Here is a 57,671-nt window from a genome sequence, read left to right as displayed (position 1 = left end):
AACGGCTATTTTACTGCCGATTTATAATGAAGATCCACTGCGCATTAGGGCCACAATTGAAGCCATGAGTGCAGATCTCATTGCCACTGCGCCAGGCAAGTATGCTTTCTTTATTCTCAGTGATACTAATCGAGCTAATGCTTGGATTGCTGAAGAGGCTACCTTCTTAGCACTTATCAATAAATATCAACCAGAGTGTCCAGTGTATTATCGTCGTCGTCACCAAAACAGTGAACGTAAAGCCGGTAACATAGGTGACTGGGTGCAACGTTGGGGCGGTGATTATGAAGCCATGATAGTGCTTGATGCTGACAGCATCATGAGCGCAAAGTCGATGGTGACACTGTCACGTCGTTTGGCCGCCGCGCCAGGTGTCGGCCTTATTCAAACCTTGCCGACACTTGTTTTCGCCAATACCCTGTACAGCAGGCTACAACAGTTTGCTAATCAATGTTTTGGTCCCATCTATGCTGCGGGCTTGTCAGCTTGGCATGGTTTGTCTTCAAATTTTTGGGGACACAATGCCATCATTCGCACTAGAGCCTTTGCTGAATCCTGTCATTTGCCTATTCTGCCCGGTAAAGCACCTTTTGGCGGCCATGTATTAAGTCATGATTTTATTGAAGCGGCGCTGCTGCGCCGTGCGGGGTGGGGGGTACGTTTTGATACCGATATTGAGGCTTCATTTGAAGAAGCCCCTCCTTCGTTACTTGATGTGATGATCCGCGATCGACGCTGGTGTCAGGGCAATTTACAGCATTCGGCATTTATGTTCGCCCGAGGTTTTTCCTTGCCAACCCGTTTGCATCTTTTGTCTGGGGTCATGTCCTACCTAAGTGCCATTTTTTGGTTAGCGTTAATTATGGTGGGGCTGGCGATTGCCGTTCAGGCGGCTTTTATTCGCCCTGAGTATTTTGCTAATCCATCGCTGTTTCCAACCTGGCCAGTATTTGACTCTGAGCGCGCGTTAAGTCTGTTTGTGGTTTCAATGGCAATTGTATTGGCCCCCAAAGCCTTCGGCTGGTTTGCTGCGATGATTAATATTCCTCGGTGCTTAAGATTTGGTGGTCCCATCTTGTTAACCTTGAGTACCTTATTCGAAATGGTAATGTCTGCTCTGTATGCGCCAATTCTGATGGTGTCGCAGTTTGGCGTGGTGTTATCTATATTTCGAGGTAAAGACAGTGGCTGGATGCCCCAATCAAGAGATGACGGCGCATTGAGCTGGATACCAGTGATGCGTGCACATCTTGGCCATACTGCGTTTGGTGTTGTACTTGCTTTGACTGCAATGTTGCTAAGTAAGGAGTTGTTTTACTGGTTATTACCAATCACCATAGGGTTGATGTTATCGATCCCACTTTCATGGTTGAGCGGCGGCGCGCGGCGCACGAAATGGATTAAAACCATTGGGTTACTGCGAGCGCCAGAAGAAAAGAAACCAGTTCACATTCTGGTTGAATTGAAAGCCAACCTGGCTAAAATGCCACATCTACAACACATGCATCCGTTCAGTCGACTGGTGAATAATCCACAGTTATTTACATGGCACCTTGCTCAGTTACCTGACTTAGATGAGCAAAAACCGTTGTTTTATGCTCCGAGGATCATTGCCGAGTGGAAATTGGAGCATGCTGAAAGCTTATCGCAATTGGAATCATGGTTAGAACCGGCAGAAGTCATCGCCTTACTCAGCAAAGCGGATTATCTACAAAAGCTGCAAACAATCGGCAAGTAATGTCTGTCCTAGAATTTAGAAGGCCCGAATAACACGTTATTCGGGCCTTCTAAATTCTCAAGCTTAGACTCTAGATGATGATTTCATATCGGCTATTATGCGTTGAGCCATGATGGACTTTACATCATGATTAATTGTTAACCATCACACGTGTTGCAAAATCAGTTGGCCCTGCCAAAATGGCGCGGCCAACTGCCACCAGATCTACTTGCTTGTTCGTTAAAATGGTCTCAATGTAATCAAGGGTTTCAATGCCGCCAACACCAATAACCGCAGCAGCAGTTTTACCTGTTAATGGCGCAGCATCGGCAACTAAAAAGCCTTCGCCGCGGATATCTTTAGGTCTGTTCCAACCGCCAATGCCTGACGACACATTGAGTATTTCCACGCCCGCATCAACTAACCACTGGCTAACTTGGCCCATATCGCTGTGGGATAGGCCTCCTGGGTAACCATCTTGACCGGGAATACGGGTCATTATGGCTAATCTTGGCGCGGCTTGTTTTATCTGACTGACCATCTCTAGCAAGATTCTAGCGCGATTTTTAACACTGCCACCGTATTGGTCTGTACGTTGATTGGTTAGCGGCGATAACCACTGATTGATACCATAACCATGTGCACAATGGATTTCGACTAAATCAAATCCCGCTTTGTCGGCACGAATAGCGCTATTGACGAAGTCTTGCTGCCATATTGCGATATCATCCTGTGTCATGGCGCGCGGTGTGGGTAATACGCGATCGTATGCAGGCACTACAATGCCAGAAGGACCCATAATATCGGTACTAATAGCAGCACTGTCTTTGCCGCCGCAATGGGTAATTTGTAAGCCTGTTTTAACATCCATTTGGTGTAATAGCTTGGCAATTTGACTCAGTCCAGGTAAACAGGCGTCATCATGGGCGCCAAGCTGATTTGCTTCGCTGCGACCAGCTAGATTGACATGGCTATACTCTACCATCACCAAGCCCGCACCAGATTGGGCTAAGCCTTGATAATGGCTAAAGGTTTTCTCGGTGGCTAAACCATTATTGTCTGCCGTTTGGGATGCCATAGGCGGCACTACAACACGGTTTTTTAAGGTTAATCCATTGACTAATGTAAGGGGAGTAAAGCGTACTGCGCTCATTGCAACATCCTAAATATTTAACATAATCAATATGCCAGCAATCAACATAATACTGCCTGCGGTTCGATTGATTATGGTGACCGCATTGGGTGAGGTAAATACATGCTTTGCACTAGAGGCTAAATAAGCATAAGTCAGATTAACAGAACCAAAAGCCAGGGTTGCAGTAGCCAGTATGATAATAACATCGGTCACAACTACTTGGTTCATCGGCACAAAGGCAGGGAAGAAACTGACGTAAAATATTAAGGCTTTAGGATTGCCTAGCGCAATCGCTGTGCCGGTGATGATATTCTTAAGCTGACTGACCTTGGGCGTGGTGGCTAACTGAACGCCCTTTGCTGTGTTTCGCAGCATACTGACGCCAAGCCAGCATAAATACAGCGCACTAGCGTATTTTATTAGCTCAAATGTTGGCCCCATGGCGTTAGCTATTGCCGATAACCCAAACAGTGCTAATAGGATATAAATAAAATCCCCCAGCAATACACCAAAGGTAATGGCAGTACCATGATTAAATCCATTCGAAAATGATCGCGATACCACCGCAAATACAGCCGGACCTGGCACTATGGCTAAAATGAGCATAGTGAAAAACAGCGCGATAACTTGTTGTAATAGCATTATCTCAGTTCAACTCATATTAAGGGACAGGATAACTTAGCAAAATATTTTTGCGATTATAGCGTAAAGTGATGCAGGTAATGAACAGGTTAACGCTAAAGTATCCATCTAATTTTTATTGATTTTTTTATCTCACTTAGGTTTATTCTATCGTTTTTGCATCTGTGTTACATTGCGAAATTAAATTAATCATTTGTTCAGTTGAGTATTGTTGTGAATATTATTTTGTTAACTCATCCTCGCGAAATGTTGCGAGCCAATAATACGGGCAAGTTAGTGTCTCAGGTGTTAGGCGAGCGCGCTCGTGTGGTTGAGTGGCACCGTAAACAGCCTGATGCTGAATTATTACGTTTGATTGCCGCTGGTAAGGTGGGGTTAGTTTTCCCCAGTGATGATAAAAATATTTCGCAAAAAGTATGCGAGATATCTCAAAGACTATTATATTTAGTGCTTATCGATGCAACTTGGCAAGAAGCTCGCAAGATGTTTAATCAAAGTCCATATCTCAAAGCACTACCTAAAGTGTTATTAATTAATTCGCCCAAGTCGATATACCCACTGAGGCGAAACCAAATAGAAGGAGGATTATGTACGGCAGAATGTGTTATACATTTATTGACCGAGTCAGAAAACATAATCGAAGCACAGCAGTTAAGTGAGTTATTGATGACATTTATTGACACTAAGGCCGGTGTTTGAATGGGGAATAAGCGTTAGCCATTATAGATTGATAAATTTGTTGTTTAATCACAAATAATAAAAATACCTAAATTACAACATTCATCGGAGGTTGCTATGTTTAGCACTATTCGCGCTAAATTCTCATTGATATTCATTATATTTGCAGTAGCTTTAGCCATTATGGCCATTACTAATGCCACTCAGAGTCAAAATCAACTAGAGCAGATCCATGAGCTCAGTCGTCAATTTAATCCTGCTATTTCAAGCATTATCAATGGTGATCGCGATTTATATCAAGCTCATTTAAGTGAAGTTCTTTTGCTTAGTAGTGAACTAAGTGCGCAGCAAAGAGATGATCAAATCAGTAATTGGCAAGAGAATGCCGATCAAGCTAAGCAGCGAGTTGCCGAATTTAGCCGTCTGTTAACACTTTACCCAGATGTGGTCAGTGGGCTAAACGGCTTTGATACTCAATATGACAAATGGTTTACGGCCTCGTCGTCGGTAATCAGTGCAGTTAAAGCGGGAGACTATTCCACTGCAAAACAACGTTATAAGGACGTGTCTTTATCTGAGTTTTCAAGATTGCGTGATATTTATAATACGGCCGGCGAGCGTGCCGATGAGCAAGTTAAATTAATCGACCAAAATAATACTCAAACAGCAAAAAATCAGCTAACAATATTATTTACAGTGTCTGGCATTCTGATTATTTTGACCATCTTCTTGGCTTATTACGGCCCTAAAGTGGTGGTGGATAGAATTAATGATGTGAACGATCGTATCACTGATATTAGTCGAGGTGATGGTGATTTAACCCGTCGATTAATCATTAGGCAACATGATGAAATTGGCGAGCTGGCTACAACATTTAATCATTTCATTGATCATTTACAGCAAATGATTATTGCTATCGATAAACAGTCTAATGAGGTTAATACCAGTATTGGACAGCTAGCGGGCAATGCTGCAACTGCCAGCCAAATTAGCCAAGAACAGCATTATTCAGTGGATAGTATTGTCACCGCCGTCAATCAAATGAGCTCAGCGGTTCGTGAAGTGGCTAAAAATGCATTGGATACCGCATCTGAAATTAATAATGTGAATGATCAGACGGTTGAAGGTAAACGCATTCTGTCGTTGTCTATCGATAATATTCAACAACTGTCGACGTCTGTTCAAAATGCTGTGGTGGTTATTCAAGCCTTGTCGACTAATTCGTCACAAATTGCGTCGGTTCTTGATGTGATCCGCGGTATTGCAGAGCAAACCAACTTGCTGGCGTTAAATGCGGCAATTGAAGCGGCTCGCGCTGGTGAGCAAGGTCGTGGATTTGCGGTGGTTGCTGATGAGGTACGAACCTTGGCCAGCCGAACAGAGCGATCAATTCAAGATATTCAGAATATGATTGAGCAGCTGCAACGTGGTGTTAACGATGCCGTTCATACCATTGAAGCGGGTGCGAGTTTAACCGCGACTACGGTCGAGTTATCTTCACAAACACGAATTTCCCTTGATTTAATTTTGCAAGCCACAGCCAAAGTGACCGATATGTCGACTCATACCGCTGCGGCAACTGAACAACAAACCCATGTAACCGAGGAGATTAATCGTAATCTAACTGAGTTATCTGATAAAACCCGTCATTGCAATGATGTGATTGCTGAAAACCAACAAATTGCGCTAAAAACAGCTTCAGTGTGTCAATCATTACGCTCAGAAGTGGCTCGCTTTAAGGTTGTTTAACACGAGATTGAATTGAGAGTGTAACGTTATAAAAATGGCTTAATGTAATCAACATTAAGCCATTTTTCGTTAGATCTTTTGAATATAATGATTTATTTTACTTGTTGATACTCAAAGGTTTTACGTAAGCGTATGTCTGCAACCGATGCGCCAATCATCACTTCAAATGTGCCAGATTCTGCTAGCCAATCATTGGTGTTAACGTCCCAAAATGATAAATCACGTTGAGTTAAGGTAAAGCTAGCTGTTTTAGTTTCGCCAGCTTTTAACCACAGTTTATCAAAACCTTTTAGCTCTTTAATGGGGCGTGGGACGCTAGCTTTGACATCGTGTAAATACAGTTGAGCCACTTCTGCACCATCGACTTTACTGGTGTTAGTAATATCGACTTTGACTGTGATGGTGTCGTCGCCTGCAATACTCGCACTTGATAGGCTAATGTTTTGGTAACTAAATTTGCTGTAAGACAAACCATGACCAAAAGCAAACAAAGGCTTAATTTTTTGTTGCTCAAACCAGCGATAACCAATAAACACACCTTCGGAATATAACGACTCAGTTGCATTGTAATCATTTAACGCAATAGGTGCGGTATCGATGAGTTTTTTAGGCAAGGTTATCGGCATTTTACCGCTCGGATTAGTATCACCAAATAACATGTCGGCATAGGCGTTGCCTGCTTCCATGCCACCATACCAGCCCCAAACAAGCGTACTTGCGCTATCGGCCCATGGCATTTCAACCGCCGAACCGCCAATCATAAACACGATTGTGTTGGGATTTGCTTTCAGCAGTTTGGCAATAACCTCATCTTGCTGACCGGGTAAGATCATGTCTGGACGATCAATTGATTCTCGGTCATCGGCATGGCTTAAGCCTGCAAAATAAAATACTGCATCTGCCTTCTTCGCCGCGGCTAAATATTCTTTTTCGCTATTGTACAAGCTGTTGGGTGTTTCCCAGCCCAAGGTGGCTTGTTGGTCGCCCTGATAGCGTAAGCTAACAGCATAGGTTTCGCCTGCTGTTAACTTTATTGCTTTAGTGATGATGCTATCTGACTGTGCCGTGGTTGAGGTTAATAAAGGTTTATCATTGATAAATAGAGCAATGTTTCCGTCTGCTTTGATATTAAAGCTATGGCTACCGCTTTCGATTGGTTTAAGGTTGGCTTTTATCTCCACAAATTGACGTTGGCCTTTTGCATCAAACTGCGGATCGGCAATCCAAGATTCACTGGCAAGCTTGGTCATTGCTTTATCAGTATAATAGTTAATTTGCCAAGACGGGGTGCCAGTCCAATGACGAGTAGTGAGATAGTCATTAGGAATAGGCATAAACTTGCTGCTGGCAGCTCGCATTAGGGTAATATCAACCTTGTTACCTAGTTTGGCTTTTAATCCCTCTAGCGGGCTAATTTCATATAAGGTTTTAACCTCGGATGAACCTCCACCAAAGCCATGACGCTTGTCGGCATTGGGGCCTAAGACTAATACTCGTTTAAGTTTGTTGGCGTTCAATGGCAGGATATTGCTGTCATTTTTGAGTAGCACTATGCCATTGGCTGCAATAGTGCGAGCATCATCACGATGTGCCTGAGTATTACGCTCGCCCGATAGGCGCTGCTTATCCATCATGCCGATACTGAGTTCTAATCGTAAAATACGACGAACTTTGTCATCTAACACCGCTACTGGGATTTTGCCTGCATTAATCATTTCCAGTAATGGCTTGGCAAAAAAGTAGTCGTCAAAATCAGCGACATCGGTGCCCATCTCAATATCAAGACCGTTCATTGCAGCATCATAAGTGTTTATGTCGACATTCCAGTCAGTTAATAACACCCCTTGAAAACCCCATTCGCCTTTTAATATTGTATTAACTAAATGTGCGCTTTGGTTGGCATTCGTGCCGCGAAACTCGTTATATGAGCCCATAATAGAATGGACATTGGCTTGTTTTACTGCCGCTTCAAATGCAGGTAAATACACTTCACGAAGTGTGCGTTCATCAGGTTTGGCATTCACTCCAGTGCGGTTGAGCTCTTGAGTATTTAACGCATAATGTTTTACGGTTGCACCGACATCATTAGCTTGAATCGCAAGCACTTCAGGTACCACTAGACTGGCAACTAAAAATGGGTCTTCTCCCATGTATTCAAAGTTACGCCCATACAATGGCAATCTTGCTAGGTTAACACCAGGACCAAGAATAAGGTCTTTATTACGATGACGCGCCTCTGCACCTAAAATATTGCCGTGCAGGCTGGCCATGTTTGGGTCCCAGCTGGCGGCTACTGCGGTTAATGGTGGTAAATAAGTGGAATAATCGTTATTCCAGCCAGCAGGTGCCCATGAATTACGGTCAATTTCATAACGCACGCCGTGTGGGCCGTCAGACATCCACATTTCATGTATACCTAAGCGTTCAATGGCTGGGATGTGAAACTTGCCCGCAGCATGCACTAATGACACTTTTTCAGCCAATGTCAGCTGTGGTAATAAGCGGTTAACCTCGTCTTCGACTTGGCTGATACGATCGCCAATACGCAACTTCTCGCTATCGGATAATACTGTTAATGCATGCAGTGTTTCAGGCGTAATATTAGGGTGTTCGGCAAGCGCTGCTGGACTGATGGTGACAACACTGCACATCAACAGGGCGCTATAAAGAGGGCTTAAGGTGGTGCTAGACGCACTGTTTTGTGGCTTATTTTTATGGCGAATAGGCATTATTATCCCAAGAGGATTAACCATAACGTGTTCCTTATGTTATTGAAAATTTATAAAAATATTAGTGGTGAGCCGACCTGAACTAGGATTTGCATCAATGTCAGTTTGTGGGTTTACTATGGTTGAATGTAATAAGTTACCGGGGTAAATCACTAGGCGATTTGGGCGATATTTGATTTGATGATACAAGCTGTAATGCTCGTCGCTGGCAACAAAATAACTGGCTGGTGTTTGGGTTTTGCTGTCGAGAAACGGCTGCGCTTTGGTAAAATAGTCTTCGATATTTTCCGCCGTTATCCGCTCAAGATCGGTGAGGTTATGCCTAAAAAAGCCTGTGTTGCCATGTTGACCATCGTTAAGATAATGCAAAATGGCAAAGTAATGCGGGTTTGTCGCATCGAAGTGAGGCAAACATTGCAGTGGAGCCAAGGTTTCTGGCTGTTTGTCGATTAATGAATAGACATATTGCTGCGGCTTTAATCGTAATGATGCTGGAATGCGATAAACCTCGTAGATCAGTTTGTACAGCGCATTGAGAACCTCGATAACATATTGCTTGGGCAATGATGTACGACATCCTGGGTAGTATGAGCCTTTATCTTGACGGAATGTGCTGTCATTGACCGCAATAGCGATCAACTGAGCGATATCTTCAGCAAAATTATCAATCACAATCACAGGTGTTTGTTGTTGGCCAATCAATTGCACCTGCGGTGCAATATGATTGACCTTGATAATGGGCTTGGTTGTTGCTGATACAGACATCAGGATTAGCCCTGCATCGCCGTTGATTTACAATAATGCTGCACAAAATCATGGTGTACAGGCAAGGTATCAACTTTGCGTTTTACGGTGGCTTTAATGCTGTTTAAAAAGCTTTGTAATTCAGCATCGTCCATCATGTCGACAATTGGATGGTACGCTTTAGGTTGTAGACCTTGGCCCATCATAACTTGGATCCATGAGCTCTCACCAAACAGCTCACTGCCGTATTTGTAGACTTTGCCTGATTGGCTAAACATGTCGATACGATGTTGTAATGACGCTGGGATCGGCATGTTTTTGCAATATCGCCAAAAGCGGCTGTCTTCACGGTCAGTGACTTTGTAATGCAAAATAATAAAGTCGCGAATGTTGTCTAATTCAATCTTGGTTTGTTGATTAAATTCATCAATGTCGGCTTGAATTATCCCTTGAGATGGGAACAGTTGCAGTAAGCGGACAATGCTTCGTTGGATCATATGAATGCTGGTTGACTCTAGCGGCTCTAAAAATCCCGCTGATAAGCCAATGGCAATACAGTTTTTATTCCAATGTTGACGACGCGTACCGGTTTTGAACTTAATGACTCTAGGCTTATTGATTGGTTGGCCTTCAATATTGTTGAGTAACAGTTCGGTGGCATCGGCATCAGAGAGGTACTTGCTGCAAAATACTAAGCCATTACCAGTACGAGTTTGCAACGGAATGCGCCATTGCCAGCCAGATTCACGGGCAATTGAACGTGTGTAAGGTATGGGGTTTTGCACGGCTTCGGTTTGTACGGCAATAGCACTGTCGCACGGTAACCAATGACTCCAGTCTTCAAAACCAGAGTTTAAGGTTTGCTCAATGAGTAAGGCTTTAAAACCAGTACAGTCGATAAATAAATCACCTTCGATGAACTCACCATTTTCAAGTTGTAATGCGCGAATATTGCCCGTGTCTTCATGTTGCAAAACATCGGCTATCTTGCCTTCAATGCGCCTCATTCCATGTTGCTCAGCAAATTTTCGCAGAAACTTGGCGTAAAGACTGGAGTCCATGTGGTAAGCATGGTTGTAATCTTGATTGGGCAGCACAGCAAAACGGCCTTGGCGAGCGGCTAAATGTTCGGTGCAGTAATCACCAATTTCGCTGACCATGTTTTTTTGTTGGCCTTTAAGCCAAAAGTGCTGAAAACCACAGGCCCAGCAGTCTTTGCCTAAAAAGCCAAATGAATGCAAATAGTCTTTATTAACATCATGCCAGTTTTCAAATTGGATGCCGAGTTTAAAGGTGGCATTGGTAGCAGCCATCACATCTTGCTCTTTTAATCCCAGTAAACGATGAAAGATATGCAGGGTAGGGATGGTAGCTTCACCGACACCAATAGTGCCGATTTCATCTGATTCGACTAAGACAATATCAAGATTTTTGCCCAATAGTTTGCTGAAGGCGGCAGCGGCCATCCAGCCAGCGGTACCACCACCGGCAATCACTACTTTTTTGACTGTTTTATTCATCTTGAGCGTCCTGTTTGATGTCTTGCTGTTCGCAGCATTATCGTTTTAATTTGTTGATTAAATCTGCGCGTAACTTACGGGCGTTGAGTTCATCTAATGGCTTGGTTAACATGCCTTTAGCTTGGTCTGGTATATGGCTGTCATCAATATCGTCGTGGTTAAAAATGTAATGTTCAAAAAGTGCTTTCCACGCTTGGCGTTGTGCTTTAGGTAATGATCGAAGGCTTAGCATGCTGTGAAGCAGGGCATTGTTGGGTCTGCCTAAATAGCCTGGTGTGTCACGCCACCAATGGGTAATGAGTACGTTAAAGTCGTCAACTCCGCGCACGTGATGCCACCACATGCTGGGAATAAACAACACATCACCCGGATTCAGTTGTGCGGTCAATGATGCCGCAAGTGCCTGCTTAAACTTAGGAAAACGCTCGAAGTCCGGTTCTGCAAAATCTACCATGCTGATGTCTTGTCCACCTGGAGCGAATTCCATTGGGCCGACATATAAATTGCTGATTTGCTCAGGCGGAAATAAGGTGAAAGTGCGTTTCCCCACAGCGTTACACGCGAGATTGAGCGGAAAATCAAAATGCGCAGCTACCTTGGTTTGGTTACCAAGCCAAATACTCGTCAATGGTTGCGTTGGCGATAAATCTAAACTGTTTTGTTCACCCAGCCCCGGCAGACATTGGTGTATGTCTGTTGAGCCCATGTAGATCCCCGCAGGTGCTTGGCTGGCATTTTCTTGTTTTAAGCGGCTTAATAATTGGTTAAAATCCAGGCGACCTGCTTGGTAATTAAAACCATTAACCTCTTGATTGTAAAATACCCGTCCATGTTGCTCGTGGGGTAGATAATATGCGGTCACCGCCGAGCCTTGATAAAATTGACACAGATAATCCATTGCCTTGTCTGCTGACTCAAGACCCGCTTGGACTAAAGGCCAGTGATGGCATAGGCCTTTAAATACCATGGGCTTATCTGCATGCTCAATATGAGCGAGCACTTGCTCTAAGGTCCAACCGCTTACGCTGTCGACAGCTTGTGTCGAGTGAGCTTGTATCGGCTCTGATAGGTTTGGATTTGTATTGTGGCTCACCATTATCGATTAACCTTGAGCATTTTTAAGGTTAAGTAGCTCGCGAACTTTGCTTTGCGATGCCAGAGCCATATAAATGGCTTGTAAATAACCTTGCTGATGCAAAGTGCCTAGCACTTCTGCAGATAACGCGGCTAGGGTGTTTTCATTAATGGTATAAAAACCAATCATTTGATGTTTTTGGCCATTGTCTAGTTCGAGGTCTAAGGTAAACGATTCCAGTAACTCATGCTCAATTAATACGTCGATAAAACGATTACTGTCACTGAGCCCATGATGAATCGCTTCAAGCATTTCACCGACTTCATCTAATAAAGGCGTGTTACCACCATAAGGAAAAAACAGCGCTTCACCGTCATTATGGCTTACTCTTGGGTGGTCTAAATCGATGTGAATAACTCGTTGCTGACGCTCAATGCCATCTTCTTGAACGGTTTGTTGTCCTATCAAAAACGGCTGGCGACGCACACTCAGAGGAATATAAGATGCATTCCAACCAGCGTCAGATAAAAACAGATTCTCATTTTGCTTAAAACCAAATAATGCCACCGCATAAAACTGGCCAGTGGTAGCGTCTTTATGAAAGAAAATAGGGTAATGAGCTTGAATGCTACGAAATTCTTGCGGAAAGGTTAAGCCGAACCAAAGATTATCGCCTAACGCACTAGAACGGGTAGTGATAACCTTAAGGTCTTTGTGATCGATGCTATTTAGTAATACATGTTGGCTCATTTTGATGTCCTATCTTGTTCGTTCAAATACGTTATGTAGTTATGATTATTGTAGGTGATCTTAGTTAGTCGTTTGATATTAGCTGTCTGCCATCCTAGCAACCCATCTGAGTTAATCTAGATTACAGCTTAGCAAATCCATATTGCACGACTTTGGCTAGCAAATCGCGATTGCTCAGTAAGCTTTTACTTAATACCTGAGTGCGTTGCTGATTATCATTAAACAGTTGCTGTGCCTGTTGTTGCATTGATGGTTTTACATGGCTGGGTAATTGAGTATTAAAACCCATACCATAGAGCACATATTGAAAACTGGCAGCCGGAAATAAGGCTTCTTTATAGCTAATATCGTGTTGGTTTGGCACTTGATAGCGCCATAATTCAAGTTGCGCTTGCAGACTATCGGGTATTGATTGCTTATCGCGATGATCGCGCCAATAGCTGTCAACTTCACGTTGGCTTATTACATAGTGCAGCTTTAAAAAGTCGATAATTTGTTGCCAGTGCAGTTGATAGCGCTGATTAACCCTTGCCGCAATCGTATCCATCACTTGGCGATTGGAGGGGAGTTGTTGGGCTAGGGTAGCTGCTGTCCATTCAATTAACGCTAATGCTGAGGCTTCTAGCGGTTCGATAAATCCTGCAGCCATGCCAATGGCAATACAGTTATTTTGCCAGCATTTGGCTCTATAGCCTGGATTGAACGATAATTTTCGTGGCGTTAGTTTGTCTGCCGTGGCGCTATCAAGCCCTAAATAAGTTAATAGGCTTTGCTCGGCGTCAGCGTCATTAGTATGGCTTGATGAATACACATACCCCACGCCCTTGCGTGTCGGCAAGCCTATGTCCCAAATCCAGCCATTTTGCTGAGCCGTTGAATGAGTACAAGATGCGATAGGGCTGTCTGCTTGTTCATAAGGTACCTGTACAGCAAGGGCGCTATCATTAAATAACACTGACTTTTGAGATAAAAATGGTACTTGTAAATGCTCACCTAATAACAGTGATTTAGTGCCAGTACAGTCGATAAATAATTGTCCGTGGATTTCACCATGTGCTGCAGTGATCACTTTGGCTATATCACCATTATCATGATTAATAATATGACTGACATGATCACGAATATGAGTAACGCCAAGCTTTTGGGTGCAATGTTCGCTTAACATCTGGCTAAATTTGCCAGCATTAAGGTGGTAGCCGTAATTATTTTGAAAATGATATTGCGCTGATGCAATGGTTTTGGGCGCTAATCCAAGTTGAGTCAACACTGCTTGACTACTGACCGCCTCAGCAAAGCTGACTTGATCTGCATGGGGCAACCAAAATGGGCATAAGTCGAGTTCTTGGTGACCGTGAGGCAGGCTAAAAGGGTGTAAATAGCTGTTTGACTGAGTCGGCGCTTTGCTGTCGTCACCTTTACTTGGGTCATTGCGCCAATCAATAAATCTTGAACCTTGCTTAAAGCTTGCGTCACAGCAGCGAATAAACTGGTTTTCATCAATGCCGATTTTGCTCAAAGTTGAACGCATCGAAGGCCAAGTGCCTTCTCCTACGCCAATGGTGGCAACATCTGGTGATTCAATAAGGGTAATGTTGAGCTTAGGAGAGTGGGCCAGGACACCTTTGTCGACATTATGCTCTGCAGCCAGTAATCCAGCGGTTATCCAACCGGCTGTACCGCCACCAACAATGACTATTTGGGTGATTGGTTTATGCATTATCTCTACCTACGCCTTTGGCACTATTGTTATTATTAAGTTGTTATCAATATTTTTATTGCAGATTTTATTATGTTGAAGTCTCATCATAAGTAGAATTTAGAAAAATGTAACCACTTAATACGTATTGGTTATTCATCTTCTCTTAGCAATGTTTTTAGCTCTTATAAGCAGCATAAAAATAGTAACGTCCTTGTTACTCAATATGTTGCAATAAAAAGAGGTGACAAATTACGTGCACCTCAACGACCTAAAAGGGAAACTTATATGGATAACACCTAACACTGAGCGTGTTAGGCACCATAATATAAGGTTAAATCATTGAGCTAAGTGGTGCTTAGCTCAATATTGCTAACGTTATTCACTTAGAAGGTGTAACGAGCACCTAAGCTATAACGTGCGCCGGTTTCAGTCAGGTTTAACACTTGCTCTTCAGCACGGCCGTGAACACGGACGTACTCTTCTGTAATGTTAAGTCCTTCGAAAAACACGGTTAAGCCTTCAACTGATTCGATATCATAACTAACAGACAAATCGATTTGTGAGTAGGCTTCAGTATACTTAGGGTTTGCCCCAGTATCCTGACCACGTGAGTTTAAGAACTCATCACGCCAGTTATAAGCAACACGAGCTTGGAAACCATAGTTTTCATAAACTAAGACTGCGTTAGCGGTATCACTAATGCCGATAAGTGCTGATTGGTCTGCTAATGAGTAGTTGTTGTAGGCTTCATCACTATTAACCAAGGTATAGTTGGCTATGACACCAAAACCCGTTTCACCGAAGAAATGTTGCGCAGCAAATTCCCAACCATCGATCACCGACTTACGTGGGCTGTTTGATGGGGTATCGATATTGAAGGTCAATAGATCATCATTATTTGCAGCACTACCGGCGATAGTTTGATTAGCAACATCTACCGCAGCATTGTCAGCATAGTTTGCGAAAATATAATCACGAACAGCCCCAGCTTCGGTTGTACCCGTTGCTGCCACAGCAGCTTTATATAAATCACCAGATGCTGGGTTATAAATACCGTTAGTCGTTTTAACAATACCATTGCTAATGAAGTTTGCAGTATCCTTGCGGAAATAACCTACAGACACATAGCTTGACGGTGCGTAGTACCACTCTGCCGAGAAGTCGATATTTTCCGATTCTAATGGCAATAGTGTTGGGTTACCTGCAGATCCACCACCATTAGTTCGGTTTGCGAGAGTTGCTAATACCGTACCGCCTTGGATATCTGTGTAGTTAGGGCGCCCAATGGTTTCGCTATAAGCTGCACGTAAGATCACATCTTCAACCACTTCAATGTTGAAGTTGAAACTAGGAAGTAAGTAGTCGTAATCACCCGTTTTAGTTTCAAATACTTGTTCACCGGTGGCAGCAAGTGCTATTTCAGTTTCTGCAATCCAAACAGCGCCATCATAGCCCGCTACTGCAGCTGTTGATGTCACGTCAGTTTTTTCATAACGCAAACCAAAGTGAACATCATATGGCATGCCGGCAATTTCATTGTCGTAGTTGTACTGGACGTAAACAGCTTGTGACTCTTCTTCAGTATAACGGTCTGTTTGAGCCGCATAATTAGTAGAAGGACAGAAACCATTACCACAATCACCACTAACAGAAGAGGTGTAATTAGCTGCTGAGAAGTCACGAACAGCAGCAAAGTCCCACATGAAGATGGTATTTAAAATGTCAAAGTTGCCATCAGCGAGTGAGAAGTCACCACCATTGGCATCAAATTTGTCAGTAATCGTATCGGCTGGGAACCATGATTCGTCGAAATCACCAGCAGAACCTACACCACCCCAATCGTTACGTTGTACGTCAACTTGCTGAGAGTGATTGTTGACATTAGTAAGCTCAACACCAAAGTCGATACTACCTGCGTCTTCAAACAAGTACTCGCCATCAAACTGATATTGATCAATTTCAGATTTGTTGCGCGCATTAGAGAAGTTAGAACCAGTAAGTAACATGTCTGCAGGAGTCACAGCATTACCACCACCAACCGCAAGCACTGGTAAATCACCGCTAAAGTCAGTAGCCGCGCTGGTACGTATAAATGCAGCGGTACTTAAATTGTTGCTAGAACCATAAATGTTATTGGGTTTAAATTCGGCCGTTGAGTTATGTGCATCGAAAGTCAGTTTTAAATTATCTGTTGCTTGCCATTCAATGTTAAAGCCTAATGAGCCACTCTCGTTACGAACACCAAAATCGCCAGCTGCCATCGATAAGTCTACAGGTGAGCCGTAAGTTTCAGAATAAATGAGCGGTGATGCGACTGGGCCGTCACTCCACACGTTTTCAGATGGTACAAAGTTAAACCAAGCAGATACATCATGAGATTGAGTGTCGATATCGTTACGCATGTAGGTATAGTCTAGGCTGGTGACTATGCTATCTACTGGGCTGTACTGTAAAACTAACTGGCCATTGGTACGAGTACGTTGTTGCTCTTCAAAACGATAAACGGTTGTCTGCGGCACTGAGTAAATATCATCATCACCAGGACGGTTTACTTGAGTGTCGTCTTTAGCGACACCGCCCCATTGACTATTGTTGTCATCTGTACCAGCAAAACTACGCCAGCCTGTACCAACTTGCGCTTGTTGGTTACCGCTTTCGCGTTCTTGATAACTGGCCGATAGCGAAATACCAAATTTGTCGTCAGCAAAAGTATTTGAATATAAACCGGACAATTCTGGTGTCATTGAGCCTTTATCTGTTGATTTATCATCAACAGCTTTTACCCCAAATGTAGCTTTCAATCCAGGAGAGCTAAATGGTTTGTGAGTCAAAATATTGATAGTAGAACCGATACCACCAGTGGAGTTTGACGCTGAGCTCGTTTTATATACTTCAACACCGCTAATACTTTCAGATGCGATATTGGCAAAATCAAATGAGCGCGAGCCAGTCGTTACTGGCATTTGACGACCATTGAGGGTGATCAAGTTGTAGTCTGGGCCAAAACCACGCACGGACACTTTGCTGCCTTCACCGTTAGAACGGTCAATTGATACACCAGTAATACGTTGTAATGATTCTGCTAGGTTGGTATCTGGAAACTTACCAATGTCTTCAGCAGAAATAGAGTCGACGACACCACTTGATGAACGTTTAACGTCCATTGATTTAATTAAACTGCCACGAATACCTGTAACTTGGAGTACTTCAATATTCTCATCACCAGCTTCATCAGCTGCGTAGGCAGGTAACATACTGCTTACACCAAGCACTAGCGATAAACTGGTCGCTAGCTTGGTTTTTGTAAATTTTGTTGTTTTCATCTAGGAAATCCCCATTGACTAGATTTTGCTTCTCTCAATATTGCGGGTTAGGCGCAAATCGTTTTTTTAATTCTCCATCAACGCTGTAGTCATTATTTATAATGGTTATGTTATAAAACAGCTAATGTAAGCGCTTACATAAAACTAGTGTAAATTGTGACCGCCGTCAACAAAAACAAGTTTTAAATATTACATTTCATTAACCATAATAAGAAGCTATTCAAGGTTTGTTTTGTTAGTTATTGTTTAGTAGGCTTTTTATTTTATATTAACATTTCAAATAAAAATGTAAGCGCTTTCTTTTGTTGGTTGAATTGTTACCACTTAGGTTGGGTTTTATCCGTTTTTGAGAACAAGTAAGGTTATTCTAGACTAACTTTCTAGCGCGTTAATATTTTGTTGCATGTTGCGACAGTGAATTGATGTGGTTGTTGCTTATGGTGTTAGGGTTTATTTCAGTGTTATCGATAACCAAAGTATGAGTCATTAAGATGCATGTGAATGTCCCACGGGGCTGGAGACAAAATATTATCCTAAGGTAAACTGATTAATCATTGCTCGGCTGATAGCTTGCATAGGTCGATTGAAATCTCACTATTGCGGTATTTTATGGCCATGCTTATTATCTCGTTACTCATAAGGTGCGTTTATGCGTGGTTAAGTTGTTAGTCTATAGCGCATATTGCATTATTTGTTTGCGAGCAGATGGTTGATGGCACGTCACAGTGAGATGGTCAATATCAGTACTTTTTAATCGCTACGAGATACTATCACCTCTGCATAAGGTAGTGTTGACTCACTCGTGACCGATTACTGACTTGGGGAGCCGCTTATGGAAAGAGGGACTTACCATCTGGCTTTTTTGGATGTCGTTTATCGACATTGCAGCTGGATAGGTTAACCGCTAAATGGTTCGGTTGACTCTTACTGATTGATTGCTCTAGCTGATTCACGCACAAATAGCTCTGGTGTAAACGAGCTTTCAACTAAGACGGCTTTATCGTTATACACTTGTTGTAATACCCAGAGGGCTGCCATTTTACCCATTTCGTGAATAGGGTTGTTAACGGTCGATAATTTCGGTGAGATGTACTGTGGAAATGGAATATTATCGTAACCAATAAATGAAATATCATCGGGTACGCGGATTCCGTGTTCTAAACACACTGCAATTGCCCCAGAGGCCATTTGATCATTCGCACACACGACTGCTGTAATGGTTTTATTCATCGACAGTAAATGCTCCATCGCTTCACAACCGCCAGCTTCTTTAAAGTCACTTTCAATGCAAAGGGTGTCATCAAAATCGATATTGTATTGTTGCAATGCTCGTTTATGTCCTTTTAGACGATCTCGTACGTCGAGCTTAAACAATGGCCCTGAAATGTAAGCGATGTCTTTATGACCAAGTGATAATATGTGCTCGGTAGCCATGAAACCGCCTTGCTCATTTTCAAGATAAACACAACGTTCCTTGATAGCGTCGATATAGCGGTTAATAAATACCACTGGTGTTGGGCCTTTACTCAATTCAATCAAGTAATCGTCTGATACCGCCTCAATGTCCAAAATAAGAGCATCACAACCGCGACTCATCAAAAACTCAACCCCTTCTTTTTCTTGCTTCTCGTCGCTATGACCAGCAGCAATAATCACGTGCTTGTTAGCTGTTCGAAGGGCAGTTTCGATTTCTGTCATCATGGGACCATAAAAAGGACCGTCAAGCTGAGACACTAAAACCCCAACACTGTTGGAGCAATTTGAGGCTAATGATTGGGCAATAGTATTAGGGCGATAGCCTAAAGAGGCCATCGCATCGAGAACCTTTTGTTTGGTTTTATCGCTGACTTTGGTGTTGTTATTCATCACTCTAGACACGGTTGCTAGAGACACACCAGCCATTACGGATACATCGTAAATTGTTGCCATATAATTAGTTTTTAAAAGCCGTCTTGGAGCACATGGCTCCAAGACTATCATGCTTTTATTTTACTTCTCTATTTAATTCTAAGTGTATTTGGTCCACTTTTTCATTGTCCAAGGTGTACCAACGCATAACAAAGGCCACTACCAATGAACCGATAGCAGGGTATACAGTGAATGAAAGTAATATTCCTTGTTGAGTCTGTTCAGTTTGGATGATATCTGGCTGATAACCATAACCAGCTAGTAACCAACCAGCTGCCGCACCACCAATAGCAACCCCAAGTTTGATAAAGAATATGACCGATGAGTAAATCATTCCGGTAATGCGTACACCGTTTTTATGTTGACCATAGTCGACCACATCAGCCATTTTTGCCCAAAGCAGTGGTGTAGCCATATTGAAAGTAAAACCCCATATGATAAACATCCCAAAGGCCAGTATCACTTGATCGCTTGGCACAAAGTAGCTTACGACACACATGGCCGCCGCCAGCAGTTGCAAGGTAATATAGGCTTTTACTTTACAAAAACGTTTTGCTAAAGGTTGAGCTAAAATACAACCGAATATATTACCAACCATGCCAAGAGTGATGAAAAGGGTAATAGAATCAGGCATGTTTAAGAAATATTTTACATAGTAAATCGCTAAGCTGGTACGCAATACCATGCCTGATAATAGACACACTGCTGCAATGGCCAATACTCGCCACTGATCATTTTTTAACATGTCGGTGAAGTCTTTTTTAAAGCTTGTTTGTTGGTCTATAGGTGGATGTAGACGCTCTTTGGTGCCCCAAAAGCAGGCTAAAAACATCGCAACACCCAAAATGCTCATCGCGGCAATCGTCAGTTGATAGCCTTTAGCCTGATCGCCTTTACCTAAAAACTCCACCAAAGGTAAGGTTAGGCCTGACACCAATAATCCGCCCAGCATCGCAAACACAAAACGGTATGATTGCACTGACACGCGTTCTTTAGGATCCGCCGTTAATACCCCGCCTAATGCACAATAAGGAATATTAATCGCGGTATACACCATCATCAATGCGGTATAGGTGACGAAGGCATAAATCATTTTACCGTCTTCAGACAAATCTGGCGTAGTAAAGGCTAATACGCTGATAAAGCCAAAGGGAAGGGCAAACCATAATAGATAAGGTCTAAACTTACCCCAACGAGTGTTGGTTCTGTCTGCTAGCGCGCCCATTAGTGGGTCGGTTATCGCATCAATTAAGCGAACAGCTAAAAACATTGTGCCCACAAATGCAGGCGAAATACCGAAAATGTCGGTATAGAAAAAAGTTAGAAATAGCATCACGGTTTGAAACACAATATTACTGGCGGTGTCCCCAAGTCCGTAAGCTATTTTTTCTCTAGTGCTAATCATACATGCCTCAATTATTGTTGTTATTGCTTAAAATGATGCAACTATTTGAATAGAATAAAGCCGTTTATATAACGGCTTTATTCTGGTTAACATATTATGTTCTTGCGTTAATAAAGTCTCTATACGCGTATGCACTGGCTTTTAAGGTACGTTCTTGGCTTGCATAATCAACATAGACAATACCGAAGCGTTTTAAATAACCTTCTGCCCACTCAAAGTTATCCATCAAACTCCAAGCAAAATAACCCACAACATTAACACCTTGTTCAATGGCACTATTTACCGCATTTAAGTGAGCGTTATAGTATTCGAGTCTGTCTTGGTCATCCACTTTACCGTTTAACAATTTATCATCCATTGCCGCACCGTTTTCGGTAATGTAGATCGGTGGTAAAGGATAAAGTGCATCTAAAGAGGTTAATAAATCACTAAAGGCTTGTGGGTAAATTTCCCATCCCATATCTGTTTTAGGTTTGCCGACCATGTCTACTTGGCTAAAGCCATTAACTGGGTCGGCTTTATAGACTGCACGGGTATAAAAGTTGATGCCTAGAAAGTCGATAGGTTGAGCAATAATATCAAAGTCGCCAGCTTCAATAACCGGCACATCTTCTGCGGCAAAGTCATTGATAATGTCTGGGTAGCAGCGGTCAAACAAGGGTTTTATGTACCACTGATTGAAATATTGGTCGGCATTACTTGCGGCGTCAATATCTGCGGCAGAATCAGTGGCGCTATAGCAAGGCGTAAAGTTAAGCACGATACCATTTTGGCTGTTAGGGCTGTTTTTTTGCAGCACTTTCATGGCTAAACCATGAGCCAATAATAAGTGGTGTGCAGATTGACGGCCATAAGCTTTTTTCGCTAATCCAGGAGCATGAATGCCAATTTCATAACCTAAGTATGAACTGCAAAAAGGTTCGTTGAATGTGGCGTATGAGTAAACTCTGTCACCGAATGCTTGGGTTATTTTGTCGGCATAGTCAGCAAATAAATAGGCTGTTTCGCGATTTAACCAACCACCATTATCTTCAATATGTTGTGGTAAATCCCAATGGTACAAGGTCACAAAGGTTTTAATGCCACGACGGTTTAGTTCATCGAGTAAGTCGGTATAAAACTGCACACCTTGTGGATTCAGGCTGCCATCTTTGTGCATAACGCGAGGCCATGAGATCGATAAACGGTAGGCGTCGACACCTAGCGATTCTATTAGATCGACATCTTCACGCCATAACTTAACGTGTTCGCATGCTTGCGAGCCATCAGACCCATCACGAATTTTGCCAGGCGTCGCACAAAATGTGTCCCAAATACAGGGCAGGCGAGTTGCCACAGCACCTTCAATTTGAAATGAAGCTGTCGCCACACCAAAGGTGAACGCTTTTGAATGCATTTTTGAATCGGCTGGTAACATAATTTTCATATTTTAATTCACTTAGTATTGATTAATTTTGTCTTTTTTTATTACTAACTTATTAGCTTAAAACACACTGATAAAAGGCCTAGTGTCGCATTGTCCTAACCGTAAATATTATGCTCTCGCGTTTAAAAACCGTTGACATCAGTTATCGATATGTTAAAAATGAAAGCGCTTACATTGAGATTAGTGATTAATTATCCAAAGGTCAATAATTGATTTGGTTAAATATTGAATCCTCATCTGCTTGCACAAGTGTGGGAATAGCGATATGGAAAATGCCTAGCGTTTACGGGGAGTTAACTCTTAGGTAATGACAAAGAGCATCCAGTTCACTGGCGTTATGTACTGCAACCCAAGATAACTATTAACAACAATAAGGGAATGTCATGACGACTTCGCAGCTTCAACTCGAATCGACTCCGGTTAATTCAACTCATCAGCAAGGAAACTTTCGCTTTGCGTTAGTGGCGTTAACATCATTATTTTTTATGTGGGGTTTTTTAACCTGTTTAAATGATATTTTAATCCCTTATCTAAAAAACATGTTCGACCTTAATTACACTCAAGCGATGCTGGTGCAATTTTGCTTTTTTGGTGCGTATTTTGTTGTGTCGATCCCTGCCGGTGCGCTAGTCGGTAAAATTGGTTATCAAAAAGGCATTATTACCGGACTGGTTATTGCCTGTATTGGATGTTTATTATTTTATCCGTCAGCAAGTTATGCTTCTTATAATATGTTTTTGTTTGCCTTTTTTGTATTGGCATCAGGCATTACTATTTTACAAGTATCTGCCAACCCTTATGTCAGTGTTTTAGGCCCTGCAGAAACCGCATCGTCTCGCTTAACCTTAACCCAAGCATTTAATTCATTAGGTACAACAGTTGCGCCATTTTTTGGCAGTTGGTTAATTTTATCAACGGTTGAGCATGATGAGAGCATCACTGAGGTAGGTGAAGTCATTGGCCGATTATCAGTAGAGCAACAAGCCAGTGCCGTTCAAACCCCTTACTTAATTTTAGCCTTATCATTGTTTGCATTGGCATTGATTTTTATGATGTTAAAACTACCGCTATTGGGCAAAAAAGATGCGGCATCGACCACCTCTGCAACGGGAAGTGCTTGGCAGTATCCGCATTTGGTGATGGGCGCAGTAGGGATTTTTGTATACGTCGGTGCAGAGGTTGGTATTGGCAGTTTTCTGATTAGCTTTTTAACTCAAGATCATATTGGTGGCGTGTCTGAATCGCAGGCAGCCCATTATATTGCTTATTACTTTGGTGGCGCTATGGTCGGCCGTTTTATTGGCGCCGCTGTGATGCAGAAAATTAATGCAGGTAAGGTGTTAGCGTTTAACGCACTGTGCGCATGTATTTTAGTGGCTGCAGCCATGATGAGCGTTGGCACGGTAGCCATGTGGGCCTTGTTGTTTGTCGGTCTGTGTAATTCAATTATGTTCCCAACGATTTTTAGTTTGGCACTACAAGATTTAAAACAACACACTAGCCAAGGCTCAGGTATTTTGTGTTTAGCCATTGTTGGCGGTGCGATTTTGCCCTTATTTCAGGGCATGCTAGCTGACATCATGGGGATTCAATTAGCCTTTATTGTCCCCTTGCTATGTTACTGTTTTATCGGGTACTACGGTTTAATTGGCTGCAATGCAAAACGTCCAGTATCAACAGACAATGCGTAAGGGAAATACAATGAAACTGACTCAAATACAGCGTACAACGAGATTAAAAATGCCGATGAAAACCTCTGTAATCACTTTGGGGCTTTTTCTTGGCGTCAGCGGGTGTGGTGATAATAAAAGTACTCAGCAACAAACGACAGAAGCCGCTGTAACTTCGGAGCAAACGGCATCAACAATATGGCCTGCATTACCCCCAGCTATCGCTAAAGATGAAGCATTAGAGGCCAAGATAGATGCCTTAGTTGCCAAGATGACGCTAGAGCAAAAAATTGCCCAAATGATCCAGCCAGAAATTCGCGATATTACGGTTGAAGATATGCGTAAATACGGTTTTGGTTCTTATCTCAATGGCGGCGGTGCTTATCCTAACAACGACAAGCATGCCACGCCTGCAGATTGGGTTGCCTTAGCGGAATCATTTTATCAAGCATCTGTCGATGACAGTATCGATGGGATTAATATTCCTACCATGTGGGGCACAGATGCGGTACACGGTCATAACAATGTTATTGGCGCGACCTTATTTCCGCATAACATTGGTTTAGGCGCTGCCAACAACCCAAAATTGATTGAAAAAATAGCCGCCATTACGGCTCAAGAAGTTATGGTGACTGGGATTGATTGGGTATTTGCTCCTACCGTTGCCGTGGTGCGAGATGACCGTTGGGGCAGAACCTATGAAGGGTATTCTGAAGATCCACGGATAGTAAAAGAGTATGCTTATGCCATTGTTGAAGGTTTGCAAGGTTCTGTCAGCGGTGACTTTTTATCAGACCAACACGTTATTTCAACGGTAAAACACTTTATCGGTGATGGTGGAACTGAAAACGGAATCGATCAGGGCGAAAACCTTGCTAGCGAACAAGATTTATATGACATTCATGCCCAAGGCTATGTCGGCGGACTTAATGCTGGGGCACAAAGTGTTATGGCCTCATTTAATAGTTGGCATGGGGAAAAAAATCATGGCAATCAATACCTATTAACCGATGTACTTAAAGATAGATTAGGCTTTGATGGCTTTGTGGTCGGCGATTGGAATGGTCACGGACAAGTCGCTGGTTGTACTAATGAGTCTTGTGCCAAGTCAGTTAATGCTGGATTAGATATTTTTATGGTACCGACTGATGCATGGAAACCATTGTATGAAAATACTATCGCCCAAGTTAAAAATGGTGAGATCAGCCAAGCGCGTATAGACGATGCGGTTAGCCGTATTTTACGAGTAAAATTTCGTGCCGGCTTGTTTGATAAACCTAGCCCAGCCAATCGTCCGTTATCAGGTAAAACTGAGTTAATCGGCCAAGCGAGTCATCGTGAGGTTGCTCGCGAAGCGGTGCGTGAGTCATTAGTGTTGCTTAAAAATAATCAATCGATATTGCCGCTTAAGCCTAATATGAAGGTGCTTGTTGCCGGCGATGCAGCAGATAATATTGGTAAACAATCAGGTGGTTGGTCAATTACTTGGCAAGGTACTGACAATAAAAATAGCGACTTTCCTGGTGCAACCTCGATTTACTCAGGTATCGAGCAGGTCGTCACCCAAGGTGGCGGCAAGACAACCTTAAGCGTAACCGGTGACTTTAACCCTGAACAACAACCTGATGTTGCTATTGTTGTGTTTGGCGAAGAACCTTATGCCGAGGGCAATGGTGATATTGATAACCTTGAATATCAGCGCGGCGATAAGCATGATTTAGCTTTATTGAAAAAACTTAAAGCGCAAGGTATCCCAGTTATATCAGTATTTATCAGCGGCCGCCCTATGTGGGTTAATGCTGAATTTAACCAGTCAGATGCATTTGTTGCAGCTTGGCTTCCTGGCACCGAAGGCCAGGGCATTGCAGATGTATTATTTACTAAGCCAGATGGAACGGTTGCATATGATTTTGTGGGTAAATTGTCATTCTCATGGCCAGCCACACCACAACAAACTCAGGTCAATGTGCCATTAGCGCAAGATAAACGTGCGCAAGCACAAGCTGACTATCAACCACTGATCCCTTACGGATATGGATTAACCTATCAGTCTGTTGCAACCGATGCGATAAGCTTAGATGCGTTATCAGAAGATAATTTAGCCGCCAGTCAAACACTCGAAGACTTAGCCCTATTTGAACGTGCAGTGAAATCTCCTTGGTCAATGTACATAGCAACAGATAATGAACAGCAAGCCTTGACCAGCAGCGTGGCGAGCAACAGTGCGCTTAATATCCGCACCATGGATCGCACCGTGCAAGAAGATGCCCGCTTGGTGTCGTTTAATGGCACCGAGCAAGGTACCGTCGGCTTAATAAGTAGTTTTCCACGTGACTTAAGAGCTTACAGTAATAGTGATTCAGCATTGTCTCTTAGTATCAAAGTTGAACAATCACTGTCAAAACCTCTGTGGCTAGGTCTTGCATGTCAAGGTGATTGTCGCCAACAAGTGGATATTGCCAAGCTGGTGAATACTAAATTAGCTGAATGGCAAAACGTAAGTATTTCCCTAGCTTGTTTTGCTGGAGAACCGATGGACTTTGGTAAAATTGCCATGCCGTTTTATCTTAGTACTGACGCTAAAGTCGATATTAGTTTTAGTGATGTCGTCATTAAAGCGACTGCAAACGACAATACTATCCAATGTAACTAGAACCCTAATCCAGCTCTACCTCATTTAGGTCGAGCTGGATTTAGTTTGATTCTGTGCAGGGCGTCAGTCGATAATCGTCGGCCGTTTGACTGCAATCACGCAGATTTGAGCGGTCTCATAGACTGCTGAATACGAATGCAAAAACGCACTGTTTGCTTTGAGCAAAGCGGCGCTTAGCTTAGTATCGAGCAGCCTTTGAGGTATTGCAGCTATCTTGTGTCCCCGCGGTAGTCTTTTTTGGTCAGTTTTTTGAGTCGATTTTGAATCAAGTGCAATCAAAAAGTTATCAATCTATGATGTTAACAATGGCATAATAACGTATCGATAGTGTATTGATCGCTAAAGCGATATGAATTTGATAAGGAATTGATTTGTCTAATATTGTATTTTCTAAAGCAGACTTACAACAGATAGTGCTCCTCGCCAAGCAAGCCGGCGAAGCAATTATGCAAGTTTATGCGCAAACTGATTTACAGATTGAAGTGAAACAAGATGATAGCCCAGTTACTGCAGCCGATATTGCCAGTCACAATGTGATCATCGCTGGGCTTAAGCAGCATTTTGCTGATATTGCTGTCATGAGCGAAGAAGACGCTGATATTAGTTGGGCTGAACGCCAGACTTGGCAAACCTATTGGTTGATCGATCCACTCGATGGTACTAAAGAATTTATTAAACGTAATGGTGAATTTACGGTTAATATTGCGCTGATCCATCAGGGACAAGCTATCGCAGGCGTGGTGTATGCGCCCGTATTAGACAAATGTTATAGCGGTATTGTTGGCCAAGGTGCATGGCTAGAGCACAACGGATCGACATCAATATTAGATATTCGTCAGCGGCCATTACAGACACCTCCTGTTGTCGTTGGCAGTCGTTCTCATATTAGCCCTGATGTCGCCGCCTATTTACAGACCATTGGCGAACATCAAATGCTTAGCGTTGGTAGCTCATTAAAGTTTTGTATGGTGGCCGAAGGTCAAGCCGATGTGTACCCAAGATTAGGCCTCACCAGTGAATGGGATACTGCAGCAGCACAAGCTGTATTGGAAAGTGCTGGTGGTAAAGTGGTTGAGTATCCAGCACTCACAGCGCTGCAATATAACCAGAAAGAAAATATTTTAAATCCGTATTTTATTGCCGCGTCCTTGGCGTGGTTTGAACGTAAATAATTGTATTTTAGAGCAATTTGCGTTAATCGAACATTGAATCTAATTAATAATAAGTAAATGGAGTAATAAGTTATGATGCGTATGGGCGTCGATCTCGGTGGTACCAAAATAGAATTAGTGGCGTTGGCCGATGATGGCGCTGAGATATTTAGAAAGCGCATTCCTACTCCAAGAGACTATCCAGCGACATTAGCGGCGATTGTGGGCTTAGTCGCCGATGCTGAAACCGCAACAGGCCAAACTGGTTCTGTGGGTGTTGGTATTCCTGGTGTTGTGTCACCGTTTACTGGTTTGGTTAAAAACTCTAATTCAACCTGGATTAACGGCCATCCGCTTGATAAAGATTTAAGCGAAGTGTTGCACCGTGAAGTGCGTGTAGCCAATGATGCCAATTGTTTTGCCGTATCTGAAGCCGTCGATGGTGCCGCTGCCGGAAAAGGTGTTGTTTTTGGCGGTATCATTGGTACAGGTTGTGGTGCTGGTATCGCTATTAATGGTCGTGTGCATGGCGGTGGTAATGGGATTGGCGGTGAATGGGGCCATAATCCTCTTCCGTGGATGACGGCTGATGAGTTTAATTCAACTAGTTGTTTTTGTGGTAATCGTGACTGTATCGAGACCTTTATATCGGGTACTGGCTTTGTACGTGATTTTCGTGAAGCAGGCGGCGATGCAATCAGTGGTATCCACATTTCTGAGATGATGCAACAAGGCGATCCGTTGGCTACCGCAGCATTTGAGCGTTATATTGATCGATTAGCGCGCTCACTTGCGCACGTGATCAATATGATGGATCCAGACATGATTGTATTAGGTGGCGGTGTATCAAATATTGATGCTATCTACACTGAATTACCAAAAGTGTTACCCAAATACGTTGTCGGTCGCGAATGCGGCACTCAAGTGGTTAAAAACAAGTTTGGTGCATCTTCTGGCGTTCGCGGTGCGGCCTGGCTTTGGGGCAAAGACGAAAAGTAGGCTTAACTTGTATGCTGAACAGTTGTTCAGGATAGATATTTGTGAGAATGAAGCCAAAGGTCATCTCGATTCACTTGGCTGAGCGTTCATCTGGCAATATGGTTAATTCATCAAACGGCACTTTAATAGTGCCGTTTTTGTTTGCTTGATAGGGTTTGTATTCAGACTTTATAACGATAAACTAGCGACAGTTTTCATTGTTCAAGTGATATACCGATGTTTTGGCTTAAAAAAATCTTATCGCAATTAGTCATGCCCATTCCGCTTAGCATTATGCTATTAGTCATAGCAGCCATGATATGGCGCACAAAAAGAACACGGTTGCTGCAATTTGGCCGTACTGCCTTGGTGGCTGCGATAGCGCTACTGGTATTAACCAGCCAAGCGCAAGTAAGCTATTATTTAGCGGATTCGTTAGAGTCGCAGTATCACGTTAACCATCAACCAATAACAGGGGCTTGTGTTGTGATGGTATTGGGATCGGGTAACCGTGAGCAGCAAGGCCATACCGCAGTGCAGCAATTATCATCTACAGCACTGGCTCGATTAACTGAAGGCGTGCGTCAGTTTAGCCTTGGCCAACACTGCACCTTAGTGGTCAGTGGTTGGAGCGGCGGTAATCAGCCAACTGCTCATGCCACTATTATGGCTCAAGCGGCCCAAGAATTAGGCATCCCCAAAAAGAGTATTACGGTCTTCAATCAACCTAAAGACACCATTGAAGAAGCCAATGCACTTAAGCAATTTTTGGGCACTCAGCCTTTTAGATTGGTGACGTCGGCAACACATATGCCAAGGTCTATGCGCATATTTAATGCTTTGGGGATGCAACCCCAAGCGGCGCCTACTGACTTTATTGCTAATACTCGCGATTGGTGGCGTTTAAATGCGGATAATTTGTTAGATTCACAGCGAGCCATTCATGAGTATGTCGGTATATTATGGTTGTGGGTTAAAGATCTATTAGTGAATAATCACTAGCGTTGTTTACTAAATAGTTGGGTAGCAGTATTTTGAATAATTTATCAATCAATTCCAAGGACACTATTGTGAGTGATGAGCACATGTTAATTAGTCCTTATGCTAAGCGAAATGGCATCACGCTTACAGTTGTTGGCGCGCTAAGTTTAGTGACTAGTTTGATTATTTTTATTGGGTTTAAAGGCTTTTTTGTGCCCGGTATGTTGTGTTTTTCCTTAGGCTCAGTCGCACTGGTGTTAGGTGTCGCTAAAGTGTATCAGCCAGCGGTCAGCTTCAAACTAATGCCTACAGGAGTGGTATTTTTTCATCGTCGTGGTCAGGTATTTATTGAATGGCATAATATTCAGCGGCTTGATAGCGTGCGGGTAAATCAAAATATGGAGATGATTGAACTGCCTTATATTGGCGTCAAACTTAAAAAGATTAATCCCATATTAGATTGTATTTCACCGCGTTTGGCTACCGGATTACTAACCGAACAGCGGCCACTTTTGATGACCGCTGCTACTCAAGATGAGGATTTACAAAGTTTAGAAGGTTACTTAGGTGCAGAATTTACCCCGCTAGTGGTTAACGGTGAACGTTATCGTGGTGTTCTGGCGATGTTCGGTCATCGTTGCCAAACCTTGAATGAGCAGCTTGGTTACCATGTGTACCTATCCATTGACAGTTTAGATCGAGAGCCCAAAGAGTTTGTCGCTTTGTTGCGTCAATGGCAGCGACAAGCACTAATCAATAGTGATGATTAAGCCATTATTAAAGGATGTGGTGATCTTCTAGGAGGTAACATGGCACAGCTTGAGCTATTACAAGGAGGGTGTTTATGTGGCGCCATCCGTTATCAAGTTAATGGTTTGCCATTTGATGCCGATCACTGCCACTGCAGTCAATGTCGAAAAAGTGCAGGTGCGGTGATGATCAGCTGGATGGATTTTGTTATGAACAAGTTCAATGGCTAAAAGGGCAAGTCACAGAGTTTGCTTCATCAAAGGATATTCGTCGGGGTTTTTGTCAACACTGTGGTTGCTCACTGACTTACCGACATCTGGATTATCCGCAGTACATAACATTATCGATTGCATCGCTTGATCTACCACAAAAAGTGCAGCCAACTTACCATATACACACTGATGAGCAGGTTAGCTGGTTAAATATCGATGACAATTGTCCGCGTTATAAGGCAGGAAAAACGCTGACAAAAAGCTCAAATTAGCTTTTTGATGAAATCAGAGTCAATGGTTCTACGTGGCGATAACCTAAAAACTGGCCACCGTCTAAAATTTCGATGTTTTCACAATACGCATCCCCTTCAAAAATACCTTGCTCATGGAGGGTCATTTTTTTACAGTGTGCCTTACCTGTTAGTTGGCCTGCAATCATTAAGTTTCGGCACAAAATATCACCATCAACTGTGCCATTGGGTTCAATCGTCACATTGCCTTGTGCTTTAATATCGCCGTTGATATGCCCTGCAATGAGTACATCACCGCTGAAAATAAGTTTGCCGGTTAAGTGACATTCTGGGGCGATAAAACTCAGCGGATTTGCAGCTTGTTTTTGACCAAACATCTCAGTGCTCTTATGGCTATATTTTGGCTGATAATATAGCGTTAAAGGCAAATAAATAACACCAAAATCGCTCGCTATATTGCTAACTGATTAACATACCGTATTTGATAAATCAGCTCGGTTTGCCAATCTGTATGGCATTAGAAGGGCAGGGAGATACACAAGCACCACAACCCGTACAGGCATCAGTATCTATCAAGGGTTTAGGCACTTGTCCTACTGCCATGATAAAGCTGATTGCGCGTGGATCGCAGGCATCTTTACAACTCTGGCACCAAACACCTTGATAGGTTAAGCAGCTGTCTTTTATGCTGGCTCGAATTGACCAAGGTAAGGACTGGGCGAGATCGAACACCGGCTCTGGGCACACATCAACGCAAAGCTGGCAAAAAGTACATTCACCAAGATTAAAATCTATTTCAGGAAACCCACCTTCACCGCGTTTAATTATTTGGGTTTCGCAGGCGGTAATACACTTGTCACAGCGGGTGCAATTGTCAGTAAATTCTTGATCTGTTTTGCTCCATGGCGGGCGGGTGACATTGGATTTTCTGCGACTAAATAGATTACGCCGACTTTGATTAATACTTTGGCTCATGGCTATCCTAATTGGACGTAAACGCATTAGCTGGCGCTAGGGGTTGTCGCTCTATCAGGCTGAAAATGGCTTCGAGCTAAAACCTGTGCTAACAAGGGCGTTTAATCGCAATTTTTGGGCGGATTGTGGCTTGTTTCTACTGGGTTATCGCTAATTCATGTTAAGTCGCTACATGAATTAGCTCCGCCTGGTATAACATCACCACACAGCCGCAAAATTTACTTTGAAAGATTAACACACCCTGATATTAGCATTCGCTGCAGCTAAAAATTGTTAAGCGCTAGGCATTTTATAACCATCAGGGTTATGTGATTGCCATTTCCAACTGCTATTGGCCATATCTTCAACGGTATGAGTCGCACGCCAGTTAAGTTCTGTTGCTGCAAAACTCGGATCGGCATAACAAGCGGCAATGTCACCAGGACGGCGTGGACTGATTTGATAAGCAATAGTTTTACCACAAGCTGTTTCAAATGCTTTGACCATGTCTAACACACTGTAACCGATACCCGTGCCGAGATTATAAGTCACCAACCCAGGTTTTGTTTGCAGCTTTTTAAGCGCTTGTAAGTGACCCACAGCTAAATCAACAACGTGAATATAATCGCGAACACCTGTGCCATCTGGTGTGTCGTAATCATCACCAAACACGCTTAATTTTTCGCGTTTACCGACAGCAACTTGGGCAATAAACGGCATCAAGTTATTCGGAATGTCGTTAGGATCTTCACCAATTAAGCCGCTTTCGTGAGCTCCAACAGGATTGAAGTAACGTAGTCGAGCAATATTCCAGCTGTTATCTGAGTTGTACAAGTCGGCTAAAATATATTCAACCATCAATTTTGACTGACCATATGGGTTGGTCGCGCCCGTTGGGAAATCTTCTTTAATGGGCAGACTCGCTGGATCGCCATAAACAGTGGCGGATGAACTAAAGACTAAATTTTTAACGTTATTTTCGGCCATGACTTGGCATAAAATAATCGTGCCAGTCACGTTGTTTTCATAATACTTTAATGGTTCGGCGACTGATTCACCGACGGCTTTTAAGCCTGCAAAATGAATAACAGACTCAATACTATGGTCTACAAATACTTTTTGTAGCAAAGCTTTATTTAAAATATCGCCTTGATAAAAAGTGACATCCTTACCAGTAATAGTATGAACACGGGCTAGGGCTTCAACACTTGAATTTGATAAATTATCAACAATGATCACTTCCTGTCCGGCATTTAATAGCTCAACGACTGTGTGGGTACCAATATAGCCGGCGCCACCGGTTACTAAAATTGCCATAAATAAATCATCCTATGAATTAATGAGTCATGTGTGAATGATATTGTAAATTATCCCAGCTCTATCGTCAGTTAAATTATCGATGGTGCGCTAAATTAACTCGGGTTCAGTCTTGCTGTAATGTGTTCATTTATGGCGATAAAACCTGAGCCTACTCATGGGGCTTACAGCTCGTTTGTATTTATTTGTTTACGATTAAAGCAACATAACCGCATGAAATAAACTGTGAGGGAGTTAACAAAACGTCAACGTTAGCACACTATGTAGGGAGTGAAGTTGACGTAAAGTGGAGCCTATGAGTACAGCAACAAAGTATATTGCCCATCAACCTGATGCCCAGGGTTACATTGATTATTCTGAGCATGAGAATCAATTATGGCAACAATTGTATCAGCGCCAAGTGACGAATATGCCGGGTAAAGCCTGTAATGCTTATCTGCAAGGACTCAATGCCTTAGGCATGTCGAGTGACCGTATTCCGCAGTTACCCGAAATCGATAAAGTGTTATTAGATGCTACGGGTTGGAAAACCGCAGCGGTACCAGCATTAATTTCATTTGGGCGTTTTTTTGAGTTACTGGCCAATAAAGAGTTTCCAGTAGCGACGTTTATACGTAGCAAAGAAGAGTTTGATTACCTGCAAGAGCCTGATATATTTCATGAAATATTTGGTCATTGTCCATTGTTGACTAATCCATCATTTGCACATTTTTCGCATATGTATGGCCAGTTAGGACTTGCGGCATCCAAAGAAGAGCGAGTGTTTCTTGCGCGGCTATATTGGTTCACTATTGAATTTGGTTTAGTACAAGCGAAAAATGAGCCATTAGCCATTTACGGTGGTGGTATTTTAAGCTCTCCTGGTGAAACGCTTTATTCGTTAAGTGATGAGCCAGAACGTAAACCTTTTGACTTACTTGATGTGCTGCGTACTCCTTATCGTATCGATATTATGCAACCTATCTATTACGTGATTAACCATATTGATTATTTAGATGAAATTGCCCGTATGGACATTATGAGCATGGTGACCAAGGCCCGCCAATTAGGCATGTTTGAGCCTAAGTTCGCCCCTAAAATCAAAGCAATTTAATCGATTTACTGCTACTGAATAGAGGGTTGTTTTCTCATCAGTATGCAAGTTAGACATTATTATAATTAAGCCTAGGAGTAAAAATGAACGCATTAACCGAGATGAAGTGTGAAGCATGCCAAGCAGATGCCCCGAAAGTGAGTGATGCTGAGTTGGCTGAACTTGTCGGTATGATCCCCGATTGGGGCGTTGAAGTTCGTGACGGTATTATGCAGCTTGAGCGGGTTTATAAATTTAAAAACTTTAAGCTGGCCATGGTGTTTACCAATAAGTTAGCTGATTTAGCCGAATCTGAAGGTCATCATCCTGGAATATTAACCGAATGGGGCAAGGTCACGGTCACTTGGTGGTCACACTCAATTAAAGGTTTACACAAAAACGATTTTATCATGGCTGCCAAGACAGACCAGTTGTTAGACGCGTAATTATCGTCATCGATTTCAGCACATTACGTTAACGTAATGTGCTGAAATAATCGCTCTGTTACAATTCTACTGTAAACTTCACTTGCCACCGAAGCAATATCCCTCTAACGTTATGCCAAATTTCCGCAATAAAACTTCAATAAATAGGGAATCGTTACATTATGCGTTTGGAAGTCAGCTGTATTGATCGCGTGGGTTTAGCGAAAGACATCCTCGTCGTGCTCGAAAAACATGGAATTAACTTAATCGCAATTGATGCCAGTAATAAGGGGTTCTTATTCCTGCAATTTGCTGAGATCAGTTTTGAAACATTACGAGAGTTAATGCCGCAAATTCGTAAGGTTGAAAGTGTACATGACGTCCGTACCGTGTCTTTTATGCCGTCAGAACAAGAGCATTATGCCCTTAAAACCTTACTTAAAACCTTACCCGACTCAGTGTTTTCAACTGACGCTAAAGGGCGAGTGCGCATCGCTAATGAATCGGCCTTATTGACGCTCGGTATGGCTGAACATGAAGTGGTAGGGGAGTCGCTTAACCATTGGGTTCAGGGGTTTAACTTTGCCCGTTGGATGAGTGAAATACCTGTATTGGCTCAAGCTACTCGAGTGCAAATTAACTCGAACGAGTATTTGGCCGAAATGCTACCCATTTATTTACCTGACGATGATGACAAAACCATTTTAGCGGGTGCCGTTATTTCGCTCAAATCACCTGCTAGAGTCGGTAAACAATTTAACGCGCTGCAAAATCAAACCACAGGTTTTGATAATGTATTAGCGGTTAGCGATAAAATGAAAGACATACTCAAGCAAGCTAAGCGCATGGCACAGCTCGATGCGCCTTTGCTGATAACCGGTGAAACGGGGACGGGTAAAGAGCTCATGGCGCGTGCTAGTCATGATGCCAGTATGCGCCGCGAACATCCGTTTATTGCGATTAATTGTGCTGCACTACCAGACAGCGTCGCAGAAGAAGAATTATTTGGTTTTGTCAGCAATGGCACAGTTGTAAAACGCGGGTTATTTGAAGAAGCCAAAGGCGGGACGGTATTTCTGGATGAAATTGCCGAAATGTCCAAAGCGGCGCAAGTTAAATTACTGCGTTTACTTCAAGACGGTACCTTTAGACGCATTGGTGGTGATGAAGAAGTTCGCGCAGATGTGCGTATTATTTGCTCAACCCAAAAACATTTAGCTGAGCTCTGCCAAGCGGGTGAGTTTAGAGAAGATTTATATTACCGTATTCATGTATTAAGTTACCACATGCCATCCCTGCGTGAGCGCCGAGTCGATGTGCTGCCATTAACCGAAATGTTCTTAGAACATTATAGTCAGCAGTTATCGAGTCCATTAAGACGGATCTCGGCAACTTGCCGCGACTATCTGTTTACTTATGCGTGGCCAGGTAATGTGCGTCAATTGAAAAATGCCATTTTTAGGGCGGTATCCATGTGGGATGGTTCGACAGAGCTGACCGTTGAACAACTCAAATTACCATCCTATGCCGAAGGTTTTGGTTACTTCGACGAAGAGTTTGAAGGCACCTTGGATGAAGCCATGAAAGAATACGAAGCGGGTTTATTGCGTCGATTGTATCCTGCGTATCCAAGTACACGACAGTTGGCTAAGAAACTTGGGGTGTCACATACCGCAATTGCTAATAAATTACGCGATTATAATATTAGTAAGAAAAAGTGATGTAACGATTTAATGCCAGTATTTTGCTGGCATTTTAGTCACATAAACGCTGTAAATCAGTATTTGCGGTGCGTTTATATTAATGTAACGAATAATTTACAAATAGCCGTGAGCACCAACAAAATGTGATTGAGCTCACGCTATAGGTTTTTCTGCCGTGATCGGTTATTTGTATCGTCAAATTGAGCGTGTAGTGTGGATAATCCGCTGCGCTCACCCAGTATTTAGGAGCAATAATGAAACTTGCAAGTTATCACAACGGACGTCGCGACGGCCAATTGATGTTAGTCAGTAAAGATTTGAGCAAAACCGTCGCCGTACCTGCTATTGCACATACTATGCAGCAATTATTAGATGCTTGGGATCTGCTTTACCCACAATTGAATGAGTTATATGAAGCGTTAAACGCTGGGCATATGGATAATGCGGCAGATTTTGATGAAAGTCGTTGCTTATCACCTTTACCACGAGCTTATCAATGGGCCGATGGCAGTGCTTATGTCAATCACGTTGAATTGGTTCGCAAAGCGCGTGGCGCTGAAATGCCGGCATCTTTTTGGACCGACCCTCTGGTGTATCAAGGTGGCTCAGACAGTTTTATTGCGCCTAAAGCCGATATCGAAATGGCCAGTGAAGAATTTGGTATTGATTTTGAATCTGAAATTGCCATTATCACTGATGATGTCGCCATGGGTGTTAGCAGCGAAGATGCCGCTAAACACATCAAACTATTGATGTTGGTTAACGATGTATCACTGCGTAATTTAATCCCTGGCGAGTTAGGCAAAGGCTTTGGCTTTTTCCAATCAAAGCCATCAAGTGCGTTTTCACCCATTGCTATTACCCCTGATGAATTAGGTGATAAGTGGCAAGACAGCAAGGTGCATTTACCCCTAGTAACACATTTAAATGGTGAGTTGTTTGGGCGTCCTAATGCGGGTGTGGACATGACTTTTAACTTTAGTCAGTTAGTATCACATGTGGCTAAAACACGCCCATTAGGTAGCGGTGCGATTATTGGTTCTGGCACCATTTCAAACTATGACCGCAGTGCTGGCTCAAGCTGTTTGGCTGAAAAGCGCATGCTTGAAATTATTGCCGACGGTAAAGCCTCAACACCTTTTATGCACTTTGGCGATACGGTACGTATCGAAATGTTTGATGAAAACGGTGTGAGTATTTTTGGTTCTATCGATCAAAAAGTGGTTGAGTACAAAGCCTAAGATTATTAGGGTAATATAAGCCGACATAATTAAGGCAATAGCGTTCAGTCGTTATTGCCTTTTTGTTAGGCAAAATAAAATAAAAATAAGGAAATTGACATGAAGCTCTATGGTTATTGGCGCTCAAGTGCGGCTTATCGGGTTCGTATAGCATTAAACTTAAAGCAGTTATCCGCAGAACATATTTCGGTGCATTTAGTTAATAATGGCGGTGAGCAACACAGTGCTAGTTTTCATCAATTAAATCCACAGCATTTAGTGCCAGCCTTTGTTGATAGCGGCGAGCAGGGTGAGCTGACATTGTCGCAATCACTGGCCATTATTGAGTATCTTGAAGATAAGTATCCAGATCATCGTCTACTGCCAAGCAATATTGAAGATCGTGCCATTGTACGTAGTATGGCTCAGGCCATTGCGTGTGAAATTCACCCTTTAGACAATTTGCGAGTATTACAATATTTAGTCAACGAAATGGGCGTGTCTGAAGCCGATAAAATGCGTTGGTATCATCATTGGATCCATGTTGGTTTTACTGCACTGGAAGTGCAACTAAGTCAATATTCTGGACGCTTCTGTTTTGGGGATACGCCTTCGCTGGCTGATATTTGTTTGATCCCCCAAGTGTATAATGCCAAACGCTTTAACTTAGAGCTGGCCGCATACCCCAATATTGTCAGGATTTGGCATGAGTGCCAGCAATTAAGTGCATTTGCTGACGCTGCACCAGAGCAGCAGCATGACGCCAGCTAATGAACCCTTTGTGAGTAATGAGTTGCAACGACTAGGGGCTGATGCGTTACAGGCGCAGTTATCGACATGGTTGCAACAAGATGCTCAGCGTCTAAATGCCTTGCAAGTATGCTGTGAAGTGTTAAATCATTTCAATATTGGTGATTGGTACATTGCTGCCGGCTTTGTACGTAATTTGGTATGGGATAAATTACATCATATTAGGTCACAAGCATTAAATGATATCGACGTGATTTACTGGTGTGATAGTGATGTATCTGTAGAGCGTGATCGCGAGATTGAAGCCAAACTAAGGCTGCAAGCCGATTTGCCATGGTCAGTGAAAAATCAAGCCAGAATGCATCTCAGAAATAACGATCCTGCTTATTTATCATGTCTTGACGCCATGTCTTATTGGCCTGAAAAACAAACGGCAGTCGGGGTAAAGTTAGTCAATCCCAGTCCTGCTGTCGCTGCCCATATTAATCAAAAAGTGCCTTTTACAGGCCCTAATTCTGCAACAACAGTATTGGCCCATGACTATGAGATTAAAGTGGACGCTGTTTTTGGATTAGCCTGTCTTTTTTCTCTGAGTTTACATGCTAATCCTAAACGCGACATCAGTGTGTTTAAATCTAGAGTCATTCAAAAGAAATGGCTACTCCAGTACCCTAAATTAACCATGATTACTGAGCCATTTCTAAGCTCTAAATAATGCTCTTTGTGACCTCTCATATTTTCTCAATATGCGCTTAACAGTCTGATTTACTCAGTTTGATATGTGATCTAAATCAAGCTAACTCAATTAAGTTGTTATCTCTAAAGGGGTATTATGCTTTTGTTGATCTATGTCAATGTTACTCATAGATTACTTATGTAGGTTGTTGGCAAATGTTGAGGATGCACTCAACTGCATCTAGTTGTCATTGCCAAGGAGTGTTAAAAATGAATAAGAAAATTACCCTAAGTTTAGTTGCCGTGTCTTTATTATCTGCCGGCCTGTCATTTAGTGCTGCGGCCCATCAAGCTGGAGATATTATTGTCCGTGCCGGTGTGGCGATGGTTGCTCCAAATGAGTCAAGCCCAGTAGTGGCAAATGTTGCTGAATTTAGTGTCGATAATGATGTTCAGCTAGGGCTAAACTTTGGTTATATGTTAACTGATAATGTCGGTATTGAATTACTTGCAGCATCGCCTTTTAGCCACGATGTTTCACTGGGCGCATTAGGTAAAATTGCAGACTCAAAGCAATTACCGCCAACACTAGTAGCACAATACTACTTTGGTGATTCACAGTCAGCTTTACGTCCATATGTGGGGTTAGGCGTTAACTTTACTAATTTCTATGACAATGAATTTACTCAAGATGCGAAAGATCTTGGCTTAGAAAATTTAAGCTTATCGAATTCTTGGGGACTTGCGGCTCAAGTTGGTCTTGATTATCAAATTGACAAAAAATGGTTAGTTAACGCGTCAGTTTGGTATGCACAAATTTCTACTGATGTGAGCTTTGATATGGGTGCCGATCATGTTGTGGTTGATACCGATATTGACCCTTGGGTTTACATGGTCAGCGTGGGTTATACGTTTTAAGTCGTTCACGCTACTTAGAATACCTCTGCGATAATGGCAGTGATAACGAAACAGGAACCTAAGGGTTCCTGTTTTTGTTGGTGTTGTTTATTAAGATTTTTTACGCGGTTTCCAATGGCGAGTATTGTAAATATATTCAGGTAATAAGCGATTAATCCACGCCACAAAGCGCCAGCGTTTAGTGACATACACTCGGCGTTTACCTTTTTTAAGGGCGGTTAATATTTGTTTGGCGACCTTGTCTATCGGCGACAATAAAAAGCGCGTATTGAGAAACATCGCTTTATCATATAAGCCAAGCTGGATATCACTAATCGTAATAGGTAATTTTAATCGTTGTGCATGCATGCACAAACCTTGCAGATAATTAGCGGCAAACGCTTTAGAGGCATGATAAGCCACATTTGGACCACCACGTTGGCCCGCTATTGAGTTAATCGCCGCCAGTTGTCCATAACCTTGTTGACACATCAACTTAAATACACAGTTACTGATGGCGGCAAATCCTCTGACATTGATATCAACAATATCTTGTTCAATCGGCCAAGGTAGTGCCGCGTCGTAATGATTCACACCCGTATTCACGATCACTAGATGAGCACCATTGTGCTGCTCCCATGCAGAAGTGAGTTGCTTAATTAAGGTTTCAGGCTCAAAAATACTTAACGGGTAAACGCTCACTTCCCCTGGTAAGGTTCGACAAAAATCGCTTAATACATCAGGATCTGGCACAAAAAGCACTAGGGATACATTTTGTTCCGATAACTGTCGTGCAAGCGCTTGGCTTAATTGCGAAGTCGCCCCAATAATCATTGCCGTTGCGGTAGGCGTGGTTGTTAACATAGTCAGCATCATCGTAATGTGGTGTCTTATAATAGGAATATCGGCTATTGATAACAAGCGAGAAAATATTTCAACTAAAGACGTGTAGACTTCTAGACATCCTTGTGTATTATGAAAGCGACTAACAATGAGTGGTCAGTTAGATGACAATAATGGGCTGTCAAAGCGTATCCATCGCCTTAGCGCTAAGTAAGACATTATTTTCAATGGTAATGTGCTGACAGTCCTGAGAATATCTAGGTGTTATTTTAGGCGAATATTTATGGTGATTTTGTGATCTTAAGCGGTGACTCACCCACGGCTAAATACGCTTATCACCTCGGCATGCTCTATCTGTGGCAGTGATAGTGCGGTATGGTCGAAATGATAAACTCATCATTATGGCTAAATACACAAGATAATTTATTTTCTTCACACAAAAGGTAATCAGTATGCCGGTTAGAATTCCAGATAACCTGCCAGCAGCAGGTATTTTAGAGTCAGAAAATATCTTTGTGATGTCTGAAACCCGTGCTGCTAATCAGGACATTCGTCCAATGCGGGTATTAATCTTGAATTTAATGCCCAATAAAATTGAAACTGAAACCCAGCTATTGCGCTTATTGGGTAATACGCCATTGCAAGTCGGGGTTGATTTATTACGCATCCATGATAAAGAGTCAAAGCACACTTCTGTGGATCACATGAATACTTTTTATCGTGATTTTGAAGAGATCAAGCACAACAATTACGATGGCTTGATTATTACTGGCGCGCCTTTAGGCCAAATTGACTTTAAAGATGTGGTCTATTGGGACCATATTCGCGAGATCATTGATTGGTCGCAACAACATGTGACATCAGTATTATTTCTGTGCTGGGCTGCTCATGCGGGTTTCTATCATCTTTACAATTTAGAACGTAAGTTATTGGCCACTAAACGTTCGGGGGTGTTTAATCATCGTCGCACCAGCGATCCACATCCATTATTGCGAGGTTTTGATGATGAATTTTTTGCGCCACATTCTCGCTTCGCCGAAATGGATATTGAACAAGTTCGCCAACATCCTGATTTAGACGTGTTGGCAGAGTCTGATGACGCTGGAGCCTATATTGTTCTTAGTCGCGATAATCGTAATGTGTTTGTTATGGGTCATCCTGAGTATCAAAAAGATACCTTGAATGACGAGTATGTGCGCGATAAAGGCCTAGATCTTAATCCTGATATTCCACAAAATTATTATCGTCAAGACGATCCAAACCAAGATCCTATCGTGCGTTGGCATAGTCATGGCAGTTTATTGATCAGCAATTGGCTTAATTATTATGTCTATCAGTTAACGCCTTATGATCTGTCTGACATGAACGCCAAAACGCCATGGGAAAGTAAAAAATAATCACTTATTATTCAATTTTATAGGCTTTTATTTTGTTGCGTTGAGGTGACTTTTATTAAGGCTATTACGCGATAACGTGAAATAGCCTTTTTTGTTTATCTACTCTCCCTAAGGTCACTATTCTGATGTATTGCTATTAGCCGCTAAAACGCGATTAATCATTAAAATTTGCCGTTAATTATCAGCATTCATAGCACAATTGTTCATGCTGGGGCCACTTCATAGACTAAAGTGTAATCCAATTTTCCACAGTAAGACCTCCTGATAATAACTAATTTATAAACAGTTAGTTAGCTACCATTTTTAGTGTTTTTTTATCCAGTGTAAATCTTCGATGACAACGCCATGAGATTAACATCACCTTTTAGACCATTTTTTACTTGCTTTACGTTAGCGTCAACGTCAAAGTGGTGTGATATTATTTTCAATAATTTTTAAAGCGCAGTGAATTGGAGTGGTTATGAGTACAGAGCAAACAGGTCAAGATGTCGTTATTGTTGCCGCGAAGCGTACACCAATGGGTGGGTTTCAAGGTGCATTGTCTGAGGTCGCGTCGCCAGTGTTAGCGGCCACGGCGATTAAAGGCCTTTTAGCCCAAACGGGGATCAGTGCCGATAGCGTAGATGAAGTGCTAATGGGCTGTGTGTTGCCTGCTGGTCTTGGCCAAGCACCAGCTCGTCAAGCCACATTAGGTGCCGGTTTACCTCTAAGTGTTGGTGCCACAACAGTGAATAAAGTCTGTGGTTCAGGTATGAAAACCGTCATGTTAGCTCACGACTTAATTAAAGCCGGCAGCAGCCAAGTGGTCGTAGCTGGCGGCATGGAAAACATGAGCAGAGCGCCATATTTACTCGACAAAGCTCGAAGCGGAATGCGTATGGGTCACGGTAAAGTAATGGACCATATGTTTTTAGATGGCCTTGAAGATGCCTACACTGGAGGCGCTATGGGCACGTTTGCACAAAAAACGGCCGATGATTTTGGCTTAACCCGTGAACAAATGGATGCTTTCGCATTGTCATCACTGGAAAAAGCCAATGCAGCGATTCAATCGGGAGCGTTTAAAGATGAAGTGGTATCTGTCACCGTAAGTGCTCGCGGTGGTGATATCAGTGTTGATATCGATGAACAGCCAGGAAACGCTCGTCCTGAAAAAATCCCCAGCTTACGTCCTGCTTTTACTAAAGACGGCACCATTACTGCGGCTAACTCAAGTTCAATATCAGATGGCGCTGCGGCACTGATGTTAATGACCCGTGAGAAAGCCACTCAGTTAGGTCTAACCGTTATGGCGACCATTAAAGGCCATACGACTCACTCGCAAGAACCATCAATGTTTACCACAGCTCCTGTTGGCGCGATGCAAAAACTGTTCGAAAAAGTGCAGTGGAGTAAAGATGACGTTGATTTATATGAAATTAACGAAGCATTTTCCATGGTAACCATGCTTGCCGTGTCTGAACTTGGTTTAGATAACAGCAAAGTCAATGTTAACGGCGGTGCTTGTGCATTAGGTCATCCAATTGGTTGTTCTGGCGCCCGTTTATTAGTGACATTGATTTATGCCTTAAAAGCCCGTGGTCTTAAGCGCGGCGTGGCATCACTATGTATTGGTGGTGGTGAAGCCACCGCGATGGCGATAGAAGTGGAATAAAGCCACACTCGCTAAGTTCAATAAGACCACTGCGCAGGTAAATGTACATCCAGCCACTCAATGAGTGAGACTGACAAACATAATAAACGGCATTACCTGTGCAATAACTCAATACGAGTGATGTTACTCACTCATAGATGTTCAAGGATCGAGGAAAACCACATGACTACACAAGTTAAGCATTATATTGATGGCGAATTCACCTTTGGTAGCGGCGATCGCAATATTGATGTGACTAACCCTGCTAACAACAGCGTTATCGCAAAAATAAACTGCGCTACTACCGCCGAAGTCGAGCTGGCTATTCACAGTGCTAAAGAAGCGTTTAAAACCTGGAAAGAAGTTCCCGTGTCTGAACGTGCTCGGGTTATGTTGCGTTACCAACATTTGCTCAAAGAGCATCACGACGAATTAGCGACAATTTTAGCGCAAGAAACCGGTAAAACCTTTGAAGATGCTAAAGGTGATGTATGGCGCGGGATTGAAGTTGCTGAACATGCTTGTGGTGTTGCGTCGTTAATGATGGGTGAAACGGTTGAAAACGTTGCTCGTAATATCGATACGTATAGCTACACGCAACCATTAGGTGTGTGTGCCGGTATTACTCCGTTTAACTTCCCTGCGATGATCCCATTATGGATGTTCCCGTTATCAATTGCTTGTGGTAATACCTTTATTTTAAAACCGTCTGAACAAGATCCCATGACGCCACAACGTTTAGTGGAGTTATTTGTTGAAGCGGGCGCACCAAAAGGCGTGTTACAACTTATCCATGGTGACAAAAGCGCGGTTGATATTTTACTACGAGACCCAGCCATTAAAGCGATTTCGTTTGTGGGGTCTGTGGGTGTGGGCCAATATATTTATAAAACCGGCACTGATAATCTCAAACGGGTACAAGCGTTTGCAGGGGCAAAAAACCATTGTGTGATCATGCCTGATGCGAACAAGCAACAAGTGATCAATAACATGGTCGGTGCCTCGGTTGGCGCTGCGGGTCAGCGTTGTATGGCCATTTCAGTAGCTATTTTTGTCGGTAAAGCCAAAGAGTGGATCCCTGAATTAAAAGAAGCGTTAGCTAAGGTTCGTCCTGGTTTATGGGATGACAAAGATGCTGCTTACGGCCCTGTTATCAGCCCTGCGGCAAAAGAGCGTGTCCTAAAACTGATTGCTCAAGGCAAAGCAGAAGGTGCTGATTGCTTACTCGATGGAACCGATTTCACTGTTGCAGGTTATGAGTCTGGTAACTGGGTTGGCCCAACCATGTTCACCAATGTCACCACAGACATGAGCATTTACAAAGAAGAGATTTTTGGTCCAGTACTGTGTTGTATGGAAGCGGATAACTTAGACGATGCTATCGAACTGGTTAACAACAGCCCTTATGGTAACGGTACCTCAATTTTTACCGCATCAGGCGGCGCAGCGCGTAAATATCAACATGAAATTGAAGTAGGCCAAGTGGGGATTAACGTTCCTATTCCTGTGCCATTACCTTTCTTCTCGTTTACTGGTTGGAAAGGCAGTTTCTATGGCGATCAACACGCATATGGTAAGCAAGCTGTACGTTTTTGCACTGAAACCAAAACCATTACCACACGCTGGTTTGATGCAGAAGCGGTTAGCGGTCCTAACATGAGTATTGACCTCAAATAAGCTTATTGGCCGCGGTATGATAAAACCTATCGCGGTTATTTTTATCTGCTAATACAACAAGACCATTTTGACTCGCACCATCGGATGGTGATGTCGTAAGCCCAAACATCATCATTTAATGACTAAGTAGCTCAAGCTGCAGGTGGGCAAAATATCAAATGACCCGAGAGTCATCCAAGATAATATAAGGACTCCAGTATGGATTTTAATTTAAATGAAGATCAGCGTCAGTTTGCTGATTTAGCCCGTCAATTCGCAGCAGAAGAGCTGGCGCCATTTGCCGCCAAATGGGACGAAGAACATCATTTTCCTAAAGACGTTATTCAAAAAGCCGGTGAGCTGGGTTTTTGTTCACTTTACTCACCAGAATCAGAAGGTGGTATGGGCCTGTCTCGGTTAGATTCTTCAATTATTTTTGAAGAATTAGCCCATGGCTGCACAACAACCACAGCAATGCTAACCATCCATAATATGGCCACTTGGATGGTCACTACCTGGGGCACTGAAACCTTACGCCAACAGTGGTCAGAAGGCTTAACCACAGGGCAGTTATTGGCGTCATATTGCTTAACTGAGCCAGGAGCTGGCAGCGACGCTGCTTCATTGCAAACTAAAGCGGTGCGTGATGGTGACGATTACGTGATCACAGGTTCGAAAGTCTTTATTTCTGGAGCGGGTGAAACTGAGCTTTTAGTGGTGATGTGCCGTACCGGTGAAGCTGGCCCTAAAGGGGTTTCTGCCATTGCAGTACCAGCCGATGCCGCAGGCGTTACTTACGGAAAAGCCGAAGATAAAATGGGCTGGAACGCCCAACCGACGAGAATGATCAGCTTCGAAAACGTGCGCGTCCCAGCGGTTAACTTACTTGGCGAAGAAGGCCAAGGTTTTACCTTTGCCATGAAAGGTTTAGATGGCGGACGAATTAATATCGCCACCTGTTCAATTGGCACTGCACAAGCGGCCTTGACGCGCGCGACCGAATATATGAATGAGCGTAAACAGTTTGGTAAGCCATTAGCGGCTTTTCAAGCACTACAGTTCAAATTAGCGGATATGGCAACAGAGTTAGTCGCTGCACGTCAAATGGTGCGTTTAGCGGCATTTAAACTCGACACTCAAGACCCTGAGGCTAGCGCATATTGTGCCATGGCAAAACGCTTTGCCACCGATGTGGGCTTTCAAGTGTGCGACAGTGCGCTGCAAATTCATGGTGGTTACGGATACATTCGTGAATATCCATTAGAGCGTCATTTCCGCGATGTACGTGTGCACCAAATTTTAGAGGGCACTAACGAGATCATGCGGTTAATTATTGCTCGTCGTTTGTTAGCCAGCGATGCACATCCTATCCTGTAACGGGTGGCTCACTGCTGACTGATCCACAACTGAATGATCCATAAATGATTACTAACATAAGGACATAAGGTTATGACTGCTCAAACCAATATACTGGAACACATAATTGGTCACACGGCTATTTTGACGTTGAACAACCCGCCAGCCAATACCTGGACAGCTGACAGTTTACAAACGTTGAAACAGATCGTGCTTTCATTAAATCAACGCAAGGATGTTTACGCGCTTGTTATCACTGGCCAAGGCGATAGGTTTTTTTCTGCTGGTGCCGATTTAAACTTATTTGCCGACGGTGATAAAGAAAATGCCGCTAACATGGCCAAACACTTTGGTGAAGCCTTTGAAACCTTAAGTGCGTTTCGCGGTGTATCAATCGCGGCCATTAATGGCTATGCAATGGGTGGCGGCTTAGAAGTCGCATTAGCGTGTGACTTACGTATTGCTGAAACCCAAGTGAAAATGGCGCTACCAGAAGCCACTGTGGGTTTATTACCTTGTGCCGGTGGCACCCAAAACTTAACCGCACTAGTGGGCGAGGGCTGGGCGAAACGGATGATTTTATGCGGTGAACGGATTGATGCAGCCACAGCTGAAAAAATTGGTTTGATTGAAGAAGTGGTTGAACAAGGCCAAGCCCTCGATGCAGCAGTCGCATTAGCCGCTAAAGTGGCTAAACAGTCTCCTGGCAGTGTCAGTGCATGTAAAACGCTGATAAATGCAGGGCGTACAATGCCAAGGGGTCAGGCATTACCGCTTGAACGTGAATTGTTTGTTGACCTGTTTGGCAGTGAAGATCAAGCTGAAGGTGTGAACGCCTTTTTACAAAAACGCGCCGCAAATTGGAAGAATAGCTAATGACTCAAGAGGTAATATTTCAAACGTTAGGCACACTATCTGGCCAATCTATTGGCGTAGTGACCCTGAATATCGAAAAAGCGCTTAATGCATTAACGCTTAACATGGTTGCTGCGATGCAAAACCAGCTCACGCGCTGGAAAAACGATGACAGTATTGCTTGCGTGGTTATCGAAGGCGCTGGCGAAAAGGCTTTTTGCGCTGGCGGTGATGTTCGTGCGATTTACCATGCGTCTATCGCTAATCCCAATAACATCACCGATGAAGCCTGTGAATTTTTTACCCAAGAATACCAACTGGATTACTTACTGCATCAATTTGGTAAGCCTGTGCTGGTATGGGGCGACGGCATTGTCATGGGCGGCGGATTAGGACTCATGGCTGGTGGTAGTCATCGCATTGTGACTGAGCGCAGTCGTATTGCGATGCCTGAAGTCACCATTGGTTTATATCCCGATGTCGGTGGCAGTTACTTTTTAAATCGTATGCCAGGAAAAACAGGCTTATTTCTAGGCTTAACGGCCTACAACATGAATGCCTCAGACGCCTTGTACGTTAACTTGGGTAACTATTACTTAACCAGCGATGAAAAACAGCCGCTGTTTGATGCTATGGCCAAACTAACGTGGAGCCAAGATAACGATACAAATCATCAGCTATTGAGCGATTTGCTTTCTGGTATGACACAGCCGCATTTAGCGTCGCTTACAACCAGTCATTTACAACAATTTCAAAGTCAAATCGATTTATTAATGACAGGTGACATTCTGGATGTTCATCACCAATTATCGACGCTAAATACTGAGCTTGATTGGCTTAAACGCGCGCAGAAAACAGCATTAGCGGGGAGTCCGATCAGCTGGCATCTGATCTTTTCTCAAGCGGCATTAGGTTCAGCGCTGAGCTTAGCCGAATGCTTCAAGTGGGAACTGGGTGTTAGCGTTAATTGTTGCTCTATGGGAGATTTTTGTGAAGGTGTAAGGGCATTACTGATTGATAAAGATCGCAACCCTCAATGGCTGTTTACCGATGTTGAAGCGGTTGAACCGAGCAAAATAGCCCAACTTGTCACATCTCCTTGGGCCGCAGATAAGCACCCATTAGCAGACTTTTTATAAAAGGATAATCAACATGGCAACAGTAGCATTTATTGGTTTAGGCAATATGGGCGGCCCAATGGCGGCCAACTTAGTTAAGGCGGGTATGACAGTCACAGTGTTTGACTTAAACCCGGCCGCAGTCACAGCGCTAACTGATCAAGGTGCATTAAGCGCTAAAACCGCCTGTGGCGCAGCAGCCGCTGCCGATTTTGTGATAACCATGCTTCCCGCTGGCAAACATGTACGCAGCTTATATTTAGGTGACGATGACAATAAAGGCCTGCTTGATGTTGTGTCAAAGCATGCACTATTAATTGATTGTTCTACCATAGATGCAGATAGTGCCCGTCTAGTGGGAGCTAAAGCTTGCGAAAAAGGCATAGAGTTTATGGATGCACCCGTTTCTGGCGGCACAGCAGGCGCAGCCGCCGGCAGCTTAACCTTTATTTGTGGTGGTAGTGACTCAGCTTATCAACAAGCGCAAACCGTACTGACTGTTATGGGCGGCAATATTTTTCATGCTGGCGCTGTGGGTGCTGGGCAAATTGCCAAGATATGTAACAACATGCTGTTATCTGTGTTGATGGTCGGTACTAGCGAGTCATTGCAATTAGGTTTGGATAATGGTTTAGATCCTAAAGTGCTATCTGATATCATGAAAGTCAGCAGTGGCGGTAACTGGACTCTCGAAAAGTATAATCCATGCCCAGATGTGATGGAAAATGTACCGTCGTCGAAAGATTATCAAGGCGGCTTTATGGTCGATTTGATGGTAAAAGATTTAGGCTTGTCGCAAGAAGCGGCCGTCGCGTCTAACTCAAGCACACCGATGGGATCTTTGGCTCGCAGTTTATATGTTAATCATGCTCGTCAAGGCAATGGCCGTCGCGATTTTTCAAGTATTTTTGAACAGTTTTCAAAGAAAAAATAAAGGATTCAGTTGATGGAATTAAAAGATAAGGTTGTCGTCATTACTGGCGGAGCAGGTGGATTAGGTCTGGCAATGGCGCAAAATTTGGCTGCACAAGGGGCTAAATTGGCACTTATCGATGTCGACCAAAGCAAACTTGAACAGGCTTGTGCTGATTTAGGTTCAATCACTGAAGTACAAGGTTACGCCTTAGACATTACTGATGAAGAAGACGTCGTTTCTGGTTTTAAATTTATTGTTGAAGATTTTGGCCAAGTGAATGTGTTAATCAACAATGCAGGTATTTTACGTGACGGCTTAATGGTTAAAGCGAAAGACGGCAAAGTCGTTGATCGCATGTCATATCAACAATTTCAGTCCGTCATTAACGTCAATTTAACCGGTACTTTTTTGTGTGGTCGTGAAGCCGCTGCAGCCATGATTGAGACTGGTCAAGCTGGGGTTATCATTAATATTTCTAGCTTAGCAAAATCCGGTAACATGGGGCAGTCTAATTACTCAGCCTCTAAAGCTGGCGTTGCAGCTATGTCTGTCGGCTGGGCCAAAGAGTTAGCGCGCTACAATATTCGCAGCGCCGCGGTTGCGCCTGGTGTTATCGCCACTGAAATGACCGCAGCAATGAAGCCTGAAGCATTAGAACGCCTTGAGCAAATGGTACCCGTCGGTCGTTTAGGCCAACCGGAAGAAATTGCCTCTACAGTGCGTTTTATCATTGAAAATGATTACGTCAACGGCCGAGTATTTGAAATTGATGGCGGTATTCGTTTATAAGCCGGTAGTATTTCGCTTAATCAGTTTGTTATGATGCCGTCACGCCGAGTGAATACCATGTGTATTATCTCGGCGTGACTTTTTTACTTTTTAAGGATTAATTACGTGGCCAAATTAGAATACCTGCTTAAAAAAATCATGTTAATAGTGGGGATCTTCGGCGTCATTATTATTTACGGCGGCTTTTTATATTTACAGTTCTCAGGTCGCTCGACAGCTGCGTTACCTTGGTTTTTACTTATCTCTCCATGGATCTGTGTTTATTTTGGCTTAACTCACGTTCAACAAGTCGGGGTAATACAGTGGTTTGTGCAAAAGTTTACCTTTAAGAAAAAAGCATAGTCGCCTGTCTATGTCTGTTTTATTAGCATATTTATCGACGCTTTCTGTGGCCTTGTATACCCTAGTGGCTCTGGTCGCATTTGCGGCTAATTCGGTATTGTGCCGCATGGCATTATCAGTTCAGCAAACCACGCCATTAATTGATCCAAGCAGTTTTACCGCTATTCGTTTAACAGCAGGGGCGTTGGTGTTGTGGCTATTAATGTTATTGCGAACCCGTCGCCTCCACACCAATACAAGTGACGTTAATAAAAGTGCTGCCAATAAAACCAAGGCAGCAATATCAGCGAGTCACGGCAGCTTTCTCGCTGCGGGATTACTGTTCATTTATGCGGTCACTTTTTCATACGCTTACGTGCTTCTTGATACCGCAACTGGCGCATTAATTTTATTTGCTGCAGTACAAATGAGTATGATGCTGATGAGTTATATTCAAGGCCAGCGGTTAACCTTACTCGAGGTTATTGGCGCCTCATTGGCATTTGCAGGTTTTGGATATTTAGTTTTACCGGGCGTCAGCGCTCCTTCAATCATAGGCCTAATATTAATGGCCCTCAGTGGCTGTGCTTGGGGTGGCTACACGTTATTGGGTAAACAGTCGCGCAAACCACTGTTTGATACCGGCTATAATTTTATTCGCACCTTGCCGTTAGTTGCGGCAATGATAGGTGTAGTCTGGTTACTGCCATTGTTTAGCGTTGTTGAACCCATGAATCACCTTATCTTGTCGCCCGCAGGCATTTTATTGGCCGTATTGTCAGGTGGGCTGGCATCTGGCGTCGGCTACGCATTATGGTATCAAGCTTTACGTGGGTTAACAGCAACACATGCGGCAGTATTACAACTGACCGTTCCTGTCATCGCCGCCTTTGGCGGGGTACTATTTTTAGATGAAGTGATCAGTATTCATCTTAGTATTTCCGCCAGTATCATTTTTTTAGGCATAGGCTTAGTTATTTTAGCTAAACCTAAATCCGTCACAATAAATAAACTAACGTAATAGATTAACTCAATAAAACAAACGATTAACGAGGTTATATGAGCAATTCAACAGCGTATCCAATTGGCATTCCTGGACAAAAATGGACCGATGATCACAAAGCCCAATGGTTAGCACAAGTGACTATCAAGCGGTCATATCAAGATGAAGTGGTCAGTAAGTTAACCCCGCTTGCGGCTCAATTTGAGCAAATACAGTATGGCGCGTTATCTTATGACGTCGACAAGTATCCTTTATTTGGTTTTAAACCACTCAAGTGGGACAGTACTAAAAAAACCATTTTGATCACCGGCGGCGTACATGGATATGAAACCAGTGGTGTACAAGGTGCCATTCAATTTTTAGCCACTAAAGCGCAAGATTACGCTCAGTATTTTAATGTGGTGGTTGCGCCATGTATCAGCCCGTGGGGTTATGAAACTATTAATCGTTGGAACCCAAAAGCCATCGATCCTAATCGCTCTTTTTACCCTAACAGTCCAGCGGAAGAATCAGCGGCATTAATGGCATTTGTGGCCACACTCGGTGAGGTATATGCACATATTGATTTACATGAAACGACCGATACTGATGAGATAGAGTTTAGACCAGTATTGTCTGCTCGCGATGGCGTTGATTATGATAAAGGCATTATTCCTGACGGTTTTTATTTGGTGGGTGACAGTGATAATCCAACTCCCGCATTTCAAAAAGCGATAATCGATTCCGTTGCCAAAGTGACCCATATTGCACCAGACGATAATGGGCAACTAATTGAAGTGCCGATTGAGCAATTTGGGGTGATTAACTATCCAGTAAAAAAACTCAGTTTATGCGCCGGTATCACTGACAATCACTTTAACACCACGACTGAAGTGTATCCTGATAGTCCTCTGGTCACAGCGCAAGAATGTAACGATGCCCAAGTCGCCGCTATCACTGGTGGATTAGACTACATTATTGAGTATTTAAAACGATAAAAATGCTCCTAGGCTAGTCGCGCAACTATAAGCGCTATGGCGTTGTTGTCTGAGCATTTTTTAGTATAATAGCGATGAGTCTTTGTATGAAGGGAATCTAAAAGACTCATTGCGATTACAATTTGTGGTTCCGCTGTTCACTGCTTAGTCTGATCACTAATCAGCTATTTTTTATTCATAAAGGATTAAAATGAAAAATATTTTCTTACTATTGCTATTCTGCTTGCTTATAACCGCTAATATTTCGCATGCCAAAGCGGGATTAATTTCTTTTGGTGGGGAAAACATTATTACCCTAGTGGAACTTCCCGATGACGAACGATTTCAAACACCAGAGGGTGATAACGTCGATATTGGCTATATCTATAAATCGGTTGAAGTATTATTTATTCCACTGTGGAATTATGATGGCCGTTTTGCTGGCATGCTGCCAGAAGATGATTTATACATTGATTTGATGCCACTAGAGGTTGAAGCGCTAACCTTGGAAGCCGGGATTACTTTACCGGATGCGCCATACCTAGATTTTTGGCATCGTATTGGTGGCAAAATCGTCTTTTTAGTGCTTTGTGGTGCCCTAGCGGGTTACATGAGACACAATATTCGCAAGAAAGAGGCGTATTTTAGTGCATTGCCGACAGCCCGTGAGCGTTTAAAAGACATTTTAATCAATAGCAACGGCTTTGTAGAGTTAGCGCCATCAACACTCGAGACAGACGGTTCAGCTAAGTTTGAAGGGCTTGAGTTTATTGCGGCGCAAAAGTATATCAATAGTGTTATTTCAATATCCGTATTTGATATGAGTAAAGTCTCAATTGCGCAGGTTCAAGCACAGAATGAGCAATTAGTGACTCGCTTAGTAGAGTTAAAGAAAGTGCTCGGAATGAAGTCTCAAAATACGATTCATTATTTGTATTTTACTTTTGACCATTCGCCTTCGAATGCCGATATCAGCGCATTGAAAAAATTAAGACAGCGTAAAATCACCAAAGCGAGCCATTTTATTCCTATTGTTGTCGATTTTGATGCGCAAATAATTGATAGCACAGCAAGTATGTACCCATCGAAAAAAGTGCTACAAAACTGCTTTATCCAAGCAGAAATTCACCCAGACCATGTAACAGATCCAGCAAGCGCCTAAGCTGAGGCAATATTTTTACTAAATACTTCACACGGTTATCATTGATACCGAAAACATATTGATGTTTTCGGTGTTAAGCCACCTTGGTGTATTTATCGTCCCTGATATATGCATTATGGTGAGCATATACTTGCTTGTATCTCAAAAGTGGCCAGTATTTGTCTGCGCTATTGTTGATTGCTAGGTTGATAAATAGGCCAAAAATCCTTACACTATCGCGCTTCGTATTTACCTCGGCTTTGCCGTATTCTAGTTTCAATATCATTTTTGCTTGCTTGAGTCATATAGATGTCAACTTGAGCGAATACACTATAATTTGATATCGGCTTCAACACACAACACGATTTGGAATTTCATTTTGATTACAACAGCTAACATCACAATGCAGTTTGGCGCTAAGCCACTGTTTGAAAACCTCTCAGTCAAATTTGGTGGCGGAAATCGCTACGGTTTAATTGGCGCGAATGGTTGTGGTAAATCCACCTTTATGAAAATCCTTGCCGGTGATTTAGAACCATCAAGTGGTAACGTCTCAATAGATGTTAACGAACGTATGGGTAAATTAAACCAGGACCAGTTTGCATACGAAGCCTTTTCTGTCGTAGACACTGTGATCATGGGCCACCGTGAGTTGTGGAAAGTAAAGCAAGAGCGCGACCGTATTTATTCTTTACCTGAAATGAGCGAAGAAGACGGTATTAAAGTATCTGAACTTGAGATGGAATTTGCCGAGATGGATGGTTATACCTCTGAATCTCGTGCCGGTGACTTACTTTTAGGTGTCGGTATTGGTACCGAACAACACTTTGGCTTAATGAGCGAAATCGCTCCAGGTTTTAAATTGCGTGTGCTTTTGGCGCAAGCATTATTCTCCGACCCAGATTTACTGTTACTTGACGAACCAACCAACAACTTGGACATCGATACTATTCGCTGGTTACAAGATATGTTGAACCAACGTAACAGCACCATGATCATTATTTCGCATGACCGTTATTTCTTAAACTCAGTCTGTACTCATATGGCTGACTTAGATTACGGCGAATTACGCGTGTTCCCAGGTAACTACGACGAATACATGATGGCTGCACAGCAATCTCGTGAACGTTTAATGAGTGACAACGCGAAGAAGAAAGCACAAATTGCAGAGTTACAAACCTTCGTTGCGCGTTTCTCTGCTAACGCATCTAAAGCTAAGCAAGCGACATCACGCGCCAAGCAAATTGATAAAATTAAGCTAGATGATATTAAAGCATCAAGCCGTGTGAACCCGTTTATTCGTTTTGAACAAGAAAAGAAATTGTTCCGTAATGCCTTGGTTGTTGAAAACTTAGCTAAAGGTTACGATACTCCGTTATTTAGTAAATTCGACCTTATGGTTGAAGTGGGCGAGCGGATTGCTATTTTGGGCCAAAACGGTGTCGGTAAAACGACTTTGTTGCGTACTTTAGTACACGACATCCCACAAGATGAAGGCACCATTAATTGGTCTGAAAATGCCAATATTGGTTACTACGCCCAGGATCATGAAGCTGATTTTGCCAATGACATGACCTTGTTCGAATGGATGAGTCAATGGCGCAAAGAAAATGACGATGACCAATCGGTACGCGGTATTCTAGGCCGTATGTTGTTTGGTGCCGATGACATTAAAAAGTCAGTCAAAGTGCTATCTGGTGGTGAGAAAGGCCGTATGTATTTCGGTAAACTTATCATGCAAAAGCCGAACATCTTATTACTCGATGAGCCAACCAACCACATGGATATGGAATCGATTGAGTCATTAAACAATGCGCTTGAAAAGTACGAAGGTACATTAATGTTCGTATCTCATGACCGTGCATTCGTATCATCGTTAGCCACTCGTATTCTTGAAGTGACTCCGACAGGGATTAACGATTTCAAAGGCACATACGACGAGTTTTTGGCGAGTAAAGGTATTGACGCATAATTCTGCTTTATCGTTACTAATATCGCACTAACACCATTAGCCCTGAACATTTGTTCGGGGCTTTTTGTTTTTATTTATTCAGCTAAGCCATATACTCTAGTGATATAAATCAATGACATTACCCAGCACAGGCATCCACTTTATGAGCATCACCCTTGAACAAGTTGCATCAACCTTGAATGAACTCAAATGTCGTACTAATTTTAATATTAAGAATGTCACCGAATACATGCTTCCTGAGTTAAAAGAGCCGGTTTATTTACATGTTGAAGGTAAAACCCCATTACTGATCATTCGTCCGGCATTTGAGGTTTTTTCTACTGAACTGGCCACTATTGATGGCGTCCATGCCAAATACGATTATTACCACAATGCTCAAATGACTCGTTTTCCAACACGCCGTAACAAAGGCTTAAGTGAAATTCATTACGGTTTAGCATTTAGGTTTGATACGACAGATGCAATCATATTATTTATTAATAGATTGATTGAAATTGTAAAAGGATAGACAGATAGGAGAACCACAGGCCATGACAGAGCAATTTAATATCAATCAGTTTAATTGTTCCATTAGCGGTAAGGGGCAAGCCTTGGTTTGGGCCCACGGTCTGTGTGGCTGCATGCAAAGTGAAGATGCTATTGGCGTGTATGCTTGGCATCGGTTTCCTAAAAAGTTACAACTTATTCGTTATGATGCAATCGGTCATGGATTATCTACTGCGGGTGAGTCTGTTGACGATTACCTTTGGCCGTCTCTTGCGAAAGACATGTTGAGGGTCGCGGCGCATTATCAAGCTCCGACACCAATGATTTTGGGTGGTCAATCCATGGGCAGTGCAACCAGCTTGTATGCAGCATTGGCCAATCCCCAAAGCATTCAAGGACTCATTTTAATGACCCCGCCTATCGCGTGGCAGGCTAGAGCCAATCAAGTTAATTATTATTATAAAATAGCCAAAGCCGCACGCATACTTGGCGGTAAAGGCTTAGCCCAAATGAATGCCAAGCATTTAGACAAGATGTTACCTCGCTGGTTAATCGATGCCCACAAGCACAGTGTTTTGGGGATGTTAGATGGACTAAAGTCGATGAAACGCCAGACATTAAGTCAGTTATTTACCGCGGCTGCTCAAAATGACCTCCCAAGTAAGCTGCAACTTGCCAGCATTAGGGTGCCAACGCTAATTCTTGCTTGGCAAGATGATGATGCTCATCCCATTGAAACAGCTATTGAACTTGAAAAGGCGTTACCGAATGCCAAACTGCATATCGCTAACTCCATGGATGATGTTGATGATTGGCCCGAACTGATTAGTGATTTTTGCTTAGCATTGCAGCAATAGTGTATCGGTTTACTATTGCTGAGTACTAGTTAGTGGCGAACGAGGCTAAATCAGCTTGGGGCAGGTGAAATAAGTTGTCATTGAAGTCAGCCTTGAAACAGGAGTTGATAATCATCGGCGAGCGCTAACCAACACGATAGTAATCAGTTTAGGTATTAGCTGGTTTTTACTGCTAGAGACGATAAAAGTTTAATTTTAATTTAAGTGCTAAGT

General features: G+C 42.9%; 47 protein-coding genes and 1 pseudogene (1 of these 48 running past the window's edge). 32 read left to right on the top strand and 16 right to left on the bottom strand.

The features are described 5' to 3' along the window. On the top strand, positions 1–1,738 hold the 3' portion of the coding sequence (gene mdoH, locus H5123_RS18255; RefSeq protein WP_259395699.1) for a glucans biosynthesis glucosyltransferase MdoH. Its footprint begins 401 nt before the window's first position; the window shows 1,738 of its 2,139 coding nt (coding positions 402–2,139); its start codon lies beyond the left edge, outside the window; its stop codon occupies positions 1,736–1,738. A gap of 130 nt (positions 1,739–1,868) precedes the next feature. Here the strand turns inward: mdoH and H5123_RS18250 are convergent, their stop codons facing one another. Then, positions 1,869–2,870: an NADH:flavin oxidoreductase gene (locus tag H5123_RS18250; protein ID WP_182698878.1), complete on the bottom strand. Its 1,002-nt coding sequence runs from the start codon at positions 2,868–2,870 to the stop codon at positions 1,869–1,871. 9 nt (positions 2,871–2,879) lie between these two features. Beyond that, positions 2,880–3,494, bottom strand: a complete 615-nt coding sequence (locus tag H5123_RS18245) for a LysE family translocator (protein WP_182698877.1) — start codon at positions 3,492–3,494, stop codon at positions 2,880–2,882. Between the two features lie 213 nt (positions 3,495–3,707). Here H5123_RS18245 and H5123_RS18240 point away from each other — a divergent pair, with 213 nt between their 5' ends. Further along, entirely contained in the window at positions 3,708–4,193 is a 486-nt protein-coding gene (locus H5123_RS18240) for a DTW domain-containing protein (RefSeq protein WP_124016245.1), read from the top strand. A 96-nt stretch (positions 4,194–4,289) separates the two neighbouring features. Continuing rightward, positions 4,290–5,921: a methyl-accepting chemotaxis protein gene (locus H5123_RS18235; protein WP_182698876.1), complete on the top strand. Its 1,632-nt coding sequence runs from the start codon at positions 4,290–4,292 to the stop codon at positions 5,919–5,921. 92 nt (positions 5,922–6,013) lie between these two features. Here H5123_RS18235 and H5123_RS18230 read toward each other — a convergent pair whose 3' ends face one another. The 10 genes from H5123_RS18230 to H5123_RS18185 all read right to left on the bottom strand — a co-directional run bounded on the left by H5123_RS18230 (position 6,014) and on the right by H5123_RS18185 (position 22,500). Further along, entirely contained in the window at positions 6,014–8,674 is a 2,661-nt protein-coding gene (locus H5123_RS18230; RefSeq protein WP_259395698.1) for a glycoside hydrolase family 3 protein, read from the bottom strand. A gap of 15 nt (positions 8,675–8,689) precedes the next feature. Next, entirely contained in the window at positions 8,690–9,415 is a 726-nt protein-coding gene (locus H5123_RS18225; protein WP_182698875.1) for a DUF6445 family protein, read from the bottom strand. A gap of 5 nt (positions 9,416–9,420) precedes the next feature. Continuing rightward, a complete protein-coding gene (locus H5123_RS18220; RefSeq protein WP_182698874.1) occupies positions 9,421–10,914 on the bottom strand; it encodes a tryptophan halogenase family protein in 1,494 nt (497 codons plus the stop codon). A 37-nt stretch (positions 10,915–10,951) separates the two neighbouring features. Then, positions 10,952–11,971: a cupin-like domain-containing protein gene (locus H5123_RS18215; RefSeq protein WP_310736152.1), complete on the bottom strand. Its 1,020-nt coding sequence runs from the start codon at positions 11,969–11,971 to the stop codon at positions 10,952–10,954. A gap of 45 nt (positions 11,972–12,016) precedes the next feature. Next, positions 12,017–12,739, bottom strand: coding sequence for a SapC family protein (locus H5123_RS18210; protein ID WP_124016240.1), 723 nt, complete (start codon positions 12,737–12,739; stop codon positions 12,017–12,019). A 121-nt stretch (positions 12,740–12,860) separates the two neighbouring features. Further along, complete coding sequence (locus H5123_RS18205; protein WP_182698872.1) at positions 12,861–14,456, bottom strand: tryptophan halogenase family protein; 1,596 nt, start codon at positions 14,454–14,456, stop codon at positions 12,861–12,863. 365 nt (positions 14,457–14,821) lie between these two features. Next, entirely contained in the window at positions 14,822–17,761 is a 2,940-nt protein-coding gene (locus H5123_RS18200) for a TonB-dependent receptor (RefSeq protein WP_124016238.1), read from the bottom strand. A 924-nt stretch (positions 17,762–18,685) separates the two neighbouring features. Next, positions 18,686–19,690, bottom strand: a complete 1,005-nt coding sequence (locus H5123_RS18195) for a LacI family DNA-binding transcriptional regulator (RefSeq protein WP_124016237.1) — start codon at positions 19,688–19,690, stop codon at positions 18,686–18,688. A 55-nt stretch (positions 19,691–19,745) separates the two neighbouring features. Then, a complete protein-coding gene (locus H5123_RS18190) occupies positions 19,746–21,074 on the bottom strand; it encodes a glycoside-pentoside-hexuronide (GPH):cation symporter (RefSeq protein ID WP_182698871.1) in 1,329 nt (442 codons plus the stop codon). Between the two features lie 94 nt (positions 21,075–21,168). Then, the gene (locus tag H5123_RS18185; protein ID WP_182698870.1) at positions 21,169–22,500 is read right to left on the bottom strand and encodes a GH1 family beta-glucosidase; all 1,332 of its coding nucleotides are present in this window, start codon (positions 22,498–22,500) and stop codon (positions 21,169–21,171) included. Between the two features lie 383 nt (positions 22,501–22,883). On the opposite strand from H5123_RS18185, the gene H5123_RS18180 reads away from it, so the two are divergent. The 7 genes and pseudogenes from H5123_RS18180 (at position 22,884) to H5123_RS18150 (ending at position 31,167) form a co-directional block, all read left to right on the top strand. Then, positions 22,884–24,191 carry a sugar MFS transporter gene (locus H5123_RS18180; protein ID WP_182698869.1) on the top strand — a complete coding sequence of 436 codons (1,308 nt, stop codon included), beginning with the start codon at positions 22,884–22,886 and terminating at the stop codon, positions 24,189–24,191. A gap of 10 nt (positions 24,192–24,201) precedes the next feature. Then, positions 24,202–26,823 carry an exo 1,3/1,4-beta-D-glucan glucohydrolase gene (locus H5123_RS18175; RefSeq protein ID WP_182698868.1) on the top strand — a complete coding sequence of 874 codons (2,622 nt, stop codon included), beginning with the start codon at positions 24,202–24,204 and terminating at the stop codon, positions 26,821–26,823. Positions 26,824–27,194: 371 nt separating this feature from the next. Further along, complete coding sequence (cysQ, locus tag H5123_RS18170; RefSeq protein WP_182698867.1) at positions 27,195–27,995, top strand: 3'(2'),5'-bisphosphate nucleotidase CysQ; 801 nt, start codon at positions 27,195–27,197, stop codon at positions 27,993–27,995. A gap of 72 nt (positions 27,996–28,067) precedes the next feature. After that, complete coding sequence (gene mak, locus H5123_RS18165; protein WP_182698866.1) at positions 28,068–28,973, top strand: fructokinase; 906 nt, start codon at positions 28,068–28,070, stop codon at positions 28,971–28,973. 216 nt (positions 28,974–29,189) lie between these two features. Further along, entirely contained in the window at positions 29,190–29,954 is a 765-nt protein-coding gene (locus tag H5123_RS18160) for a YdcF family protein (RefSeq protein ID WP_182698865.1), read from the top strand. Positions 29,955–30,019: 65 nt separating this feature from the next. Next, positions 30,020–30,703, top strand: a complete 684-nt coding sequence (locus tag H5123_RS18155; protein ID WP_310736151.1) for a DUF2982 domain-containing protein — start codon at positions 30,020–30,022, stop codon at positions 30,701–30,703. Positions 30,704–30,742: 39 nt separating this feature from the next. Next, positions 30,743–31,167, top strand: a pseudogene (locus tag H5123_RS18150) (GFA family protein). Here H5123_RS18150 and H5123_RS18145 read toward each other — a convergent pair. The 3 genes from H5123_RS18145 to galE all read right to left on the bottom strand — a co-directional run bounded on the left by H5123_RS18145 (position 31,164) and on the right by galE (position 33,417). Next, positions 31,164–31,523 (bottom strand): polymer-forming cytoskeletal protein, encoded by a 360-nt coding sequence (locus tag H5123_RS18145; protein WP_124016228.1) that lies wholly within the window; start codon positions 31,521–31,523, stop codon positions 31,164–31,166. The pseudogene H5123_RS18150 and the gene H5123_RS18145 overlap by 4 nt on opposite strands. 112 nt (positions 31,524–31,635) lie before the next feature. Continuing rightward, complete coding sequence (gene napF, locus H5123_RS18140) at positions 31,636–32,121, bottom strand: ferredoxin-type protein NapF (RefSeq protein ID WP_182698864.1); 486 nt, start codon at positions 32,119–32,121, stop codon at positions 31,636–31,638. A 273-nt stretch (positions 32,122–32,394) separates the two neighbouring features. Further along, positions 32,395–33,417: a UDP-glucose 4-epimerase GalE gene (gene galE, locus H5123_RS18135; RefSeq protein WP_182698863.1), complete on the bottom strand. Its 1,023-nt coding sequence runs from the start codon at positions 33,415–33,417 to the stop codon at positions 32,395–32,397. Between the two features lie 295 nt (positions 33,418–33,712). Between galE and phhA the strand changes: the two genes are divergently transcribed. From phhA to ompW, 7 genes are all read left to right on the top strand, one after another. Next, positions 33,713–34,510, top strand: a complete 798-nt coding sequence (gene phhA, locus H5123_RS18130; RefSeq protein WP_182698862.1) for a phenylalanine 4-monooxygenase — start codon at positions 33,713–33,715, stop codon at positions 34,508–34,510. Between the two features lie 83 nt (positions 34,511–34,593). Further along, complete coding sequence (locus H5123_RS18125) at positions 34,594–34,935, top strand: 4a-hydroxytetrahydrobiopterin dehydratase (protein ID WP_124016224.1); 342 nt, start codon at positions 34,594–34,596, stop codon at positions 34,933–34,935. A gap of 161 nt (positions 34,936–35,096) precedes the next feature. Further along, positions 35,097–36,635 (top strand): transcriptional regulator TyrR, encoded by a 1,539-nt coding sequence (tyrR, locus tag H5123_RS18120; protein ID WP_182698861.1) that lies wholly within the window; start codon positions 35,097–35,099, stop codon positions 36,633–36,635. A 236-nt stretch (positions 36,636–36,871) separates the two neighbouring features. Beyond that, on the top strand, positions 36,872–37,858 hold the full coding sequence (locus tag H5123_RS18115) for a fumarylacetoacetate hydrolase family protein (protein WP_124016222.1): 987 nt from the start codon (positions 36,872–36,874) through the stop codon (positions 37,856–37,858). Between the two features lie 99 nt (positions 37,859–37,957). Further along, positions 37,958–38,608 (top strand): maleylacetoacetate isomerase, encoded by a 651-nt coding sequence (maiA, locus tag H5123_RS18110; protein ID WP_182698860.1) that lies wholly within the window; start codon positions 37,958–37,960, stop codon positions 38,606–38,608. Next, positions 38,595–39,302 carry a nucleotidyltransferase family protein gene (locus tag H5123_RS18105; RefSeq protein WP_182698859.1) on the top strand — a complete coding sequence of 236 codons (708 nt, stop codon included), beginning with the start codon at positions 38,595–38,597 and terminating at the stop codon, positions 39,300–39,302. The genes maiA and H5123_RS18105 overlap by 14 nt, the downstream gene beginning before the upstream one ends. A gap of 230 nt (positions 39,303–39,532) precedes the next feature. Then, positions 39,533–40,180 (top strand): outer membrane protein OmpW, encoded by a 648-nt coding sequence (ompW, locus tag H5123_RS18100; protein ID WP_124016219.1) that lies wholly within the window; start codon positions 39,533–39,535, stop codon positions 40,178–40,180. 90 nt (positions 40,181–40,270) lie between these two features. Here ompW and H5123_RS18095 read toward each other — a convergent pair whose 3' ends face one another. Next, a complete protein-coding gene (locus tag H5123_RS18095) occupies positions 40,271–41,023 on the bottom strand; it encodes an SDR family oxidoreductase (protein WP_182698858.1) in 753 nt (250 codons plus the stop codon). A 431-nt stretch (positions 41,024–41,454) separates the two neighbouring features. On the opposite strand from H5123_RS18095, the gene metA reads away from it, so the two are divergent. The 15 genes from metA to H5123_RS18020 all read left to right on the top strand — a co-directional run bounded on the left by metA (position 41,455) and on the right by H5123_RS18020 (position 57,458). Beyond that, positions 41,455–42,399 (top strand): homoserine O-succinyltransferase, encoded by a 945-nt coding sequence (gene metA, locus H5123_RS18090; RefSeq protein WP_182698857.1) that lies wholly within the window; start codon positions 41,455–41,457, stop codon positions 42,397–42,399. Between the two features lie 460 nt (positions 42,400–42,859). Further along, positions 42,860–44,053, top strand: a complete 1,194-nt coding sequence (locus H5123_RS18085; protein WP_182698856.1) for an acetyl-CoA C-acyltransferase — start codon at positions 42,860–42,862, stop codon at positions 44,051–44,053. A gap of 162 nt (positions 44,054–44,215) precedes the next feature. Beyond that, positions 44,216–45,709: a CoA-acylating methylmalonate-semialdehyde dehydrogenase gene (locus H5123_RS18080; protein WP_182698855.1), complete on the top strand. Its 1,494-nt coding sequence runs from the start codon at positions 44,216–44,218 to the stop codon at positions 45,707–45,709. A gap of 198 nt (positions 45,710–45,907) precedes the next feature. Beyond that, positions 45,908–47,065: an acyl-CoA dehydrogenase family protein gene (locus tag H5123_RS18075; protein ID WP_182698854.1), complete on the top strand. Its 1,158-nt coding sequence runs from the start codon at positions 45,908–45,910 to the stop codon at positions 47,063–47,065. Between the two features lie 72 nt (positions 47,066–47,137). Further along, the gene (locus tag H5123_RS18070; RefSeq protein ID WP_182698853.1) at positions 47,138–47,920 is read left to right on the top strand and encodes an enoyl-CoA hydratase; all 783 of its coding nucleotides are present in this window, start codon (positions 47,138–47,140) and stop codon (positions 47,918–47,920) included. Continuing rightward, the gene (locus tag H5123_RS18065; RefSeq protein ID WP_182698852.1) at positions 47,920–49,038 is read left to right on the top strand and encodes an enoyl-CoA hydratase/isomerase family protein; all 1,119 of its coding nucleotides are present in this window, start codon (positions 47,920–47,922) and stop codon (positions 49,036–49,038) included. The genes H5123_RS18070 and H5123_RS18065 overlap by 1 nt, the downstream gene beginning before the upstream one ends. Positions 49,039–49,051: 13 nt before the next feature. Continuing rightward, complete coding sequence (gene mmsB / locus H5123_RS18060) at positions 49,052–49,951, top strand: 3-hydroxyisobutyrate dehydrogenase (protein ID WP_124016211.1); 900 nt, start codon at positions 49,052–49,054, stop codon at positions 49,949–49,951. A gap of 12 nt (positions 49,952–49,963) precedes the next feature. Continuing rightward, on the top strand, positions 49,964–50,722 hold the full coding sequence (locus tag H5123_RS18055) for an SDR family oxidoreductase (protein ID WP_124016210.1): 759 nt from the start codon (positions 49,964–49,966) through the stop codon (positions 50,720–50,722). 138 nt (positions 50,723–50,860) lie between these two features. After that, positions 50,861–51,064 carry a hypothetical protein gene (locus H5123_RS18050; RefSeq protein WP_124016276.1) on the top strand — a complete coding sequence of 68 codons (204 nt, stop codon included), beginning with the start codon at positions 50,861–50,863 and terminating at the stop codon, positions 51,062–51,064. A gap of 10 nt (positions 51,065–51,074) precedes the next feature. Beyond that, positions 51,075–52,064, top strand: coding sequence for a DMT family transporter (locus tag H5123_RS18045; protein WP_182698851.1), 990 nt, complete (start codon positions 51,075–51,077; stop codon positions 52,062–52,064). Positions 52,065–52,102: 38 nt separating this feature from the next. Beyond that, positions 52,103–53,023, top strand: coding sequence for a M14 family metallocarboxypeptidase (locus H5123_RS18040; RefSeq protein WP_182698850.1), 921 nt, complete (start codon positions 52,103–52,105; stop codon positions 53,021–53,023). 190 nt (positions 53,024–53,213) lie between these two features. Beyond that, positions 53,214–54,164 carry a hypothetical protein gene (locus H5123_RS18035; protein WP_182698849.1) on the top strand — a complete coding sequence of 317 codons (951 nt, stop codon included), beginning with the start codon at positions 53,214–53,216 and terminating at the stop codon, positions 54,162–54,164. A 358-nt stretch (positions 54,165–54,522) separates the two neighbouring features. Beyond that, positions 54,523–56,115, top strand: coding sequence for an ABC-F family ATPase (locus tag H5123_RS18030; protein WP_124016207.1), 1,593 nt, complete (start codon positions 54,523–54,525; stop codon positions 56,113–56,115). Positions 56,116–56,257: 142 nt separating this feature from the next. Next, complete coding sequence (locus H5123_RS18025) at positions 56,258–56,623, top strand: hypothetical protein (RefSeq protein ID WP_165870084.1); 366 nt, start codon at positions 56,258–56,260, stop codon at positions 56,621–56,623. Between the two features lie 22 nt (positions 56,624–56,645). Next, on the top strand, positions 56,646–57,458 hold the full coding sequence (locus H5123_RS18020) for an alpha/beta fold hydrolase (protein WP_182698848.1): 813 nt from the start codon (positions 56,646–56,648) through the stop codon (positions 57,456–57,458). Positions 57,459–57,671 lie beyond the last annotated feature (213 nt).

Source organism: Shewanella sp. SR43-4 (genome assembly GCF_014163845.1).
GTDB classification, from domain to species: Bacteria; Pseudomonadota; Gammaproteobacteria; order Enterobacterales; family Shewanellaceae; genus Shewanella; species Shewanella vesiculosa.
Note: the sequence above shows the minus strand (reverse complement) of the source record. Positions and strands in the feature narration are given on the sequence as shown.

Bases quoted from the DNA above. Each gene is read 5' to 3' on its own strand.
- H5123_RS18250 (WP_182698878.1), bottom strand. From the start codon at position 2,870: ATGAGCGCAGTACGCTTTACTCCCCTTACATTAGTCAATGGATTAACC.
- H5123_RS18245 (WP_182698877.1), bottom strand. From the start codon at position 3,494: ATGCTATTACAACAAGTTATCGCGCTGTTTTTCACTATGCTCATTTTA.
- H5123_RS18235 (WP_182698876.1), top strand. From the start codon at position 4,290: ATGTTTAGCACTATTCGCGCTAAATTCTCATTGATATTCATTATATTT.
- H5123_RS18230 (WP_259395698.1), bottom strand. From the start codon at position 8,674: ATGGTTAATCCTCTTGGGATAATAATGCCTATTCGCCATAAAAATAAG.
- H5123_RS18225 (WP_182698875.1), bottom strand. From the start codon at position 9,415: ATGTCTGTATCAGCAACAACCAAGCCCATTATCAAGGTCAATCATATT.
- H5123_RS18220 (WP_182698874.1), bottom strand. From the start codon at position 10,914: ATGAATAAAACAGTCAAAAAAGTAGTGATTGCCGGTGGTGGTACCGCT.
- H5123_RS18210 (WP_124016240.1), bottom strand. From the start codon at position 12,739: ATGAGCCAACATGTATTACTAAATAGCATCGATCACAAAGACCTTAAG.
- H5123_RS18205 (WP_182698872.1), bottom strand. From the start codon at position 14,456: ATGCATAAACCAATCACCCAAATAGTCATTGTTGGTGGCGGTACAGCC.
- H5123_RS18200 (WP_124016238.1), bottom strand. From the start codon at position 17,761: ATGAAAACAACAAAATTTACAAAAACCAAGCTAGCGACCAGTTTATCG.
- H5123_RS18195 (WP_124016237.1), bottom strand. From the start codon at position 19,690: ATGGCAACAATTTACGATGTATCCGTAATGGCTGGTGTGTCTCTAGCA.
- H5123_RS18190 (WP_182698871.1), bottom strand. From the start codon at position 21,074: ATGATTAGCACTAGAGAAAAAATAGCTTACGGACTTGGGGACACCGCC.
- H5123_RS18185 (WP_182698870.1), bottom strand. From the start codon at position 22,500: ATGAAAATTATGTTACCAGCCGATTCAAAAATGCATTCAAAAGCGTTC.
- H5123_RS18180 (WP_182698869.1), top strand. From the start codon at position 22,884: ATGACGACTTCGCAGCTTCAACTCGAATCGACTCCGGTTAATTCAACT.
- H5123_RS18175 (WP_182698868.1), top strand. From the start codon at position 24,202: ATGAAACTGACTCAAATACAGCGTACAACGAGATTAAAAATGCCGATG.
- mak (WP_182698866.1), top strand. From the start codon at position 28,068: ATGATGCGTATGGGCGTCGATCTCGGTGGTACCAAAATAGAATTAGTG.
- H5123_RS18160 (WP_182698865.1), top strand. From the start codon at position 29,190: ATGTTTTGGCTTAAAAAAATCTTATCGCAATTAGTCATGCCCATTCCG.
- H5123_RS18145 (WP_124016228.1), bottom strand. From the start codon at position 31,523: ATGTTTGGTCAAAAACAAGCTGCAAATCCGCTGAGTTTTATCGCCCCA.
- napF (WP_182698864.1), bottom strand. From the start codon at position 32,121: ATGAGCCAAAGTATTAATCAAAGTCGGCGTAATCTATTTAGTCGCAGA.
- galE (WP_182698863.1), bottom strand. From the start codon at position 33,417: ATGGCAATTTTAGTAACCGGTGGCGCCGGCTATATTGGTACCCACACA.
- phhA (WP_182698862.1), top strand. From the start codon at position 33,713: ATGAGTACAGCAACAAAGTATATTGCCCATCAACCTGATGCCCAGGGT.
- H5123_RS18125 (WP_124016224.1), top strand. From the start codon at position 34,594: ATGAACGCATTAACCGAGATGAAGTGTGAAGCATGCCAAGCAGATGCC.
- tyrR (WP_182698861.1), top strand. From the start codon at position 35,097: ATGCGTTTGGAAGTCAGCTGTATTGATCGCGTGGGTTTAGCGAAAGAC.
- H5123_RS18115 (WP_124016222.1), top strand. From the start codon at position 36,872: ATGAAACTTGCAAGTTATCACAACGGACGTCGCGACGGCCAATTGATG.
- maiA (WP_182698860.1), top strand. From the start codon at position 37,958: ATGAAGCTCTATGGTTATTGGCGCTCAAGTGCGGCTTATCGGGTTCGT.
- H5123_RS18105 (WP_182698859.1), top strand. From the start codon at position 38,595: ATGACGCCAGCTAATGAACCCTTTGTGAGTAATGAGTTGCAACGACTA.
- ompW (WP_124016219.1), top strand. From the start codon at position 39,533: ATGAATAAGAAAATTACCCTAAGTTTAGTTGCCGTGTCTTTATTATCT.
- H5123_RS18095 (WP_182698858.1), bottom strand. From the start codon at position 41,023: ATGTTAACAACCACGCCTACCGCAACGGCAATGATTATTGGGGCGACT.
- metA (WP_182698857.1), top strand. From the start codon at position 41,455: ATGCCGGTTAGAATTCCAGATAACCTGCCAGCAGCAGGTATTTTAGAG.
- H5123_RS18085 (WP_182698856.1), top strand. From the start codon at position 42,860: ATGAGTACAGAGCAAACAGGTCAAGATGTCGTTATTGTTGCCGCGAAG.
- H5123_RS18080 (WP_182698855.1), top strand. From the start codon at position 44,216: ATGACTACACAAGTTAAGCATTATATTGATGGCGAATTCACCTTTGGT.
- H5123_RS18075 (WP_182698854.1), top strand. From the start codon at position 45,908: ATGGATTTTAATTTAAATGAAGATCAGCGTCAGTTTGCTGATTTAGCC.
- H5123_RS18070 (WP_182698853.1), top strand. From the start codon at position 47,138: ATGACTGCTCAAACCAATATACTGGAACACATAATTGGTCACACGGCT.
- H5123_RS18065 (WP_182698852.1), top strand. From the start codon at position 47,920: ATGACTCAAGAGGTAATATTTCAAACGTTAGGCACACTATCTGGCCAA.
- mmsB (WP_124016211.1), top strand. From the start codon at position 49,052: ATGGCAACAGTAGCATTTATTGGTTTAGGCAATATGGGCGGCCCAATG.
- H5123_RS18055 (WP_124016210.1), top strand. From the start codon at position 49,964: ATGGAATTAAAAGATAAGGTTGTCGTCATTACTGGCGGAGCAGGTGGA.
- H5123_RS18050 (WP_124016276.1), top strand. From the start codon at position 50,861: ATGTTAATAGTGGGGATCTTCGGCGTCATTATTATTTACGGCGGCTTT.
- H5123_RS18045 (WP_182698851.1), top strand. From the start codon at position 51,075: ATGTCTGTTTTATTAGCATATTTATCGACGCTTTCTGTGGCCTTGTAT.
- H5123_RS18040 (WP_182698850.1), top strand. From the start codon at position 52,103: ATGAGCAATTCAACAGCGTATCCAATTGGCATTCCTGGACAAAAATGG.
- H5123_RS18035 (WP_182698849.1), top strand. From the start codon at position 53,214: ATGAAAAATATTTTCTTACTATTGCTATTCTGCTTGCTTATAACCGCT.
- H5123_RS18025 (WP_165870084.1), top strand. From the start codon at position 56,258: ATGAGCATCACCCTTGAACAAGTTGCATCAACCTTGAATGAACTCAAA.
- H5123_RS18020 (WP_182698848.1), top strand. From the start codon at position 56,646: ATGACAGAGCAATTTAATATCAATCAGTTTAATTGTTCCATTAGCGGT.